The sequence below is a fragment of the Rubrivivax sp. JA1026 genome (assembly GCF_011065555.1).
Classification (GTDB): Bacteria; Pseudomonadota; Gammaproteobacteria; order Burkholderiales; family Burkholderiaceae_C; genus Rubrivivax; species Rubrivivax benzoatilyticus.
In genome coordinates, this window is sequence record NZ_JAALCQ010000009.1 from 56342 (window position 1) to 111924 (window position 55583).

Here is a 55583-nt window from a genome sequence, read left to right on the forward strand (position 1 = left end):
GCTGACCTCGCAGCCCGGTTTTGCCGAGACCTTCCTGCCGCGTGGCCGTGCACCGCGCATCGGCGAACGCTTCTGCTTGCCCGGTGCGGCGCGTGCGCTGCGTGCGATCGGCGCGACGCGCGGCCAGGCCTTCTACGGCGGCGAGATCGCCGAGAGCCTGGTGCGCCAGTCGCAGGCCCAGGGCGGGGCGCACACGCTGGCCGACTTCGCCGGCTACGTGCCCGAATGGGTCGAGCCGATCGCGATGGACTATCACGGCGTCACGCTGCACGAGATCCCGCCCAACGGCCAGGGCATCGCGGCGCTGATCGCGCTGGGCATCCTGCGCCACGTCGACCTGACCGAACACCACGCCGACAGCATCGAGGCGCGCCACCTGCAGATCGAGGCGATGAAGCTGGCCTTCGCCGACGTCTACCGCCACGTCGCCGAACCGTCGGCGATGGCGCTGTCGGCCGCCGACCTGCTGTCGCCCGACTATCTGGCCGAACGCGCGAAGCTGATCGACCCGAAACGCGCCCAGGACTTCCAGGCCGGCAACCCGGCCAAGGGCGGCACGATCTACCTCACCGCCGCCGACGAGAGCGGGATGATGGTCAGCTTCATCCAGAGCAACTACATGGGCTTCGGCTCGGGCGTCGTCGTGCCCGAGTGGGGGCTGTCGCTGCAGAACCGCGGCCACGCCTTCAGCCTCGACCCCGGCAGCGCCAACGTCGTGGCGCCGGGCAAACGCCCGTTCCACACCATCATCCCGGGCTTCGTCACCGCCGGCGGCCGGCCGCTGATGAGCTTCGGCGTGATGGGCGCCAACATGCAGCCCCAAGGCCATCTGCAGACCCTGCTGCGCATGGTCGACTGGTTCCAGAACCCGCAGGCCGCCTGCGACGCGCCGCGCTGGCGCTTCAACGCCGGCCTGGAGCTCAACGTCGAGGCGGCGATGGACCCGGCCGTCGTGCAGGGCCTGGCGGCGCTGGGCCACCGGCTGGACGTCATCGACGACAGCTACCAGGACTTCGGCGCCGGCCAGTTCATCTGGCGCCTGGGCGACCCGGCGGTCGAGGGTTACGTCGCCGCCAGCGACCCGCGCCGCGACGGCCTGGTCGCCGGCTGGTGATGAGTGTCCAGCCCCGAACGGCAGCGCCCAACGCCGTCGGCGCCGGCCTGGCGCTGGCCGCCGCCGGGTCGGTGGCCTTCTCGGGCAAGGCGATCATCGCCAAGCTGGCCTACCGTCACGGCGTCGACGCGATCACGCTGGTCATGTACCGCATGCTGTTCGCCTTGCCGCTGTTCATGGCCATCGCCTGGTGGGCCGGGCGCGGCAAGCCGGCGCTGACGCGGCGCGACTGGGGCGTGGTGCTGGGCCTGGGCTTCAGCGGCTACTACCTCGCCAGCACGCTGGACTTCGCCGGGCTGCAGTACATCAGCGCCAGCCTGGAGCGGCTGATCCTCTACCTCAACCCGACGCTGGTGCTGTTCCTCGGCGTCGTGTTCTTCCGCCAGCGCGTGAGCTGGCGCCAGCTGGCGGCGCTGGCGGTCAGCTACGCCGGCGTGCTGCTGGTCTTCGGCCACGAGGTGACGCTGTCGGGGCCGCAGACCGCGCTGGGCGCGGCGCTGGTCTTCGGCAGTGCGGTGAGCTACGCGATCTACCTGGTGGCCAGCGGCGCCGAGGTGCGCCGGCTGGGCGCGATGCGCCTCACCGGGCTGGCGAGCTGCGTCGCCTGCGTGCTGTGCATCGCCCAGTTCCTGGTGCTGCGGCCGCTGTCGGCGGCCGAGGTGGCGCCGGCGGTGCTGTGGCTGTCGGTGCTCAACGCCACCGCCTGCACGGTGGCGCCGGTGCTGATGGTGATGATGGCCATCGAACGCATCGGCCCGACGCTGACCGCACAGACCGGGATGATCGGGCCGCTGTCGACGATCCTGATGGGCGTGGTGCTGCTGGGCGAGCCGTTCAACGGCTGGATCGTCGCCGGCACGGCGCTGGTGCTGGCCGGCATCACGCTGCTGGCGCGTGCACGCTGAAACTCTGGAGGAGACACGAATGGATCTGGGCATCGCAGGACGCTGGGCGCTGGTCTGCGCCGCCAGCAAGGGGCTGGGCAAGGGCTGCGCACGCGCGCTGGTCGGCGAGGGCGTCAACGTCGTCGTCACCGCGCGCGGCGCCGAGGCGCTGGAGGCCACGGCGGCCGAACTGCGGGCGCTGAACCCGGCCGTCGAGGTGCGCGCGGTGGCCGGCGACATCACGACCGAAGCCGGCCGCGCCGCGGCGCTGGCCGCCGCGCCGCAGGTCGACATCCTCGTCAACAACGCCGGCGGGCCGCCGCCGGGCGACTTCCGCGCCTGGGAGCGCGAAGCCTGGATCGCCGCACTGGACGCCAACATGCTGGCGCCGATCGCGCTGATGCGCGCCACCGTCGACGCGATGGCCGAGCGCGGCTTCGGCCGCGTCGTCAACATCACCTCGGGCGCGGTGAAGGCGCCGATCGACGTGCTGGGCCTGTCCAACGGCGCGCGTTCGGGCCTCACCGGCTTCGTCGCCGGGCTCGCGCGCCAGCCGGCGCTGGCCGGGCGCAACGTGACGATCAACAACCTGCTGCCCGGCGCCTTCGACACCGACCGGCTGCGTGCCACGCTGGCCGCCGGTGCCGCCAAGACGGGCCAGCCGCTGGACGCGGTGATCGAAGCGCGCCGCCGCCAGGCCCCGGCCGGGCGCTTCGGCACGGCCGACGAGTTCGGCGCCTTCTGCGCCTTCGTCTGCAGCGCGCACGCCGGGTTCTTCACCGGGCAGAACCTGCTGCTGGACGGCGGCGCCTACCCGGGCACGTTCTGAGCTGCGTGGAGCCTGGGGTCAGAAGCCTGGGCAGCCTGGGGTCAGGGCAGCCTGGGGTCAGGTCTTGTAAGACCTGACCCCGTGCCCCCGCAAGACCTGACCCCGTCCCGCTTGACCCCGTCCCGCTGCAGCCCGGGGTCAGGTCTCGCAAGACCTGACCCCGTCCCTCCGCTGACCCCGCCCCCGCGACGAAGACACCACGCCTCTCGCGCCGCCTTCCTCCGCGCCCCCGACAGGCCGCGCAGCGATACTCGCCCCGACAAGACCGAGAACCAGGAGACACGCATGCCCGCAACGCCCTTGCCCGCCGAGCGCGAGCCGACCCGCGACGAGGTCGATGCGCTGGATGCGCCCGTCGTGCTCGAGTTCGGCACCGGCTGGTGCCCGCATTGCCTGGGCGCGCAGCCGGCGATCGCCGCCGTGCGTGCGCAGTTCCCGGCCATCGCCCACCGCCAGGTCGAAGACGGCCGTGGCCGCCCGCTGGGGCGTTCTTTCGCGGTCAAGCTGTGGCCGACGCTCGTGTTCCTGCACCGTGGCCGCGAGATCGCGCGCGTCGTGCGCCCGCAGGGCGAGCACGAGCTGCGCCGCGCCTGGCAGGCGCTGGCCGACGCGGCGGCCTGATCAGTCGAGCACGAGCTTGCGGCCGAACGGCGCCTCGGCGTGGGCGTCCTTGGCCGTCACCGCCCAGACCACCGGCCAGTGCGGGCGAAAGCGCGCCGGGCCGTCGAGGTCGGTCAGCACGACGCCGATGTCCGGCCGGTGCCGGTCGGCTTCTTCCAGCAGCGGCGTGAAGTCGGTGCCGCCGCCGCCGTGGAACTCGATGGCGCGCAGGTCCGACTGGCCGGGCTTGAAACGTTCGACCCGCTGCACGCGCTCGTCGCCGACGACGAGCACCAGCCCGGTCTCCAGCCGCCGCGTGATGGCCTCGATCTCGCGCGCGAAACGCTCCATCAGCGCATCGTCGACCGAGCCCGAGACGTCGACGACGACCGCCAGCCGCGGCACGCGTTTGCTCTGCGTGCGGCCGGGCTCGAAGGGCATGCGGCGCGAGCCCATGCGGCCCTGGTTGGCGATGTAGGAGCGCGCCGGGCGCGACCACGAGGTCTCGGCGCTGGGCGCCAGCGCGCGGCCGAGCTGCAGCCGCAGCACCTGTTCCCAGGGCGTGCGCGTCTTCGGCAGGTCGGCCAGCAGCGTGCGCAGCATCGAGTGCGCGCCGTCGCCGGCGTGGGCGCGTGTCAGGCGCTCGCGCCACTCGCACGAGGCCTCGGCCTCGTCCTCGGGGCTGCCGGCGCCGTGGCGGCCAGGCAGCAGGTCGGGCACCAGGCCGCGCGCCAGTGCGCGGGCGCGCCCAGAACGCGGGCCGTCGGAGCGTTCGCCCTGGCCGTCCTCGCTCTCCTTCGAGGACGTGGCGCTGCTGCGCCGGGAGGCCTTGCCGTCGTCGCCGCCTTCCTGCTGCTTCTGTCCCTGGCGCCGGCCGTCGCGGCCGTCCTGGCGGCGATCGTCGATCTCGCGGTACAGGCGCTCGACGTCCCATTCGAGCAGCGCCTTCTCCAGCGTCGTCTCGATGCCCAGCGTGCTGGCGAGCAGCCGGTCGAGCAGCACCGCGCCGGCCGGCAGCTCCAGCCAGCTGAGGTGGCCGAGCGTGCTGTCGACGATGGCGTCGGCGCAGAGGTTGAACAGCGGCAGGTCGACGTCGCCGACGAGCTGCTGCAGCTCGGTGTAGCGCTGGGCGTGGCGCAGCGCGACGTGCAGCACCTCGTGCGCCACCAGGCCGGCCTGCTCGGGCAGCGTCAGCGACTCGAAGGCCGCGCCGTACCAGATCGTGTGGCCGTCGGTGGCGATGATCGGCGCCGGCTCGTCGGCCGGGCGGTCGCGGTGGTGGGCCCACAGCGCCAGCCCGCCGGTGGACGGCGCGAACTCCACCATGCGCTGCACCGCGCGCGTGCCGCGGTGCCGGTGCACCGACGCCGGTTCAGGCATTCTGGCCTTCGCGCTGGCGGCGTTCGCTGTAGCGGCGGTAGGCCGGGCTGTCGAGGATCGTGCCTTCCATGCCGCCTTCCAGCGCCTTCTGCATCAGCAGCTCCATGGCCAGCGTCTGCGCTTCGCGGATCGGCAGCGCGACCTGGGTGCGCGCGTCGGGCAACTGCTCGATGATCTCCAGCGCGCGGTCCAGCGCGCGGTCGTCGTTGGCCGCGGCCAGCAGGCCGTAGATCATCCCGTACAGGCCGTCCAGCGTGCGCGGCAGCAGCGCCGCGGTCTCCTCGCCGGGGCGGGCGGCGAGCAGCTTGACGACGTCGGCGCCGGACTGGATCTCGCGCAGCACGCCGAAGAACTCGGCAGCGTTGGCCGCGCCGATGCGGCCCTGCACGAAGACCCGCTTGGCGGCGTCGCCCAGGCCGCTCTTGAGCACGTTGGACACGTCCTCCCAGCCGCGCGGGCTGGCGCCGATCAGGTGGTCGGCGGCGAGCTGGGCCTGGGTGTCGTCGAGCTTGTCGGGCCGCACCTTCAGGTAGGCCATGACCTCGGGCGCGAAGTCGTGCGCGATGGCGTGCTGCAGGAAGGCCTCGACGACGGTCTGCACGTTGAAGTGGAACATGCGGTCGGCCAGCGCCGTGCCCATGTCGTGGCAGACCGCGCCGTGGAAGCTGGCGTTGCCGGCGGCGACGACCATCCAGCCCGGCGGCAGCTCGTAGCGGCCGACGCGGCGGTCGAGGATCAGCGAGTAGGCCGAGACCTGCAGCCGCTGGTCGGCGGCGGTCAGCTCGTCGAGGAAGAGCACGCCGGCGGGCTGGTCGGCCTGCGGCAGGAACTCGGGCGGGAACCAGACCGTCTTCTCCAGCCGGTCGTCGGCGTAGATCGCGCCGCGGATGTCCACCGGCTCGATCGTCGTCAGGCGCAGGTCGATCAGCGGCACGCCGTGGTGCTCGGCGACCTGCCGCACGATCGACGACTTGCCGACGCCGCGTGTGCCCCACAGCATCGAGGCGCGGCGGCGCAGCACGGGGTCGCCGAACTGCTCGACCAGCGCGGACTTGGCCGCGGCGATCGAGACCGGAGGGATGTTCATCGGGTTGCCGAGCATCGTGGGGGTCGGGGCAGGGTGGGAGGGTTGTCAGGCGGACGGCGCGGCCGGCGCCTGGGGCTCCCAGGAGCCGGCGCGCGCCAGGCGCGGCAGCGGCGGGAACTCCAGCCGCGGCATCTCGCCGAGGCAGAAGAACAGCATCAGCAGGAAGGCCGGCGAATGGAAGACGAGCATGCGCCAGACCGAGTTCTGCGACAGCTCGACCAGCGGCACCATCGCCGCGCCGGCGATCAGCGCCACGCTGACCAGCATCGGCACCGCGCGGCGCAGCGTGACGCGCCAGCGCTCGCGCGCCATGCGCTCGTGGAACTCGCGCGGCGTGCCGGCCAGCGTGCGCGCCAGGTGGTCCAGCGTCTGCACCAGCTTGTGCTCGGCGTCGCGGGTGCGTTCGGCGCCGTCGCCCTTGAGCCGCAGCGCGCCGCCCCAGCCCTCGCGCAGCCGCGCGATGCAGGTCCAGGGCCAGCCCAGCACGGCCAGCAGGTCGTCGGGCAGGCTGATCGTCTGGCCGGCGCGCGGCATCAGCTCCAGGTCGGCGTTGATGCCCGCGACACCGGAGACCTTGAGCTTGAGGTCCAGCCCGGCGACACGTGCGCGGGCCTCGGTCAGGATGACCGTGGCAACGCCGTCGCCCGACAGCCGCGCCCGGTGCGACAGCACCGCGCGCCAGCCCTCGCCGGCGAGGAAGTGGCGCGCCAGCGGCACCGCGGCGATGCGTTGGGCCAGCTCGCCGACGTCGGGGCCGTCGGCCACCAGCACCGCCTCGAGGCCGTCGTCGCCGCGCAGGCGGCGCGTCACGCGGTGGTCGTCGGCGGCGAAGCTCTCGAGCTCCAGCTCCTCGTGCAGCGTCTGGTCCAGCGGTGCCTCGGGCGCGTGCTGCAACGGCTTGAAGCGCAGCCGGCGCGCGATGCGGTCGCTGGCGGCGAGGTCGACGCGGCGCCCGCTGCGGCTGAAGGGCGCGACGAGTTCGAGAATCTCGTGGTGGGTCAGCGGGACGGCGGTGCTCAACGGCTCACCTCGTGCTCGGCGGAACATCGGCCGCCGTCCAGGGCGGCCCTCGGGACGCAGCGCGGGCCGGCGGGATGCCGTGGCGCTCGCCGGCTGCGAATGACGCGAATTGTGCCGCCGCGGCCGCCGCCGTGCTGGCCGGCAACTCAAGCGTCGCGCAGCACGCGCCGCATCGCCAGCCCGGCACGGCGGCGGGCCTGGGTGGCGGCCGCAGTGTAGGCACGTTCGGCCTCGGCGCGCAGCTCGACGGCGCGCGCCAGCGCCTGCTCGAAGCGCTCGACGCTGTAGGTGTTCTCGCTGCCGATGTGCACGCTGGTGCGCCGCGCCGGCGCGCCGTAACACGGCAGCAGCACCGACAGCACCGCGGTGCGTGTGGTGCTGCCTTTTTTCGTGCGGATGATCGGCCCCGAGATGCCCGGCGGCAGCGCGCTGGTCTTGTGCGCGCTGGGCGCGCGCTGCAGCGTCACCGGGGCGGGCAGGGCGGCGATGCGGCGCATCAGCTCGCGTGTCGCCAGCTCGAAGGCCTGGCGCGCGCCGCTGCCGTCGCGCGTGTGGTCGGAGAACAGCCGCGTGCCCTGGTAGCGCACCTGCCAGCCGTGCGTGGCGCCCGTGTCGATGCGCTGGATGCCCTGGGGCACCAGGAAACGTTCGCCGTTGAAGAGGACGAGTTCGCGGTACTTCATCGCCGGTCTGCGGCGCATTCTGCCGCGCCGCGCGCGCCGCTGCGATGTCCTCTGCGGCCCCGTGGATGCGTGGATCTGCCCCCCTCGAACGGGTCAGTTCGACACATCGCCGTCACGCGGCCGGGCTACAGTGGCTCCATTCAAGGCACGCAACCGACCGCACATTGGGCGGAACCCGGGAACCCGTGACCCCGTGCCTGGAATCCCGCGTCGAAGCGCCGCCACGGCCCCGCCACTCGACAACGGACGAGCCCGCAGCCGGTGACGGCCTGCGGGCTTTGTTTTGGGCGGCCGCCGTTCGGCGGCCCCCGGCTCAGGCCCGCGCGCCGCCCAGGCGCGAACGCAGCAGCCGCCAGACCATGCGCAGCCCGAGCAGCGTCGCCAGCGCCTCGGCCAGCGTCGTGACGAAGGCCAGTGCCGGGTGCCGGCCCTCGGCGCGGCGGCGGTATTTGGCCAGCGCACGGTCGCGCGAGGTCTCGATGCTGTCGTAGAAGCTCGGGATGACGAGCAGCGTCAACAGCGTGCTGGTGATCGTGCCGCCGATGATGGCCACGGCCATCGGGCGGTAGAACTCGCCGCCTTCGCCGACGCCCACGGCCACCGGCAGCATGCCGGCGATCAGCGCCAGCGTCGTCATCAGGATCGGCCGCAGCCGCTGGCGGCCGGCGGCGGCCAGCGCCTCCTCGCGGTCCAGGCCCTCGGCCTCGCGGGCGCGCGCGGCGTCGAGCAGCAGGATCGCGTTCTTGGCCACCAGGCCCATCAGCATGATGACGCCGATGAAGCTCATCAGGTTCAGCGTGCCGCCGGTGGCCAGCAGCGCCAGCACGACGCCGATCAGCGACAGCGGCAGCGACAGCATCACCGCCAGCGGCGTCGTGAACGAGCCGAACTGCATCACCAGGATCAGGTACATCAGCCCGATGCCGGCAAACAGCGCCGTGCCCAGGTCGCGGAACACCATCTCCTGGTCGCGCGAGGTGCCCGCCAGCTCCAGCGCGTAGCCCGGCGGGAAGTCCATCGAGCGCGCGATCTTCAGCGCGTCGGCGGTCACCTCGCCGGCCGAGCGCCCCTGGGCGTTGGCGGCCACGGCGATCATGCGCTTGCCGTCGGCGTGCTGGATCTGCGACGGCCCGCGGCCGACGGTCACGGTGGCGATCTGCTCCAGCGGCACCAGCATGTTGGCGCCGCTGACGGCGATCGGCAGGCGCTCGATGTTGCCGGCGTCGACACGGTCGTCGGGGTGCAGGCGCACGGCGACGTCGCGCGTCTCGCCGCTGGGGTCGATCCAGTCGCCGGCCTCGACGCCGGCAAACGCCACACGCAGTGCCTGCGCGGCGTCGGCCGCCGAGATGCCGAGCGTGTTGGCCAGGCCCCGGTCGAGCTCGATCTTCAGCTCGACCTGCGGGTCCTGCTCCGACAGCGCGACATCCACCGCGCCCGGCACCTGGCGCAGCCGGGCCATGAACTCGTTGGTGATCTCCAGCAGCCGGCGCGAGTCGGGGCCCGAGAAGCGGATCTGCACCGGCTTCTGCGCGCCGTTGTTCAGGTCGTCGATGACCGCGTACTCGGCGCCGACCAGGCGCGAGACGCGGGCGCGCAGGTCGGTCGCGATCTCGGTGCCCGAGCGCCGGCGCTCGGTGCTCTTGCCGATGTCGACGAAGACGCGGCCGCCGTTCGGGTTGACCGAGCTGTTGGTGGCCACCGTCTCCGGCATCTCGCGCGCCAGCGCCGCGGCGGCCTCGACCTTCAGCCGCGCGTACTCCAGGCTGCTCGAGGCCGGCGTGCGCACCTCGACGGCGATCGTGCCGACGTCCGAGGTCGGCAGGAAGCTCGTGCCGCCGAACTTGGCCTGCAGCGCCAGCGCGGCGACGAAGCTCGCCACCGCGAAAGCCGTCATCCAGCGCCGGTGGTGCAGCGCCCAGCCGACGACACGCGAATAACGTTCGGCCAGTTCGTCGAACCAGGCGTTCAGCCGCGCCAGCTTGGCCTCGATGCCGCGCTTGGGCTGCAGGTGGCGCCCCGGCGGGTCGCCCCAGTAGGCCGAGAGCATCGGGTCCAGCGTGAAGCTGACGAACAGGCTGACCAGCACCGAGGCGACGACCGTGAGGCCGAAGGGCCGGAACCACTCGCCGGCCAGCCCGGGCATGACGCCGATCGGGATGAAGACCGCGACGATCGAGAACGTCGTCGCCGTCACCGCCAGGCCGATCTCGGACGTGCCCTGCAGCGCCGCCGAGATGCGGTCCTTGCCCATCTCCAGGTGGCGCACGATGTTCTCGCGCACGACGATGGCGTCGTCGATCAGCACGCCGATGGCCAGCGACAGGCCCAGCAGGCTCATGAAGTTCAGCGTGAAGCCGCAGGCCCAGACGGCGATGAAGGCCGCCAGCACCGAGGTCGGCAGCGACAGCGCGGTGATCAGCGTCGAGCGCCAGGAGTTCAGGAACAGGTAGACCACGAACACCGTCAGCCCGGCGCCGAAGACCAGCGCGTGGATCACGTTGTCCAGGCTGCTCTGCGCCTCCTCGCCGCCGTCGCGCGTGACGGTCAGCGTCGTGCCCTCGGGCAGCGTCTTGCGGATGTCCTCGGCGACGCGGCGCACCTCGTCGGCGACGCTGACCGTGCTGGCCTCGCGGGTGCGCGTGATCGACAGCCCGACGTTGGGGTTGCCGTTGCGGATCGAGCGGCTGGTCAGCTCGGCGTAGCCGTCCTCGATGACCGCCACCTGCGCCAGCCGCACCAGCTCGTTGCCGCGGCGCTTGATGACGATCTGGCCGAAGTCCGCCGGGTGCTCGATGCGGCCGACGAGGCGGATGCTCTGGTCCTCCAGCGTGCCGCGCACCTTGCCCACCGGCGCGGTGGCGTTCTGCGCGCGCAGCGCGGCCACGACCTCGGTCACCGAGACCTCGTACTCGCGCAGCTTCTGCGCACGCAGCAGCACCGACAGCTCGCGCGACAGCGCGCCGCCGACGTTGACCACCGCCACCCCCGGGATGGCGCGGAAGCGGTCGGCCAGCTGGTCCTCGGCCAGGCGCGAGATCTCGGCGTGGCTCTGCGTCGTCGACGACAGCGCCAGCTGCATGATCGGCTGGGTGTTCGGGTCCAGCCGCTGCAGCACCGGCTCGCGCATCTCCACCGGCAGCTTGTGGCGCACCGAGCCGATCGCGTTGCGCACCTCGTCGGAGGCCAGCACCAGGTCCTTGCCGAAGTCGAAGACGATGATCAGCGTGGCGCTGCCCTCGGCCGAGGTCGAGCGCAGCTGGTCGACGCCGGAGATGCCCTGCAGCGCCTTCTCGATGCGGTCGACGACCTCGCGCTCCACCGTCTCGGGTGACGCGCCGGGGTAGGGGATGGTCACCGCCAGCACCGGCTGCTCGGCGTCGGGCAGCTGGTTGACCTTGAGCCGCGACAGCGCCAGCAGGCCCAGCGCCATCATGGCGATGATCACGACGACCATCGCCACCGGCTTCTTGACACTGAATTCGGACAGCAGCATGCCGCGCCTCACTTCGCGGCCGAAGCCGCGGCGGCGCTGGCGGCGCCGGCCTGCTTCAGCTCGTAGCCCTGGCCGGGCGTCAGCGTGCGCGACGGGTTGCGCAGCACCTGGTCACCGGCGGCCAGGCCCGACAGCACCGGGACCAGCCCGGTGCGCGCGTCGCGTTCGCCCAGCTTGACGGCCACACGCTGCAGCGCCTTGCCGTCCAGGCGCCAGACGGCGGCGGCCTCGCCGTTGCGCACGATCGGGCTCTCGGGCAGCGTCAGCCGGTCGGTGCTGCCGGTCTCGACACGGCCTTCGGCGAACAGCCCGGCCACACGCGGCGCCTGGGCGGCGTCGGCGAAGTCGACGATCAGCGCCACCTGGCGCGTCGTCGCGTTGGCCGTGGCGTCGATGCGGCGCACGCGGCCGCTGAACTCGTCGCGGCCGTAGCCGTTGACGTGGAAGCGCACCGCCTGCCCGGTCTTCAGCTCGGCCACGCGGTCGGCCGAGACCAGGCCCTCGAAACGCATGCTCGCCGGGTCGACGACCTTCACCAGCTCGCGCCCGATCTGCACCGTGTCGCCGACCGACACGCGGCGCTCGCTGACGATGCCATCGAACGGGGCGCGCACCAGCGTGCGCGTGACCTGCTGCCGCGCCGACACCGCGCGGGCGCGTGCCGCGACCAGCTCGCTCTGCGTGTTGTTGCGCCGGATCTCGGCGTCTTCCAGCGCCTGCGTGGAGATCATGCCCTGCTGCTGCAGCGTCTTCAGCCGCTGCACCTGGCGTTCGGCCTGCTCCCAGGCCTGCGTCGACGCACGCACCGATTCCTCGGCCGAGGCCAGGCTCTCGCGCAGCGCGGTGTCGTCCAGGCGCATCAGCAGGTCGCCGCGGCGCACCGGCTCGCCGTTGTCCTTCAACACCTGCACGACGACCGCCGCGACCTCGGCGGCCAGGTCGGCGCGGCGTTCGGGCTGGATCGATCCGGTGATCACCGGGCCGCCGGCGATGGCGCTGGACTGCACGGTGACGATGTCCTCGGCGGCGATGTACAGCGTCGGTGCGGCGGCGGCGCCGTTGGCGTCGGGGCTGGAGGGTTTGCCGCAGGCGGCGAGCAGACAGGCGAGGCAGACGGCGGTCAGGGCGTGGCGCATGGACATCGGCGGGCCGCGGCGGGCGGCATCGGTCTCGACAAAAGCCGCGAGCGTAACGAAAGCCGGCCGCCGCCGCCCGGCCGCTGCGACGAAGGCCGGCCGCGGCGGCACCGGGACGGCCCCGGCACGCGACGAACGCCGCCCCGGGCGGGGGCATCGCCGCACGCGCTACCCTCGGGGGCTGGCGGCGCCTTGGCCGCCGCCGTCCCGACACGATGCTCAAGACCCTGAAGGACCTGTTCGACGCCGTCGCCCCGCGCCGCGACGCCCCCGCGCGCCAGGACGTGCACACGCTGCAGCTGGCCTGCGCCGCGCTGCTCGTCGAGGTGATGCGCTCCGAGCCCGGGATCTCGCCGGCCGAACGCGCCTCGGTGCTGGCGACGCTGCGCACGCAGTTCGGCCTCGCCGACGACGAGCTGGAGCGCCTCGTCGAACTCGCCGAGCGCACGGTGGCCGGTGCCAGCGACCTGTTCGGCTTCACCTCGGCGATCAACGACGCCTGGGACATGGAGCAGAAGATCGCCATCGTCGAGGCGATGTGGCGCGTGGCCTATGCCGACGGCACGCTCGGCGCCCACGAGCAGCACCTGCTGTGGCGCATCGCCGACCTGCTGCACGTGCCGCACGGCGCCTACGTGCATGCCAAGCGCCGCGCACGCGAGGCCGCCGGCGTCGTGCACAAGACCTGACGCACCCCGGCCCGGCGGCTCGCCCGGCCCCCGTACACTGGCGCCCCGGCCGCGCGCGAAGGCGGCCGCGACCCTGCCCATGACGACGCCTCTCCCGCCCAAGAAGCCCTTCTCGATGATCCGCGAGTTCCATCTCGCGGACTGGTTCACCCTCGGCAACGCGATCTGCGGCGTCGGGGCGCTGTTCTCGACGATGACCTATCTCGAGACCGGCGACGTGCTGCACGTCTACTTTGCCGCCGCGCTGGTGCTGGCCGCGCTGGTCTTCGACGTGCTCGACGGCCGCATCGCGCGCTGGCGACAGAAGAGCTCGGCGATGGGCCGCGAGCTCGACTCGCTGGCCGACGTGATCTCCTTCGGCGTCGCCCCGGCCATCATGGCCTACGGCGTCGGCATGCAGGGGCTGTACGACCGCATCGTGCTGGTCTACTTCGTCGCCTGCGGCGTGTCGCGGCTGGCGCGCTACAACGTCACCGCCGAGACGCTCTCGGAGGGCGGCGACAAGGTCAAGTACTTCGAGGGCACGCCGATCCCGACCTCGATCCTGATCGTCGCCCTGCTCGCCGTGGCCGCCGCGCTGGGCCACGTGCGCCAGGACCTGTGGTTCGGCCAGATCCACGTCGCCGGCTTCGTGCTGCACCCGCTGGTGCTGATCTACGCGGTGTCGGGCTCGCTGATGATCAGCCGCATCCGCATCCCCAAGCTCTGATCGCCGGCCCGGCGGGCGCTGGCGCCTGCCGGGTTCTCCACGCGCCAGCCGCCGCCAGCCGTTCACGTTCGTCCCCGAGGAAGCTGTCGTGACCGTCCTGACGCCGCCCGTCTCCCGCCTGCGCCGCATCGCGGCCGTCTTCGCCGCCTGCGCCGCGCTGGGTGCCTGTGCCGCGCCGCCGCTGCAGCTGCAGCTGCAGCGCCCCGTCGTGCTGCTTGGCGAGGTGCACGACAACGCCGCCGCGCACGCGCTGCGCCTGGCCGCCTTCGAGGCCGTGCTGGCGCGCGGCGAGCGCCCGGCGCTGGTGATGGAGCAGTTCGACCGCGAGCGCCAGGGCGCCCTGGATGCCGCGCGCGCCGCCGGCGGCGACGCCGCGGCGCTGATCGCCGCGGCCGGCGGGCCGGGCTGGAACTGGGACTTCTACCGCCCGTTCGTCGCCGCCGCGCTGCGCGCCGGCGTGCCCATCGTCGCCGCCAACGTCTCGCGCGCCGACGCCCGCGTCGTCATGCGCGAGGGCCTGGCCGCGCAAGGTTTCGACGCCGACGTGCCGGCGGCCGTGCTCGACGTGCTGGCCGGCGAGATCGAAGGCTCGCACTGCGGCCAGCTCGACGCCGCCACGGCGCGCCGCATGGCGCTGGCCCAGGTGGCGCGCGACCAGAGCATGGCGCGCGCGCTGGAGGCCCACGCCGGCGGCGGCGCCGTGCTGCTGGCCGGCAACGGCCACGTGCGCACCGACGTCGGCGCGCCGCGCTGGCTGAGCGCGGCCACGCGCGCACGCTCCGAGGCGATCGGCGTCGTCGAGGCCGGCGACGCCACGACGGCATTCGACCGCCGCGTCGAGGTGCCGCGCCAGCCGCGCCCCGACCCCTGCGCCGCGATGCGCGCCGCGCCGGCGGCCCCGGCCGCACGCTGATCAGACCGGCGGCGCGCGCAGGCCCTCGAACAGCGGCTGCAGCATCAGCCGCGCGACGTCGTCGCGGCCGGCCTCGGGCACCCACAGCGGCAGCTCGGCGCCGGCGTTGACGACGGCCAGCAGCAGCTCGGCGGCCAGCGCCGGGTCCAGCGGCCGGATCGAGCCGTCGACCATGCCGGCCAGCAGCAGCTCGGCACAGCGCGCCGCCAGGCGTTCGCCGCTGCGCTGCACCCGGTCGCGCTCGGCGGCGTCGGGCAGCGCGCTGGTGGCCGAGGCGCGCAGCAGCGGCCCCTGCGCCGACAGCTGGAAACCCGCCATCGCCCGCGCCGCCGCGCCGGCCCGCTGCCAGCCGCAGCCCGGCGCTGCCTCGGCCGCGCGCAGCGCCGCGCGCTGCAGCTCGAAGCTGCGCTCGAAACAGGCCGAGATCAGGTCGTGCTTGGTGTCGTGGCGGTGATAGAAGGCGCCCTTGCTGAGGTGCAGCCGCGCGGCGATGCGCTCGACCGACGCGCCGCGATAACCCTGCTCGTTGACGAGCGCGGTGGCCGCCTGCAGAAAGGCCTCGGCTGCGGCGTCCCCGGCGGGCGGCGCCAGCACGATGGGCGGCCGCTCGGCCACCTGCGCCCAGCGCGAGCCCGGCGCCGCCAGCCCGTGCACCAGCAGCTCGGCGACCCGCGCCGCGGCGCGTTCGTAGCACTCCAGCTCGTGCCTGACGATCCAGCTGCGCAGCCAGTTGGCGACCGACAGCACGACGTGGCCGCGTGCGTTGCGTTCGGCCCGCGACAGGCGCGGCGCGTCGTCGGCGTCGAGCAGCGCACGCACCCGGCGGTACATCGTGTTGTAGGCCGCGAACACCGGCTCGGCCTGCGACTCGGGCAGCGCACGCACGTCGTTGAAGGCCACCAGGTCGGGGCGGCGGCCGGCGTGCACCTCGGCCAGCCGGGCGGCGAAGCCGCAGAAGAAGCGCCGCAGCCGCGCCTCCAGCCCAGGCTCGGCGGCCGCTTCGGCGGCCAGTTCGTCGACCGCGGCGATGGCGCGCAGCAGGCAGGCCGCGGCCAGCTCCTCCTTGCGGCGGAAGTAGTGCGTCAGGCTGTTCGTCGCCAGGCCGACGGCGCCGGCGATGTCGGCCAGCGTCGCGCCGCGCAGGCCTTGTTCGTTGAAGCGGCGCGCGGCGGCGTCCAGCAGCGCCTCGCGGCGACGGGTGCCGTGCGGGGCGTGGGCGGACGCGGCGTCGGGCGCTGCGGAGGCGGTGGGGCCGGGCATGGTGCAACGATGCCGCCCGAGTTCCGTGCCGTGCCCTGTGGTTTGTGCCGATGTCGGGTTTTCGATGGGCCCGGTATGGTCGCTGCCGCGGTCGTTTCCTTGTTTTTCTCTCGCTTGATCGGGGTTAACAAGGCGCCGGCCGAAAAACGGGTTTGTCGAGGCGGCGGGTGCCGCCGGTGCCGGAGACCACGCCATGCTGACTGCCGAACCGATCGAGCTGCCGCTGCTGCGCCGCCCGCTGCCCGCCTGGGCGACGCTGCCGGCGCACCAGGAACTGCGCCTGGGCGAGAAGGCCGCGCTGCAGGCCGGCCCCTGGTTCGCCGGCCTGTCGCCGGGGCTGCGCGACGCCATCCTGTCGCGCGGCCAGGTGCGGCGCGTGGCCGCCGGCGTGCGCATCGGCAGCCGCGGCGACCTGTCGGCCTGCTGGTTCGGCGTCGCACGCGGCGCGGTGCGGCTGGGCACGGCGCTGTCCGACGGCCGCAGCTTCACGCTGGACTTCGTCGGCCCCGGCCAGTGGTTCGGCGACATCGCCGCCATCGACGACCGCCCGTCCGACCTGGACGCCGTGGCCCACATGCCGTCGACGCTGGTGGTGCTGGCCAAGCCGACGCTGCGCGAGCTGATGGACCAGCACGCCGAACTGCGCGACGCGCTGCTGCAGCTGAACTGCCAGCGCCTGCGGCGCATGTTCCGCCGCTTCGAGGAGCTGCACACGATGCCGCTGGCGCAGCGCCTGGCGCGCCAGGTGCAGCGGCTGGCACGCCAGTTCGGCCACGACGGGCCCGAAGGCACACGCATCGAGCTCGACGTCTCGCAGGCCGAACTGGCGGCCAGCGTCGGCGGCAGCCGCCAGCGCGTGAACCGCGCCTGGCGCGCGATGCTGCAGCAGGGGCTGGTGGAGCGTTCGGGCTCGCGCCTGCTCGTCGTCGACGAAGCCGGCCTCGCCCAGGTGGCCGCGCACGGGCTGGAAGACTGCCCCGAGTGAGGCGCCCGGCCCGCGCGCGGCGCGCGCTTCAGCCCACCTGCACCGACACCGTGCGCGGCTTGCCCGGTGCGAGCTTAGGCAGCTCGACACGCAGCACGCCGTTGCGGTAGCTGGCGCGGGCGTCTTCGCCGCGCACCGCCACCGGCAGCGGCACCGTGCGCTGGAAGGCGCCGTAGGCGCACTGCATCACGCGCCAGCGGCCTTCGGTGCTTTCGCGCTCGAAACGCTTGCTGCCGCGCACGACCAGCGTCTCGCCCTGCACCTGGACGTCGAAGTCCTCCTTCTCCAGGCCCGGGGCTTCGAGTCGGACGACGAGGCGGTCGTCGTCCTCGAAGACTTCGCCGCCCATCATCGCCCAGCCGGCGCTGGGCATCCACAGCGTGTCGTCCACGTGCTCGCGCGCGGGCAGGGCGGTGTCGTCGCCCGGCCGCAGCCGGGTCAGCGCGCCGGCGGCCGACTGGCGCAGGCGGTCCCAACCTTCGGTGACGCTGTCCCACAGCGTGCCGAAGCCTTGGCGGATCTCGTCGATCTTCATGGCGTTGCTCCGATGGGGATGGGGTGATGCGGATGGAAGAAGCGCCGGCCGCGGCGGCGGCCGGCGTGTCGTCACGCGGTCAGGCGACCTGGACGGCGATCTTGCGCGGCTGGGCGTGCTCGGCCTTGGGGATGCGCACGCGCAGCACGCCTTGCGACAGCTCGGCGCTGACCTTCTCGGCGTCGAGCTCCTTGCTCAGCGTGAAGCCGCGGCGGTAGCGCGACAGCTGCACCTCGGCGTGCTGCGGCTGCAGCGCCTGCGGCAGGGCCAGCGCCATCTCAGCTTCCAGCATCAGCTGGTCGCCTTCGACGCGCAGGTGCAGGTTCTCGCGCGGCACGCCGGGCAGGTCGGCGTAGAGCGTGATGCCGGTCGCGTCCTCGACGACGTCCACCGGGGGCAGCAGCGCGGGCTCGCGGGCGGTGGTGGTGGCCGCGGTGTCACGGGTTTGGGTGACGGCGTTCATGGTGTCCTCCGAAGTCGGGCGTTCAGTTGACGGCGATGCGGCGCGGCTGGGCGGCGGCGCGGCGCTGGACGCTGACGCGCAGCACGCCGTCCTTGTAGTCGGCCGTGACGGCGTTGGGGTCGATGTCGTCGGGCAGGCTGACGACGCGGCGGAAGCGGCCGGTGAAGCGCTCCTGCAGGTGCACGGTGCGCTTGCTGTCGCCGCCGGCTTCGGCTTGCGCCGGCAGGCCGGCCTTGCGTTCGCCGTCGATCGTGAGCACGCCGCGGTCGAGGTTGACGTCGATGGTGGCCGGGTCCAGGCCCGGTGCGAAGGCGTAGACCTCGAACGCGCTGTCGGTGCTGCCGACGTTGAGCGCCGGATACCCGCCGCGGCCGATGCCGCGAATGCTGGGTGAGCCTTCGAACACCGACGTCAGGTCGCGCTGCAGGCGATCCAGCTCGGCGAAGACGTCGCGCGGGAACAGGGTGCGGTACATGGTTGACCTCCTAGTGTCGGGTTGCGGCCGGCGGGGCTGGTTGTGGGTGCCGCCGCTGGCTGTACGGGTCAGTTAGGGGTCGGGGTTCGGGCTTTCAAGAGGGGCGGATTCGGGCCGTGCTTTGCCCGTCCTTTCGTCTCTTGGGGGGATGCCGAGTGCCGTGTTTGGGTGGTGCGGCTGTTTAGATTTGATCTGGCGCAGTTGGCTGGGTGTGGCCGGTTGCACGCTGACGCTCGCTGTATGCCGCGGACGCCGGGTGGCCGGTTCCGGTCATGTCCCCCGGCCCGGCTGCGCCGGGCCTCCTCCTAATACTTCCCTACACCGGCCACCCGACGTCCGCGGCAGGGCGCGGGATCGGCATTCGCTCAGAAACGGATGGGGCGGAGGCTGACATGGGTGACTCCAGAATATTCAAAGCTGCCGGCCTCGCCCAAGATTTTGCCTAAAACAGTGGTTTGGCGGCTTCAAGTTTGCCTTGTTCCGGTCTTTTGCCCTGTGCGGAGAACGTGTACGCGCGAGGCGGTAGCGGGTGTTTGGCAAGCTGAGGGGTTGTTGGTGATTGGTTGTTTGGTTGCTGAATTGCGGGGGTAATTAAATTGGATCCTAGAATCAGTCTCAATAAGCTGGGTGAATACATGACTGCTACTCCAGCGAGAAGGCGAAGAATTATTGAGGATCAGATTAAGCCAAGGGAATTTATTGCGGCGCGATATGCGGATGCGCGCGAGCTGATAGTGGATTACATTTCGGGGGATATTGATGAGAAGGACTTGATCCAAGCCGCCGATGGCTTGCGAAATGGGTCTTATGAGAGCACATTCGTCGCTCAGGATAAAAATCTCTCTGCCGACGCAGTTGAAGACTTTTTGGACGTCTCTGATCAGTTGCCGTCTGGTTATAGCTTCCAGAAGGTTCCCGCAAGCGATAGGTCCGCCTTGGAGATCTCGGGTGTGACGATTTCCGTTCGGCCTGATGCGTATATAAAAAATGATGCCAACGAGGTGGTCGGTGCCATAAAGCTGCACTTTCCAAAAACAAACCCTTTGAGCACGGCTTCTGCAGAATACGTCGCGACTGGAATGCGGGTGTTCTTGCAGCAAAATTCTTCTGGTTCAATTGATCCAAGGTTGTGTCTTGTGGTCGACGTGCCCTCGGAAAATGTGATTCCGGCGCCCAAGGCGGGGAAAAAGCGCATGAATGACATTGAGGCGGCCTGCGAAGAAATTCGCGCTCAATGGAATGCAAGAGCGGGCTAGTAACTATTGTTGAGTTGCAGGAATGTTGCGGCTTGCTGCTGCTGATATTTTCTATTGGGTAGCGGGTTTGGTGTCGTGAAGTTATCCGCGAGGAGTGATATCAGCTTATGAGCGTCGAGCGTCGTCATGCTATTGCGCCTGGCGGTGCGTTTCGCCGCCGAGCGCGCCTGCGCCTGCGTCGACTTGACTGGCACGAAGCGCATCGCCGGGCGCTGCAGCGCTTCGCAGATTGCGCCGGCGTCGGCCGCGTCGTTCTTGCTGCGGCGCCCGTTCATGCAGTAGGGCACGACCAACTTGCGCGCCATCAGCCGCAACGTGTGGTCGAACTCCTGGAAGCGGCGCACCCGGTGGTCCGCGCCCGAGCGGGCTTCCATGCCGGTGGTGCACGGCGGCAGGTTGCCATCGCCTCGAGCAACTGCTCGCGGCGCACGGCCGGGCGCAACAGCGTGGGCTTGCCGCGCTCCTTGACACCGCGCAGGGAAAAAACGTTCTTGGCCAGATCGACGCCGAGAGACAGAATCGTCATGGACATCTCCATGCGTCTGCCGGGTCGAGCATGAGATTTCGCATCCTCATCGTCTTGCCGTGCGGCTGTCCTTCCTGAGGGATAACGTCGGGCGGGTGGGACGCTATGGGGATGTCCCTTTTAAATTCGTCGGGCGACGGAAAATGCGTCGCCCAGTTTGGTACTTACAGCTAAGGATTTCTTCTCGTGGCAACTGGCACAGAGGCGATAGCCTTCGATGTAACCAAGGCAGCGGTGTCTGCGCTCGTAAAGCCGGTATTGACGCTGGCATTCTCTGGATTTAAATCACTCACGCAGAGCGCAGTGGCGAGTTTTGGGGATCGATTCTCGGAATACATAAGCCAACAAGCTATTAGGCACTCGAAGCTGAGTACAATTGTTTTTGGTCATCAAAAGTCGCTTGAGGAGCTATATATTCCATTGACAGTGGTTGTCGCAAGTCCCGCCGAGCCAAGAGACAGCCGAGAAGAAGTTCGTATTGATCGATTTCAAACCGCCTTTCTGCCGGCCGAGCGACGTGTCCTGATCACAGACACTGCCGGAATGGGTAAGTCGACTCTCTCAAAATTTCTCTTTCTTCAGTGCCTTAAGTCTTGCTATGCGATTCCAGTTTTTGTTGAGCTCAGGAATCTCTCGGAGAAGAACACGATCACCGCCTCAATTCAGCGGCAACTTAACAATCTTCCAGTGACAGAAGACGAGCCGAGATTCACAAGGCGGCAAGTTGAGAAACTATTCTCAAAGGGTGGTTTGGTCTTTTTCTTTGATGGGTTCGATGAGATTCCGTTTAGGGATCGCGAGGCGATTACGAAGGATCTCAAGGACTTCGTTGAGAAGTATCCAGACAATACCTACATCATCACCTCAAGGCCAGAGACCGGCTTGTTGGCTTTCCCGGCATTTCGGCACTTCAACATTCGTCCACTTCGAAAGGAGGAGTCATTTGAGCTCATTCGCAAATACGATTTAAACGGTGGACGCTCGGAGCAACTCATTCAGAAGCTGAAAGGAAGAGACTATGCAGCGGTTCAAGAGTTCTTGAAGAACCCATTGCTAACCAGCCTTCTGTACAGGAGCTTTGAGTACAAGCAGAACGTGCCAATTAAAAAGCACATCTTCTATCGCCAGGTATACGACGCACTGTTTGACTGGCACGACGCTACCAAAGACGGCTACAACACGCGAGAAAAACGAAGTGGGCTCGACATCGACACATTTCACAGGGTGCTCCGCGTAGTTGGCTTTGTTTCCGTCATGAAGGGTGAAATCGAGGGAAGTACTGACAATGTTCTTGGTTGGATACGCAAGGCACGCACTATCTGCGTAGGGGCCCAGTTTTCGGAAAGTAGTTTTCTTGATGATCTAGTTCGTGCGGTCCCGATTTTTGCAAAGGAGGGCGAAATCTATCGATGGTCTCACAAGTCTTTGGCAGAGTACTTTGCGGCTCAATACATATGCACCGAAGGGAAGTCCCAACAGGCAAGCATCCTCGGTGCATTTTTGTCTACAGGAAGTATTGGTCGTTTTTCGAACGTGCTGGATCAAGTCTACGATCTAGATATTGCTGCATTCAGGCAGCACCTACTCCTGCCGACTGCTCGAGCCTTCTCCGTATTTTGGAACTCGACTTATCAAAAACCTGATCCAGCAATCTCTGCTTCTGCTATTGCGGCACGTAAGGAACTGCTCTTTGATCGCCAAGTGGCCCTATTTCCGACGGAGATTCTCAATAAGGGAGATTTCGTTGGGAAAGTGCTACCGTTGCTCCGCCAGAGTGACATGAGCGTACTGCCGCCTGGTGACACATCACTTGGGCTATACATGTACGATGCACGAGAGGACGTGGTGGTTGGTGTAGGCCTCGGAAGCTACGCGGTAGTTTTAGATATACTGCGTTCCAAGAAGGACCCGATTGTGCGCAGATTTCCCCGAGAGTCGGAGGCGCGGTCCAATGCCCATTATCGTTTTCCAAAGATTAGTGAGCCGTATTTGATCACTGATGACCCGGCGGCTGAGTACAACAAGGCCTTAAATTTTGGGCGCTTCACAAATTCTCTTGCTCGATTCCCTCATCTTCACTTTGTTGACTCTGATCAGCTTCTGCAGTTCGAGGCATCCTTTCGAGACATCGATCGCCTCTCTGAGCTCGCCGACGAACTGATTCGTCCGCTTGGGACTCCTGGCAGGGGTAATTAGCAATTCATCAATCTGGAGCGAGAGCTGGCGCCTAATCAACTACAGGGACTTCCCGCTGAGTCGACACGCATTGGCTCCGGTAAATCGTTATCCAGCTGAGCCGCGCGCACGAGGCTGTGTCGCACAGAGAGAAGGCTGCAAATGTGCAGAGGCGAGGAAGGTGGGTGTCGAGCCGACCAGAGGCATGGATGCATCCTCGGGACGGGTGCAGACTGGTGCCGATGTTCGCAAGGAGCGCTTGAACGAGGCGTTCGCCGAGGCAGTCCGGCCGCTGACCGGCAAGGATGCCAAGCAGCTCAAAGTCGACGCGAAGCGGCTCGGGCTGCCGCCATTGGCTTAGCGCCAGTGCCGGAAACTGGACGAAGACATTCCCGCGATGCAGGAGCGCGAGCGGCATGCCTCGCGCGATGCGCTGCCGTTGGTTCAGCAACTGCTGTTGGAGATGCGTCAGCATTTCATCCAGCTGGGTTGCTAGGCTTCGCGCCAACACATCGGGATGCCTCGTCTTCCATCGATCACCAGTACGGATTTCTTTCATGAGCATGGGTGTGACGACCGCGATCGCGAGTACCGGGCGGCTCGACAGGTGGGCCGGGTACAGGATCGAGCGGAGCCGACGGCCTCGTCCGCGCTTTGCGGCGCCGTCGTGGCTGTGCTTCGCCGTTGCCGCGGTGACGCTCGTGATGGCGGCGCCCGCCGCCGACGCGGCGTCGATGAACAAATGCCTCATCAACGGCACCGTCACCTATCAACAAGCGCCTTGCCCTTCGAGCCAGCCGCGTAAGGACCCGACGCTCGAGGAACTGAACGCCGCGGAGAAGGCCCGCCGTGCAGCGGCGGCATCGGCGGCGGCCTCCGCCCGCAGGGAGACGGCGCCCGTGCCGGCCACCACGCCATCCCGGTTCAGTTGCGACGGCCGCACCCGCTGCACGCAGATGCGCTCCTGCGAGGAGGCCAAGTTCTTCCTCGACCACTGTCCCGGCGTGCAGATGGACGGTGACGGCGATGGCATTCCCTGCGAGCAGCAGTGGTGCCACTGACGCTCTGACAAGGCGCACCGCGACCTGCAAGCGTCCCTACACCGCACCCGAGCCGGTCGCCGGGGCGTGTCCCGCAGTGAAGTATTAGGAGGAGGGCGGGCGCAGCCCGCCCGGGGGACATGAACGGAGGGACATGCCCCGGTGGCCGGCTCTCGCGCCGATGCCGGCATGCCGCTGCAACCCAAACCAAAAGCGGGCGAACCGCAACAAAAACGAAAAGGGCCGCCACACCCACCCGGAGCAGCAGCGGCCCAAGAACCTCAAATCAAGGCGCCGAAGCGACGAGGCCCGAAAGCCCCGCAACCTCCGGCGCCCCAGCGCCCGATCAGAAGCTGTCCACCAGCCCCATCCCCGGATCGCTGACCGAGTGCCGGCCGGTCTCCATGCGCCCCGCCAGGCGGCGCAGGAAGCTCGGGTCCTGGTCGCTGGTGACGATGAAGTCGTACCACCAGCCGGTGGCGTCCAGGTTCCAGTACAGGGCCTGCTCGCCGCGGCCGCTGAACTTCAGCTCCCAGGCCGTGCCGCTGCCGCCGGCGGCGCCGCCGCTGCCGGTGGCCGTCAGGCTGCCGTAGACCTTGTTGGAGCGCACGCGTAGCGTCACCGGGCCGGTGCCGTCGTTGCGCGCTTCCAGGCGCAGGCCGCCGTTGGCCGGGTCGTAGCTCAGCTGCACCTCGGGCGACGGCGCCAGGCGCGGGCGCAGCGCCGTCAGGTCGCCCTTGAAGCGGCGGTGGAAGCCGTTCGGGCCCAGCACCCAGAAGTCGTAGCGGCCGGCGTTGTCGGTCTGCACGTTCCACACGTCGTCCAGCAGGCGGCGCGGCTGCACCATGTAGCGGTGCGGCACCGGGTACTGATGGTCGCGGTAGGCCAGCAGCGCGGCGGCTGTTGCGTAAGACGAGGCGCCGCTTGCCCGCTCGCGCCTGGTCCCAAATTGGGACTAAACTTTGCCATCGGCGCAAAGCGAGTGGTGCACGGGCATGAACGTCGTGGCGAGGTCTAGGCTGGAAGCCTTCTGGCGCCGGCCTCAGTACCGAGGTTCCGAGCAGGCGCTGAAGGTCTGGTATGCCGAAGTCACCCGTGCTCGCTGGACCTGTCCGCAGGACATCAAGAACCAGTACCGCAGCGCCAGCTTCGTCGGCCACAACCGCGTGGTCTTCAACATCAAGGGCAACGACTACCGGCTGATCGTCGCCGTGGCCTATGAGTACGGCGCCGTGTACGTCAAGTTCGTCGGCACGCATCAGCAGTACGACGCTGTCGACGCCGCCACCGTCGAGATGGAGTGAACATGGAGATCAAGCCCATCCGTACCGAAGCGGACTACCAGGATGCATTGGCCGCCGCGTCGGCCTTCTTCGACCAGCCGCCGGCGCGCGGCACGCCCGAGGGCGACCGTTTCGAGGTGCTGCTGACGCTGCTGAACGCCTACGAGAGCGCCCATCACGCGATTGAGCCGCCGGACCCCATCGAAGCCATCAAGTTCCGGATGGAACAGCAGGGGCTGACGGTCCAGGATCTGGTGCCGATGATCGGTGCCACCAACCGTGTCTACGAGGTCTTGAACCGCACCCGGCCGCTGACGCTGTCGATGATGAAGCGGCTCCGCTCGGACCTGCAGATCTCGGGTGACGTGCTGCTGAGCCAGCGTGTGCCGGCCGGCGGGCGGGGGCCTTCGGCCAGGCGAACGCCGGTGTCCCGGCGCCGCGCCAAGGCCGTTCCGGTGCCTCGGTAGCGTGTTTCGGCCGCCGGCCGGCTCTTGAACCGGCCGCCTCCCGCCGCCATCTGCAGGCTCGGAGGCATCACACGGTGGAGTTCAAGGACTATTACCAGGTGCTGGGCGTGGCCCGCGACGCGACGCAGGACGCGGTCAAGAAGGCCTATCGCAAGCTCGCGCGGCAGTACCACCCGGACGTCAGCAAGGCGCCCGACGCGGCGGCGCGCATGAGCGAGGTCAACGAGGCCTACGCCGTGCTGTCCGACCCCGAGCGCCGCGCTGCCTACGACCAGCTCGGCCGCGGCCGTCAGGCCGGCGAACGCTTCACGCCGCCGCCTGACTGGGACGCCGGCTTCGAGTTCCACGGCCGCGCGCCGGGCGCCGGCGCCGAGTTCGGCGGCGACTTCAGCGACTTCTTCGAGCAGCTCTTCGGCCGCGCCGGCATGCCGCGTGGCGCCGCCCGGCATGGCCGCAGCGGCGCGATGCGCGGCGAGGACCACCACGCCAAGATCGTGCTCGACCTCGAAGCCGCGCTGCGCGGCGGCGTGCACCGCGTCTCGCTGCGCCGGCCGCAGCTGGGGCCCGACGGCCACGTCGTGCTCGGCGAACGCACGCTCGAGGTGACGCTGCCGCCCGGCGTGCGCCCGGGCCGGCTGGTGCGCCTGGCCGGGCAGGGCGGGCCGGGCCAGCCGCCGGGCGACCTGTTCCTCGAAGTGGTGCTGCACGAGCACCCGCGCTGGCGAGTGGACGGTGCCGACCTCGTCGGCGAGCTGCCGGTCGCGCCCTGGGAGGCGGCGCTGGGCGGCGTGGTGCCGGTGGCGCTGCCCGACGGCAGCACGCTGCAGGTGCGGGTGCCGGCCGGCGCGCAAGCGGGCCAGCGCCTCACGCTGCGAGGCCGCGGCCTGCCGGGCTCGCCGCCGGGCGACCTGGACCTCGTCGTGCGTGTCGTGCTGCCCAGCGGCCTGGACCCGCGCGCGCGTGCGCTGTACGAACGCATGGCGCAGGCGCTGCCCGACTTCGACGCGCGCAAGGTGGCTGCCGCCGAAGCCGAACGCCGTGGTGGAGACGAGCGATGAGCGACGACACGCTGCGCCTGCTCGACGAGGCGCTGCTGACCCTGGACGAACTCTGCCGCGCCGCGCCGGTGGCGCCGGGCTGGGTGGTCGAACGCATCGAGGCCGGCTTCGTGCGGCCGGCCGGCGGCGGCCGTGGCGACTGGCGTTTCGACGCCGTCGCGCTGCGCCGCGTGCGCCGCATGGCGCTGCTGGAGCGCGAGTTCGACGCCGTGCCCGAGCTGGCGGCGCTGGTGGCCGACCTCGAAGACGAGATCGCCCGGCTGCGCCGGCGGATTCGCTGAAAACGCGACGCGGCGCGTGACAGAATCGCGCGCCGCCGGCGCTCGCCGGCAACCGCTGATCACCGCCGTGGCCGACACCCCCATCACCACCTCGCCGGGCACCGGCCTCGAAGGGCGCGCGCTCGCCTGCCGGCGCGGGCGCCGGCTGCTGTTCGAAGGCGTCGACATCCAGCTGAAGCCCGGCAGCATCACCTGGCTGCGCGGCACCAACGGCAGCGGCAAGACCAGCCTGATGCGCATCCTCGCCGGGCTGTCGACGCCCGAAGCGGGCGAACTGCTGTGGAACGGCCGCTCGGTGCGCGAAGCCGGCGCCGCCGCCCGCGAGGCGGTGCTCTACATCGGCCACGCCAACGCGCTGAAGGACGACCTGACGCTGGGCGAGTCGCTGGCCTTCCTGGGCCGCCTGGGCGGCGTGGCCGACGCCGGCGAACGTGCCGCCGCGGCGCTGGAGCAGGCGGGTCTGGCCGACCGCCGGGCGGCCGCGGTGCGCACGCTGTCGCAAGGCCAGCGCCGCCGCGGCGCGCTGGCGCGGCTGGCGCTGGACGAACGTGCGCGCACCTGGATCCTCGACGAACCGTATGACGCGCTGGACGCGCAGAGCACGGCGCGGTTGTCGGCGCTGCTGCTGGCGCACGCCGCACGCGGCGGTGCGGTGCTGTTGACCAGCCACCAGGTCGTCGAGCTCGCCGGCGCGGTGGAATACGACCTGGAAACGCGCCGCGTGCAGAGCGCTCGCCGCGGCCGCGTGACCGTCTGACAAACATCAAGAAAGCCGCGAAGATCGCGGCGCGGCGGCTGCGGCACGGTTAAGGTCTGGACTCAGTCCAGATCGGGTGTTCGCGCCAGCCGCGCCAGCGCTCCGGGGCCGAGACACCACCTGAAAACTCCCTCCGTGAACGCCTGCTCCCGCCCCCTGCGCCCCGTGGCGGCCTGGCGTGGCGGGCACGCCCCGCAGGCCACATCCCGGCGCGTGCCGCGCAAACGCCTTTTCCCGGGTGAGGCCGCGTGGTTCCGGTGTCCCAACGCCTCCTTACAATCGCCCGTCCTCAGCGCATGAGCCTCATGTTCCGTCACCTCCGTCGCTCCCGAGCATGAGTTCCGTGTTGCTGGCCACCACGCAGCGCGACCTGCTGCTTGCCGGGCGTCGGCGCATCGAGGCGCTGCTGCCGCTGGGCTTCTTCATCGTCGCCGCGTCGCTGTTCCCGATCGGCGTCGGCCCCGAGCCGCAGACCCTGCGCCAGATCGGCCCCGGCGTCGTCTGGGTCTGCGCGCTGCTGGCGGCGATGCTGTCGGTGACGCAGATGTTCGCGTCCGACCACCAGGACGGCTCGCTCGAGCAGATGCTGCTGGCGCCGCAGCCGCTGGTGATGCTGGTCACCGGCAAGGTGCTGGCGCACTGGCTGACGACCGGCCTGCCGCTGGTCGTCGCCGCGCCGCTGATCGGCCTGCTCTTCGACATGAACGGCGCGGCCATCGCCGCGCTGACCGCGACGCTGCTCGTCGGCACGCCGGTGCTGAGCCTGCTGGGCGCGGTGGGTGCCGCGCTGACGCTGGGCCTGCGCAGTGGTGCCGCGCTCGTCTTCCTGCTCGTGCTGCCGCTGACGGTGCCGACGCTGATCTTCGGCACCGGCGCCGTCGGCGCGGTCGAAAGCGGCCTGTCGCCGGCCGCCCATTTCTCCCTGCTCGGCGCGGTGCTGATCCTCACCGCGCTCGGCGCGCCGCCGGCCACCGCCGCGGCGCTGCGCATCTCGCTCGACTGACCCTCCGGACCATGACCCAACGCCTGCGCTGGTCGACCTTTTCCGCGCCTTCGCGCTTCTATTCGATGGCCGGGCGCCTCGTGCCCTGGTGCTGGGCGGTGACGGTGCTGTTCACCATCGCCGGCCTGTACGTCGGCTTCGGCATCGCGCCCACCGACTTCCAGCAGGGCGACGCCTACCGGATCATCTTCATCCACGTGCCGGCGGCCTGGATGTCGATGCTGATCTACCTCGTCATGGCCTTCTTCGCCGCCGTCGGCTGGGCGATGAACGCGCGCATGGCGTCGATGTACGCCCGGGCGCTGGCGCCCACCGGCGCGATGTTCACCTTCCTCGCGCTGTGGACCGGCGCGCTGTGGGGCAAGCCGACCTGGGGCACCTGGTGGGTCTGGGACGCGCGCCTGACGTCCGAGTTCATCCTGCTGCTGCTGTACTTCGGCTACATCGCGCTGACCGAGGCCATCGACGACGCCCGCCGCGCGGCCAACGCCGGCGCGCTGCTGGCCATCGTCGGCGCGGTCAACGTGCCGATCATCTATTTCTCGGTGAAGTGGTGGAACACGCTGCACCAGGGCGCCACCATCAGCATGACCGCCGCACCCAAGATGGCCACGACCATGCTGGTGGCGATGCTGCTGATGACGGTGGCCTGCTGGGCCTACAGTTTCGCCGTCGTGTTCACGCGCGCCCGCGCGATCGTGCTGGAGCAGGAGTCGGACACCGACTGGGTCCGCTCGCTGACCGGCGCACGGTGAGGGTTGACTGATGTACTGGAACTCCTGGGAAGACTTCCTGCAGATGGGCGGCTACGGCCTCTACGTCTGGGGCTCTTACGGCGTGACGCTGGCGGTGATGCTGGCCGAGTCGCACTTCGCCGAGCGCCGCCGGCGCAAGGCCTTCGCCGCCGCGCGTGACGGGGGCGAACAATGAAGCCGCGCCACAAACGCGCCGCGATCGCGGTCGGGGTGCTGGCCGCCGTCGGCGTCGCCGCCGGGCTGGTGCTCAACGCCTTCAACAGCAACCTCGTGTTCTTCTACACGCCGACCCAGGTCGCGACGAAGGAGGCGCCCGAGGGCCGCACCTTCCGCATCGGCGGCATGGTGCGCGAGGGCAGCGTGGTGCGTGACGGCGTCACGGTGCGCTTCGTCGTCACCGACACCGCCAAGGACGTGCCGGTGCGCTTCGAGGGCGTGCTGCCCGACCTGTTCAAGGAAGGCAAGGGCGTCGTCGCCCAGGGCCAGCTCGGTGCCGACGGCGTGTTCACCGCGCGCGAGGTGCTGGCCAAGCACGACGAGAACTACATGCCGCCCGAGGCCGCCGACGCCGTGCAGCGTGCCGAGAAGATGAAGCACAGCGCCGACACGCTGGCCACCGGAGACTCCAAGTGATCCCAGAGCTCGGCCACCTGCTGCTGTTCTTCGCGCTCGCCGTCTCGCTGGCACTGGGCGTGCTGCCGATCGTCGGCGCCCACAAGGACCGCGGCGAATGGATGGCGCTGGCGCGGCCGCTGTCGGCCTGGCTGGCGCTGCTGGTGTTTGCCGCCTACGTGCTGCTGACGGTGTCATTCCTGCGCCACGACTTCTCGGTCGTCTACGTCGCGCAGAACTCCAACTCGGCGCTGCCGGTGATCTACCAGATCGCCGCGGTCTGGGGCGGCCACGAGGGCTCGCTGCTGCTGTGGGTGCTGATGCTCGTCGGCTGGACGGTGGCGGTGGCGATGTTCAGCCGCTCGCTGCCGCTGGCCTTCGTGGCCCGCATCCTGGGCGTGATGGGGCTGGTGGCCGCGGGCTTCCTGCTGTTCATGCTGCTGACCAGCAACCCCTTCGACCGCCTGATCCCGGCGGCCATCGACGGCCGCGACCTGAACCCGCTGCTGCAGGACCCGGGCATGATCTTCCACCCGCCGATGCTCTACATGGGCTACGTCGGGTTCTCGGTGGCCTTCGCTTTCGCGATCGCGGCGCTGCTCGGCGGCAACCTCGACGCCGGCTGGGCGCGCTGGACGCGGCCCTGGACGACCTGGGCCTGGATCTTCCTGACCTTCGGCATCGCGCTGGGCTCCTGGTGGGCCTACAACGAGCTGGGCTGGGGCGGCTGGTGGTTCTGGGACCCGGTCGAGAACGCCTCGTTCATGCCCTGGCTGGTCGGCACGGCGCTGATCCACTCGCTGGCGGTGACCGAGAAGCGCGGCAGCTTCAAGGTCTGGACGGTGTGGCTGGCGATCACCGCGTTCTCGCTATCGCTGCTGGGCACCTTCCTCGTGCGCTCGGGCGTGCTGTCGTCGGTGCACGCCTTCGCCACCGACCCGCGCCGCGGCCTGTTCATCCTGGCCTTCCTGGTGATCGTCATCGGCGCGTCGCTGGCGCTGTTCGCCTGGCGCGCGCCCAAGGTCGGCCTGGGGCAGCGTTTCGGGCTGATGTCGCGCGAGTCGATGCTGCTGGTCAACAACATGGTGCTGACGGTGGCCACCGGCGCGGTGCTGCTGGGCACGCTGTACCCGCTGTTCCTGGACGCGCTGGGCATGGGCAAGATCTCGGTCGGCCCGCCGTACTTCGACACCGTCTTCGGCCTGCTGATGGCGCCGCTGGTGCTGGTGCTGGGCATCGGCCCGCTGACGCGCTGGAAGCGTGACGAGGCCGGCCCGCTGCTGCGCCGCCTGGTGCTGCCGCTGGTCTTCACGCTGGGCGCGGCGCTGGCCACCGGCTGGGCCGCGGGGCGCATCACCGCGGCCACCACCGGCGGCCTGGCGATGGCCTACTGGATCCTGTTCGCGACGCTGGTCGACCTGCGCCAGCGGCTGTGGCCGGCCGGCGGCCAGGCCGGGCAGCTGCTGCACCGGCTGCGCCTGATCCCGCGCGCGATGGCCGGGATGATGATCGCCCACCTGGGCGTCGGCGTCTTCGCCTTCGGCGTCGCGATGGTCAACACCTACGAGACCGAGCGCGACGTGAAGATGGCCCCCGGCGACACGACGACCGTCGGCGGCTACACCTTCACGATGAAGGAGGTGCGCGAGGTCCAGGGCCCGAACTACATCGCCGCGCAGGGTGTCATCGACATCACCCGCGACGGCGAGCCGGTCGGCTCGCTGGCGCCCGAGAAGCGCATCTACCGCGTGCAGCAGATGCCGATGACCGAGGCCGCCGTGCACGGCAACCTCTGGCGCGACCTGTACGTGTCGATGGGTGAGCAGATCGAGGGCGGCGCCTGGGTCGTGCGCGTGCACTACAAGCCCTTCGTCTCCTGGATCTGGGGCGGCTGCCTGCTGATGATGCTCGGCGGCCTGCTCGCCGCGGCCGACCGCCGCTACCGCGTGCGCCAGACGGCCGTGGCCGGCGCGCCGCGTTCCGCTTCCGCCGAGAGCCTCGCATGAACCGTTTCCTCTGGCCGCTGCTGGCCTTCCTCGTCCTCGTCGGCTTCCTCGGCGTCGGCCTGGGCCTGAACCCGCGCGAGGTGCCGTCGCCGCTGATCGACAAGCCGGCGCCCGAGTTCCGCACGACGCTGCTGCACGAGCCCGAGCGCAGCCTGGGCAAGCAGGACATGGTCGGCAAGGTCTGGGTGCTCAACGTCTGGGCCTCGTGGTGCACCGCCTGCCGCGAGGAGCACCCGGTGCTCGTCGACTGGGCCAAGCGCGCCTCGGTGCCGCTGTACGGCCTGAACTACAAGGACGAGCCGGGGGCCGCCAAGCAGTGGCTGCAGCGCCTGGGCGACCCGTACACGGCGTCCTTCGTCGACCGCGACGGCCGCATCGGCATCGACTTCGGCGTCTACGGCGTGCCCGAGACCTTCGTCGTCGACAAGGCCGGGGTCATCCGCTACAAGCACATCGGCCCGGTGACGCCCGAGGCGCTGCGCGACACCATCGAACCGCTGGTGAGGAAACTCAATGGCTGAGCGCTTCACCACCTGGGCGCGCCGCGTCGCGCTCGCGCTGGCCTGCTCGGCCGGCCTCGCCGCCTTCGCTGCCGAGGCGCCGCCGGTCGCCGAGGACCCGGTCGTCGAGGCGCGCATGATCAAGCTCGCCGAGGAACTGCGCTGCCTGGTCTGCCAGAACGAGACCATCGCCGCGTCGCACGCCGACCTCGCCGTCGACCTGCGCCAGCAGATGCGCGAGATGCTGCACAAGGGCATGAGCGAGGACGACATCCGCAGCTACATGACCGAGCGCTACGGCGACTTCGTGCTCTACAAGCCCCCGTTCAAGCCCGAGACCGCGCTGCTCTGGGTCGGCCCGCCGGTGCTGCTGGTGCTGGCGCTGGCGGCCCTGTTCATCACCTTGCGCCGGCGCCAGCGTGCCGCGCCCGAGGCCTTCGACCCCGACACCCCCGACGATGATGACGAACCCCGCCTCCCTCGATGAGCTCAAGCGCCAGCTCGCGGAGCTGGACGAACTGGGCCGCCAGGGAGTGCTGACCGGCGATGCCGCGCGCAGCGCCCGCGAAGACCTGGAACGCCGCATCGTCGCCGCCGTCACCGCGCAGGGCGCGGCGGCGGCCACGCCGCCCGAGCCGCCCCAGCCCCGCGTGCCGCGCCGGCTGTCGCTGGCGGTCGCCGCCTTCGTGCTCGTCGCCGGTGCTGCCGGCTACGCGGTGCACGGCGACTGGCCCGGCTGGAAGGTCGGCCCGCCCGACCCGGCGCAGCGCGAGCAGGCGGCCGCGACCGGCGACGGCGCGCCCAGCCAGCAGCAGATCGAGGCCCTGGTCGGCGCGCTCGAGGAGCGGCTGAAGCAGGAGCCCGGCGACGTGCAGGCCTGGCAGATGCTCGGCCGCACCTATGCCGCGCTCGGCCGTGCCGACGAGGCGCTGAAGGCCTACCGCAAGGTCGCCGAGCTCAAGCCCGGCGACGCCCAGGCGCTGGCCGACCTGGCCGACGCGATCGGCATGGTCAACAACCGCTCGCTCGACGGCGAACCCGAGAAGCTGATCGCCCAGGCGCTGAAGGCCGACCCGAAGAACGTCAAGGCGCTGGCGCTGGGCGGCACGATCGCCTTCAACCGCGAGCAGTACCCGCGTGCGGTGCAGCTGTGGGAGCAGGCGATCCAGGCCGCCGGCCCGTCGGGCGAGTTCGCGCAGCAGCTGCAGGGCGCGGTGGACGAGGCCCGCCGCCGCGGCGGCATGGCACCGGCCGCGCCGCTGGCCCAGGCCGCCCCGCAGGCGCCGGCCGTGCCGGCCAGCGGGGCCGCGGTGGCGGCGGCCAACGGCCGCGTCAGCGGCCGCGTGGAGCTGGCGCCGGCGCTGCGCGAGCGTGTCGCGTCCGGCGACACGGTCTTCGTCTTCGCGCGGCCGGCCGACGGCTCGCGCATGCCGCTGGCGATCGTCAAGCGCACCGCCGGCGAGCTGCCGTTCGAGTTCACGCTCGACGACAGCCAGGCGATGACGCAGGAGATGCTGCTGTCGGCGCAGAAGCGCGTGATCGTCGGCGTGCGCGTCAGCAAGACCGGTGACGCGATGCCTCAGCCGGGCGACCTGCAGGGCTTCAGCGAGCCGGTGGCCGTCGGCGCCAACGGCGTGCGCATCGTCATCGGCGACGTCGTCAAGTGAGACCCGGGCCCGCCGCCGGCGGGCCCGGGGATCAGACCGCCTCGAGCACCGGCCGCGGCGCGGCGGGGCTGCCGGCCGCGAGGAAGGCGTCGAGGTCGTTGAGGAACGGCCGCGGCAGCTCGAAGAACGGCAGCGCGCCGGTCGGGTAGACGCTGAAGCGCCAGTTCGGCTTGCCGTTGACGATGGACATCGCGCGGTAGTCGGTGAAGTCGCCGAGCACGCCGTGGCTGGCCCAGACCGGCTGCGGCAGCGCCTCGTAGACCCGCTGGATGTCGGCGCTGAACAGCTTGCCGGCCAGGAAGGCCAGCGGCGCGAAGCGGGCGCCGGGCTGGCGCGCGGTGGCCACGCAGTAGGCCCACAGCGTCTCGTCGATGCCCTTGCTGCCCCAGGTGCGCTCGAGGAAGTAGCGCACGACGCCGGGGCGTGTCAGCAGCCGGTACAGCGGGTCCGACCAGAGCTTCGCCGACAGCAGCCGGTGCAGCCAGGGCATGGCCAGCGTGCTGCCTTGCGGCCCGCGCAGCGTGCGCCGGCCGCTGAAGCCGGTGGGGCTGACCAGCGCCACGCGGCCGAAGGCCTCGGGCGCCTCCAGCGCGGCGCGGGCGACGAACTCGCAGCCCAGCGACACGCCCAGCACGTCCAAGGGCTGGGCGCCGCAGCGCTCGCGGATCGGCGCCAGCATCGCCAGCACGGCGTCGGTCATCAGCCGCGGCGTGTAGTCGCGCTCGCTGCGTTGGCTGCTGCCGAAGCCCGGCAGGTCGAGCGCGAAGACCGTGCGTTCGCGGCAGGCGTGGTCGAAGATCGGCCGCACGTCGGCCGCCGAGCCGGCGGCGTTGACGCTGTGCACCAGCAGCAGCGGCCGGCCGCGGCCGGCGACGTAGTAGCCGAGGTCCCCCAGCGTGTGCTGCTCGCCGGCCAGAGCCGGCGGCAGCGGGGCGTGCGGGGCGGCGGAGAGGGGCGGGCGGTGTGAGTCCATGTCGACATCGTCGCCGCAAGCGCGATGTCGCGTGGTCGGCCCGGTGCGCAGCCCCGTGTAGGACAGGGGCTCGCGTGAATCCTCAACGCCTGCGGGGGTCGTCGCGGCGCGGGAACCAGTGCTCGATCAGCGCCGCCGCACGGTCGCGCCCGCCGATGCCGAAGGCCAGCGCGAGCGCGAACACGACGCCGGTCAGCAGGATCAGGAAGGTCTGCTGCACCAGGCCGCCGCCGATGTCGAGGTGGTCGATGGCGATCAGCAGCACGAAGGTGACGATCGCGTACTGGACGATGCGCGCCAGGATCTCGGCGTCGCCGATGCCCGCCGTGCGGCACCAGGCGAGCACCGACTGGCCGACGAAACGCGCGAAGTACAGCCCGAAGACCAGCACCAGCAGCGCCACCAGCAGCCGCGGCAGGAACAGCAGCACACGCGACAGCAGCTCGGTCACCTGCGCCAGCCCGAGGCCGTTGAAGGCCACGACCAGCGCGCCCAGCAGCACCAGCCAGAAGACGATCAGCGCGAACAGGTCGCTGGTCGTCTTGTCGGTGCCGCCCTGCTGCAGGAAGCCGTCGAAGCCGGCGCGCTCGGTCAGCACGTGGAAGTTCAGCGCCTTCAGCGCGCGGCCGGTGGCGTAGCGTGCGGCCTTGGCGAGCAGCCAGCCGGCCACCGCGATGGCCAGCGCGATGCCCAGCCGCGGCAGGAAGGCGCCGGCCTGCGCGAGCAACGTGCGCAGCGGTTCGATGGCGAGGTCCAGCGTGTCCATGGGAGGTCTCCGTCTACGGGCCCAGCAGCCGGGCCAGCGTCGCCAGCGCGGCCAGCGGGGCGGTGGCGCCGGCCGGGCGGCGCCGCAGTTCGTCGTGCAGCTCGCGCAGCGCGGCGTCGATCTCGAACAGCGCGAGCGTCGAGGCCGGGCCGTCGAAGGCGTCGCGGCCGGCGACCAGGCCCAGCGCCAGCGCACGTCCGGCGTAGGTCTCGACGAAGGTCTGGCGCAGCGTCGACGCCCAGGTCTCGGCCAGGGCCTCGCGGCGCCGCTGCTCGGCGTCGCCGTGCGCGCCGCGCTGCAGCGCCGCCACGCGCACCAGTTCCAGCGACTGCAGCAGCCCGGCAACGTCGCGCAGCGGCGAGCGCCGTTCGCGGCGCTCGGCGGCGGCCAGCGTGGTGTCGCCCTCGAAGTCGGCGATGACGAAGTCCTCGTGCACCAGCAGCACCTCCTGCAGCCGCAGCGCGCCGTGGATGCGGATCTTGGGGCCGCCGGCGCCGTGCGCGGTGCAGGCGGCGAGCCGGTCGCGCAGCCGGGGCGCGGCCGCGGACAGGCGCCGGGCCAGCGGCTGCTGCGCGGCGGGCAGGCGCGGCGCGGCATCGGCCAGCAGCGCCAGCGTGGCCTGGGCGAGCCGGGTCGTCGCCGCAGCCCAGCGTTTCAGGTCCTCGGGCTGCAGCGGTTCGGGGTCGAAGGCCGGGTCGCCGCGGCGCAGCGCCAGCGCCGCGTGCAGCGCGGCGACACGCTCGGCGAGCGCGCGCACACGCGCCAGCAGCCCGCCCTCGGCGGCGCCGTCCGGGTCACCCGGGGCCGGCGTGCTGCGTTCCAGGTGGCGGCAGAGCTGGGTCAGCGCGAGGTCCCAGGCGTCGCCCTGGTGCACCACCCAGGGCTGCAGCACGGCCAGCGTCGACACCGTGCCGTCGGCCGCGACGTGCTCGACATGGCCGACCGGCACGACGGCGTTGTCGAACTGCGCCACCTCGCGCAGGTGGCGGCCCATCTCGACCTCGACGTTGACGCCGGGACGCAGCCGCCGCAGCAGCTTGACGAACAGCCGGTCGCCGAGCTGCAGCGTCGTGTTGCGGCCCTGCGGCACGGCGCGCACCGGCAGCGTGTCGAGTTCGGCGGTGACGGCCTCGGCGTCGAAGCCGCGCAGCGCGACGAAGCGGATCTGGCCGCCGCCGGCGGCCGGCAGGCTGCGCCCGGCGGCCACCGCGGCGACCAGCGCCCGGCAGAAGGCCTCGTCGCCGCCGGCGTCGCCGAGCAGGCCGATGCGCGCCTGCATGCGCGCCTTGGCCAGCGCCGCCGGCGCCAGCTGGCCGATGCGGGCCTCGTCGGCCTCGTCGTCCTCCCAGGCCACGGCCAGCGGCGAGAACCAGCGTGCGTCCTCGTGCGGGCCGCGTGTGTCGACCAGCGCCAGCAGCCATTCGCGCCCGGCCTGGGCCAGCGTCGCGTGGCCGGCGATGCGCGCCTGCGCCGGCGCCTCGCCGGCGTCGAACCAGCGCTGGCGCGCCAGATGCGGCGGCAGCAGCTCGTCCTCGAGCTGGGCCAGCGTCTTGCCGGCCAGCGCGATGCGCCAGGGCACGACACGGTCGCGGAAGAAGCTGTTCCAGCCGTCGAACATCACCAGCACCGGCAGGTGCTCGACCGGGCGGCGGTCGGCGTGCCAGTCCGGTGGCGCGGCGTCGGTGGCCAGGCGGAACCAGAAGAAGCCGTGGCCGGCCAGCGTCAGCAGGTAGGGCAGCTCGCCGACCGGCGGGAACGCGGTGTGCGCGCCCATCTCGACCGGCACCCGGCCCTTGAAGCGCGACAGGTCCAGCTCCACTGGCTGGGGCGCGCGGCCGAGGTTGGCGACGCAGAGCACGACCTCGTCGCCCAGCTCGCGCAGATAGGCCAGCACCTTGCGGTTGCCCGGGTGCAGCATCGTGATGCGGCCGCGGCCGAAGACCTGGGTCGAGCGGCGGATGGCCAGCATGCGCCGCGTCCAGTTCAGCAGCGACGAGGCGTCGCGGCTCTGGGCCTCGACGTTGACCGCCTCGAAGCCGTAGACCGGGTCCTGGATGGCGGGCAGCACCAGGCGCTGCGGGTCGGCGCGCGAGAAGCCGCCGTTGCGGTCGCTGGTCCACTGCATCGGCGTGCGCACGCCGTCGCGGTCGCCGAGGAAGATGTTGTCGCCCATGCCGATCTCGTCGCCGTAATACAGCACCGGCGAGCCCGGCATCGACAGCAGCAGGCTGTTCATCAGCTTGATGCGCTCGGCGTCGTTTTCCAGCAGCGGCGCCAGGCGCCGGCGGATGCCGAGGTTCAGCCGCGCACGCGGGTCGGCGGCGTACATCGAGTACATGTAGTCGCGTTCGCGGCTGGTCACCATCTCGAGCGTCAGCTCGTCATGGTTGCGCAGGAAGATCGCCCACTGGCACTGCGGCGAGATGTCGGGCGTCTGCTGCAGGATCTCGACGACGGGGTGGCGGTCTTCCTGCGCGATGGCCATGTACATGCGCGGCATCAGCGGGAAGTGGTACGCCATGTGGCACTCGTCGTCGTCGCCGAAGTACTCCCGCACGTCCTCGGGCCACATGTTGGCCTCGGCGAGCAGCAGCTTGCCGGGGTACCGGGCGTCCAGGCGCTGTCGGATCTCCTTGATGACCTCGTGCGTCTCGCGCAGGTTCTCGTTGCTCGTGCCCTCGCGTTCGACGAGGTAGGGGATGGCGTCGAGGCGGAAGCCGTCGACCCCCTGTTCGAGCCAGAACTCCATGATCCCGAACACCGCCTCGCGCACCGCGGGGTTGTCGAAGTTCAGGTCGGGCTGGTGGCTGAAGAAGCGGTGCCAGAAGTACTGGCCGGCGACCTCGTCCCAGGTCCAGTTCGACTTCTCGGTGTCGGTGAAGATGATGCGCGTGCCGGCGTACTTCGTCGGGTCGTCGCTCCAGACGTAGAAGTCGCGCTCCGGCGAGCCGCGCGGCGCCCGGCGCGCGCGCTGGAACCACGGGTGCTGGTCGGAGGTGTGGTTGACGACCAGCTCGGTGATGACACGCAGCCCGCGTGCATGCGCCTCGGCGACCACACGCGCGACGTCGGCCGGCGTGCCGTAGGCCGGGTTGACGGCCATGAAGTCGGCGACGTCGTAGCCGTCGTCGCGCAGCGGCGACGGGTAGAAGGGCAGCAGCCAGATCGTGTTGACGCCGAGGTCGCGCACGTAGTCGAGCTTGGAGATCAGGCCGGCGAAGTCGCCGATGCCGTCGCCGTTGCCGTCGGCGAAGGACTTGACGTGCAGCTCGTAGATGACCGCGTCCTTGAACCACAGCGGGTCGTGCGCGGGTGCGGTGGCGTCGTCCGGCGTCTGGGGCCGGGTGGCGTTGATGGCGGTGAGGTCTTCGCCCTTCATGGTCCTCGTGGCGGCGGCGGCATCGGGCCTCGTGCGCAGCCCGCCGGGGACCGTAACCGATCACCGTGCCGCGGGCGAAATCCTCCGGCGGGGGAGGGGGCTTCGGCGCCCGCGTCGCGGCGTTGCGGCCGGGGCTCGGGCGCGGGTCACCAGCCCCAGAAGATCAGCCACCAGCTCGCCACGGCCAGGGCCGCCGGCAGCGTGTAGAGCGCCGCGGCGGCCAGCCGGCGGGGCCCGGCCGCGCCGCCGCGGGCGAGCAGCCGCCAGCCCAGCCACAGCGACCACAGCGCCGCGCCGGCGAGCAGCAGCGCGCGCGCGCCGGACACGCCCGGCGGCACCCAGCCTTCGGCGCGCAGCTGGGTCAGCGTCGTCATCGACAGCCCGAGGAACAGCCCGGCGCCGGCGATCGGCACCAGGCCCATCGCCAGCGCCGCCCAGCCGATGCCGCCGGCCAGCCGTGCCGCGCCGCGCAGCGCCGCCCAGCCGAGCACGCCGGTGACCAGCGCGTAGACGCCGATGTAGCCGCAGACCAGCAGCCCGTCGAGCCAGGTGAAGGCGTCGTTGACCTCGGGGTAGTGGGTCAGCAGCCACCACGGCGCGTTGTCCTGCAGCAGCAGGAAGGCGTCGTGGTCGATCAGCCAGGTGGCCGCGGCCTGGCGCGCGTTGGTGAACCAGGGGCTCACGCTCCACTGGAAGGCGCCGACCGCGACGCCCAGCGTGCCGAAGACCAGCAGCAGCGCCAGCGCGCGGTCGTTGCGCGACGACGCCGCCGCCAGCACCTCCTGGCTCGGCGAACGCGCCGCGAACTCGATCGCGTCGCGGTGGCCGCTGCAGCGCCCGCAGGCGTGGCAGTCGGAGGCGCCGGTCATGTGGCGCAGGTCGACCAGCGGTGCGCAGTCCACGCGCGGCGGGCGGCCCGGGTAGGCCTTCCAGGCGGCTTCGTCGACGCGGTAGTGCAAGGGCGCGATCTTGGCCAGCAGCGCGAAGACGCCGCTGACGGGGCACAGGTAGCGGCACCAGACGCGTTTCTCGCGTCCCCAGACGAAACCGACGGCGGCGGCCAGCACGGTCGAGCCGCCGAGGATCAGCAGCGCCGGCGCCGCGTACTGGTAGACGCTGACGAGCTGGCCGTAGACCGTGGTGCAGACGAAGGCCACGACCGGCCAGCCGCTCCAGCGCACCCAGCGCGGGATGGTGCGGCCCAGGCCGTGGCGGCTGGCGTACTCGGTCACCGCGCCTTCGGGGCAGAACACGCCGCACCAGACGCGGCCGAACAACGCCGTGCTGAGGATCACGCCCGGCCACCACAGGCCCCAGAACGCGAACTGCGCCGCCAGCGTCAGGTTGGAGACGATGCTCGCGCCCGTCGGCGGCAGCGGCAGGAACACCGGCACGACGACCAGCGCCGCATAGAACGCGACGACGAACCACTGGACGGCCAGCACCGCCCGGCGGTGGCGGCGCAGCGCGTCGCCGATGCGCGCCAGCCGCGTCTTGCGCGTCCGGGGCATGAAACGGATCGGGACGGCGGCGGTCATCCGTGCGCGCCTGGGCCGCGCGGCGCGGCGCTGCGCCGCAGTGCCCAGATCGTCGCGCTCCAGAACACCAGGTAGCCGATCAGCACCGTCGCCGACGGCCGCGCGCGGTAACCGAGGAAGTCGGCGAGCACGCGGCCGATGCCGCGGCCGTCGTCGAGCAGGGCGGAACTATCCCAGACCGGGTCGACCAGCGGCGGTATCCAGTCCATGCCGATCATGCGGTCCAGGCCGCCGGCCAGCAGCGCGGCGGCGATCAGCAGCAGCAGCACTTCGCTGATCCCGAACAGCACGCGGTAGCTGAGGAAACGCGCGCCGCGGGCGATCAGCCAGGCGGTGGCGGCGGCGAGCACGAACCCGGCCGCCGCAGCCGCGGCGTTGGCGGCGAGCGCCGAACCCCCCGACTCCAGCCCCAGGCCGTAGAGGAAGACCACGGTCTCGGCGCCTTCGCGGGCGACGGCGAAGGCGGTGACCAGGCCGACGCCGAGCGCGCCCGAGGCCTGGCCGGCCTGGCGTTCCAGTTCGCGTTTCATGCCGCGGCCGTGGCGGCGCATCCACAGCACCATCTGCACGATCAGCGCGGCGGCGGTGAAGACCATCACGACCTGGAAGACCTCCAGCGCCTGGCCTTCGAGTTCGCTCTGCACCAGGAAGGTGGCGGCGCCCAGCGCCGCGGCCAGCAGCAGGCCGCCGCCGGCACCCAGCCACAGCCCGCGGCGCAGCGGCGCGGGCTCGCTCTGGCGCGAGATCCAGGCCAGCAGCACGCCGATGACGAGCATCGCCTCGAGGCTTTCGCGCCAGACGACGATCAGGGCATTCAACATGAGGACGTTTCGTGCTCCGTGTGGAGCGTCATTTCGCGACGAGCGTCATGCCCGGCTGGTCCAGGTGGAACTCGTCGATGAAGTGGTAGCTGCCGGGGCGCAGCGGGTGGATGACGACGAAGGAGCTGGCGCCGGGGCCGAGCACCTTCTCGACCCGCAGGTCCAGGTTCTCGAACTCCGACGGGCCGGGGCCCTCGTTCCGGATCGTCAGCTTGATCTTCACGCCCGCCGGCACCTCCAGGCGCGCCGGTTCGATGCGGCCGTTCTGGATGACGACGGGGTAGGTGGCCAGGCCCTGGGCGGCCGCGGCACCCGCCCCGAGGGCGAGCACCGCGACCAGGGCCGCACGGCGCGAGACGCGGGCGGCCACGGCGCTCAGAACCCGAGCGTGGCGCGCAGGCCGAAGGCCTTGACGTCGCCGGCGCCGTCGTCGCCGCCCGGACGCGAGATCCACTGGAAGTCCGGCGTCAGCGCGATCTGCTCGTTGACGTGGTAGCGGTAGTAGATCTCGGCGACGCGTTCGTTGCCGCGCGACGTGCTGACGCGGCGGTAGTCGTCGCTGGTGCGCAGCAGGCCGGCGGCCAGGCCCAGGCCGTCGGAGGCGCGGCCCCAGGCACCGCCCGAGAGTTCGCCGCCCAGCGTCAGCGCGCGGTCGAAGCTCGCCGTGCCCGAGCTGCGGTTGCCGAAGCGGCCGAACAGCGTCAGGTCGTCGGTCACACGCTGGTCGATCGACAGGCCCCAGCCGCCGTGCGCCTGCTCGTTGCCGTCCAGGTCGGTGGCGCGGCCGTTGCGCCAGACGTAGAGCCGGTAGTTGCCCGGCAGGCCGTCGAAGAAGCGTGTCGAGTACTCGAGCTGGCCGATGACGAAGGGTTTGCCCAGCGAGCCGGAGAAGCTGGTCGCCGGGCCCGAGCCGAACACCGCCAGCGACGCGCTCCAGACCCCCGCCTTGTCCTGTTCGTTGACGTAGGCGGCCCGGAAACCCGGCGTGAAGCCGTAGGCGTCGACTCCGGCGTCGCCGCCCGAGTCGAGCAGCGGGTTGTGCACGAAGGCGTTGTTCAGGAAGAACGCCGTCTCGTCGTCGGCCGCCGCGTTCTGGTCGAAGAAGACGAACGGGTCCATCTTGCCGACCGTGAACTCCAGGCGCTGGCGCGAGTAGGCCTTGTAGCCGTCGAAGGGCAGCGGCACGTTCAGCTGGTACCAGGCCTGGGCCAGCACCGCGAACGAGGAGTCGGGGTCGTTGACGCCGGCAACCTGGAAGGTCGACGAGTTCGTCGTGCTGGTGTAGGTCGGGCGCAGCGCGACGCCTTCGCCCTGGCCGAAACGCAGCTGGGCGTAGATCGTGCCCTCGGCCTGGCCGATCTCGCCGCCGGGCAGCGTGACCTCGATGTCGCCGCGGTAGTTCAGCCGCGACTCGCGCTGGCCGCTGTCGGTGCCGGCGCCGTTGACGCGCTGCGCCACCGCGACCAGGCCGCCTTCGACGGTGATGCCTTCCAGCGCCTCGATCTGGCGCACCGGCTTCTGCATCGCCAGCGTCTGCGTCTCGACGGCCTTCAGCCGCGTCACGAGCTCGGGCTCGTTCTCGCTCAGGCGGTCGGTCAGCAGCGCCTGGTCGGTTGCCGCCTGGGCGTCTTCCAGCGCCTTGACGCGGGCCTCGATCGGCGCCGCCTTGGGAGCCGTGGCACTCAGCTCGCCGACCTTCTTCTCGAGCTCCTGGTTGCGCTGCTCGAGCTGGCCGAAGCGTGCGGCCAGCTCACGCAGCTGGGCCTTGAGCTGCTCGATCTCGCTGCCGGCGGCCTGCGCGCCGCCGGCCAGGCCGGCCAGCGTCAGCGCGGCGACGAGCCGGGCGTTGCGCAACACGAACCCGTGTCTCGGGGGCAGGGTGGACATGGTTCAGTACCCGCCCTTCTTGCCGATGCCGGCGTAGGTGAAGTCCCACTCGACGGTGAACGGCTTGAACCAGGGGCGCACGCCGGTCTCGCGGTCGGTGTGGCGGCCGTACAGCGGCGACGCCGGGTTCTCCTTGGCGTTGGGCGGGTAGACCGTGTACTTGACCTTGTACTTGCCCGGGCCCTGCAGCTTGACGTTGTCGCCGTAGTGCGGGCCGTCGCTGGCGACCATGGCCATCATGTCGCCGGTGATCGGCGCGCCCGAGCCGCCGATCTTCGTGATCTCGTACTTGATCAGCAGGTAGGGGATCCAGAAGCCTTCGGGGTAGCCGTTGGCGTTGTTGGCCAGCGCGTGGATGTCGGCCTCGATGTGGATGTCCGACTCCGAGGCCTTGCGCATGTGGCCTTCGGGTTCCATGTCGATCGGCTGCAGGTAGACCGCGGCGATCTCCATGCCGGCCAGGTTCTGCGGCGTGCCGATCGGGTACTCGAGCGCGTAGGCGGAGGTGGTGAAGCAGGCCGCGGCGATGGCGAGGGCGGCACCCCAGTGGGACGGTTTCATCGAAGGACTCTCGGTTATGGACAATGCAAATGCGAGTAGTTCGCAACAACATTGCCGATACTGCCGAGGGTTCCGCGTCGCGTCAACCGGAGCCGTTGACGGCTGTCAATGAATGGGCCTGGCGGGGCGGGGGATTCGGCCGGCCGCACGCCGGCCGTGGCGGCGGCGGTGCCGCGCGGCGGCGCTCAGTTCCAGCGCCAGGCCCAGATGACGTCGACGGCGCTCTCGTCGCCGGTCTGCGCGCGCACCGTGAAGCGCCGCGCGACGCGGTAGATCAGCTGCCAGGAGCCGGCGGTGGCGTTGACGCCGCGTTCGTAGCCGACGTAGAGCCGGTCGCTGAGCTGCTTGCCGATCGTGACCACGGTGTCGCGCGTGTCGCCGTCGCCGCTCTGCGAGACCGACAGCTCGTCCAGCCCCAGGCGCTGCAGCAGCCCGGTCGACGGGCCGCCGTTCTCGCCGGCCAGCAGCGCCAGCGCCGCCTGCTGCAGGATCGCCGTGTCGGCGCGTCCCAGGCCTTCGGAGGCGCGCCCGGTGACCAGCCACGACAGCTTGTCCAGCTCGCTCATCTCGGGCTCGCTGTACAGGCGCACGCGCGGGTCGCTCGCGCTGCCCTGGATCGTCACGCCGACACGCACGTCCAGGTCCGGCCGCACCGCGAGGATGTCCAGCCGCGGCGCCGCCACCTCGCCGGCGAAACGGATCAGCCCGCGCTCGATGGCCAGGTTCTGGCCGTAGGCGGCGTAGCGGCCGCCGACGGTGCGCACCAGCCCGTTGATCGCCAGCCGCCCCTGCGGCGTCGACACCCGCAGCGTGCCGGTCAGGCCGGTGTCGACGCCGCGCCCGGCCAGGCGCAGGTCCTCGCCGAGCGCCAGCTCCAGCGCGACGCGGCTGTTCTTCATCAGCGCCGAGGGCTCGCGTGTGCCCGGCGCCGGCGGCACCGGCCGCTGTCCCGGGCGTGGCGGCCGGTTCTCGACGACGACGTCGGCGTCCAGCGACGGCGCCTCGCTGCGCGAGATGTCGATGCGGCCGCGGTCGACGCCGAACTTGCCGTCGAGCACCAGCGCGTCGGGTCGCAGCCCCAGCGTCGCGCGGCCGCTGACGGCGATGCGCCGGTCCACGCGCGACAAGGCCTCGAAACGCTCGGCGACGACGCTGAGCTCGGCGCTCGGCGCCGCGCCCAGCCGCGCGCTGCCGTCGATGGCCAGCGTGCCGTCGCCGCCGCGCAGCCGCAGCTGCTCCAGGCGCAGCGCCTCGCCGCGCAGCGTCAGCAGCAGCGAGCCGTCGTCCAGATCGACGCCCTGCAGCAGGTTGCCGACCTCCAGCCGCGAGCCCTCGACGCGGCCGCCGAACTGCGGCGCCGCCGCCGTGCCACCGACCTGTGCCGTCGTGAACAGCGTGCCGCCCAGCCGCCAGCCGGCCGGCAGCCAGGCGCTCCAGACGTCGAGGTCGGGGATGCGCATCTCGACGACGCCGTCGACCGGCGCCTGCGGCTCGGGCCAGGCCAGCGCCGGGTTGGCGCGCACGGTCTGGGAGCCGGCGATGACGCCGATCTGCGTGCCGACGACGGCCTGCGTCGTCTCCCAGCGGCCGTCGTGGGCGGCGAGCGCGAAACGCAGGCCGGTGAAGCCGAAGGCGATCGGCAGGTTGCCGCGCACCACCGACAGATCGCCTTCGTGGCGCTCGAGCACGATGTCGGCGTCGAAACGCTCGGCGCGGCGGATGTCGACGCGGCCGGCGATCTTCAGGTCGCCGCTCCAGCCGGCGTCGGGCTGGGCGCGCTGCAGCCACGGCGCCAGCGCCAGCGGCTCGAGTTCGGCCGCCAGCTGCAGCCGCGACGGTGCACCGTCGCGCGGCGGCGCCTGCCAGCCGGCTTCGCGCCAGCGCAGCGCGGCGCCCAGCAGGGCCAGCCGGCCGGGCGCCAGGCGGGCCGCGCGCGGCGCGCCGCCGGGGGCGAAGTCGGCGCCGAAGTCCAGGTCGCGCGCCAGCACCCAGGGGGTCGCACCTTCGGCGCCGGCCGACAGCTCGGCGATCGTCGCGCGCCAGCGGCCGCCGCCGGCACGCTCGGGCACCCAGGCGCCGCCGGCCTGCAGCCGCAGCGTCGTCGGGCCGCCGGCCGGCGCCGGCGCGGCGTCGGTCCAGGCCGGCGGGCGCAGCGGCGTGCGCGCCTCCAGCACGATGCGGTGGCTGCCCAGCGTGCCGGCGACGCTGGCGTCCAGGCGTTCCAGCCGCTGCTCGCCGCGCGCCAGGCCGCGGGCCTGCAGCGCGAGTTCCAGCGGTGCGTCGCGGCTGCCGGTCGAGCCGTTCCAGCGTGCGTCGGCCTGCTGCAGCGTGTAGGCCGGCGAGCGCAGCCCGGCCGCGGCGAGCGTGCCCTGGGTGCGCAGCGCCGGCCAGCGGCCGTCGGCGCGGGCGTCCAGCGCCAGCGTGCCGGCGCTGGGCCACCACGCGGCCGCGCCCGGCACCAGCGCGGCCAGCGGGGCCAGCGCCTGCGGCGAGCCGGCCTCGACGACCAGCCGCGCAGCGTCGCGCGCGCCGCTGCGCAGCGCCAGCGTGGCGCGGTTGCCGGCGGCGTTCAGCTCGGCGTCGGCCTGGGCGGCGCGGCCGTCGCCCTTCAGCGTGGCGCCGGCCTGCAGCGCGACACCGGCCAGCACGCTGTCGCGCAGCTCGGCGCGGGCCTCGCCGGCCAGTGCCGCCAGCAGCGTGGGCAGCGGCTGGGCCAGCGCCGACTGCGGCAGCCCGAGGTCGGCGTTCCAGCGCCCGTTCAGCGCGTGCGGGCCGCGCCGCCACGGCGAACCGTCGGCGCCGCGCCACCAGGCCGACGGGTCCAGGCGCGACAGCTCGCCGCGGCTGCGCAGGCGCCAGGCGGCCGCGGCGTCGCGCGCCACGCTGGCGCTGGCTTCGAGCCGGGCGTCGCCGGCGGCGACGAGCAGCCGCTGGAGCCCGGCCTGCAGCGTGCCGTCCTGCGCCTGGCGCCAGGAGGCGTCCAGCGCCAGCGTCACCGGCCGGCCGCGCGGCGTGTCCAGGCGGCCGGAGAGCTCGGCCTTGGCGACGGCGTCCAGCGCCGCCGGCGGCGTGGTGGCGCCGGGCAGGCCGCTCAGGCGCAGCGTCAGCGGGCCGCCCAGCGTCATCGCCGGCAGCCGCCGGTCCAGCTCGCCCGGTCGCAGTGCCTCCAGCGCCAGCGCCAGATCCAGCGTGTCGCCCTCCCAGTGGCCGCGGCCCTGCAGCCGGCCCGCGGGCCGCTCGCCGGCCAGGCGGGCGTCGAAGGCCTGCAGCTCGATGCGGTGGGGGCCGTCCAGCCGGCCGGCGATCCTGGCCACCAGCGAGGCCAGCGGCAGCTGCCCGGCGTCCCAGGCGCCGGGGCGGCTGTTGCGCAGCTCGAGGTCGGCGTTGACCGGCACGTCGCGGCCCTGGCTGTCGACGACGATGCGCCCGTCCAGGCGCGTCGACGGCAGCGCCGGGGCGAGCTGGGCGAGGTCGAGCGCACGCGTCGAGGCCTGCAGCGACTCCAGCGGCCACGGCGCGAACGGCGCGACGGCGGCCTTCGCGTCCAGCCGCGCGCCGCCGTCGCCGGCCAGCGTGGCCGCCAGCTGCAGCCGGGCGATGCTGCCGCTGGCGTCCAGCGCCGCGGTCCAGGGCAGGGCGGCGCCGGGCGCGGCGGCTGCGTCGACGCGGGCCTGCACGCGGCGTTCGCCGTCGGTGCCGACGCTGGCGCTGGCGCGTGCGCGGCCACCGGGCCAGGCGAGTTCGAGCCGTCCCAGGCGGTGCAGCGCGCCGCCTTCGGCGCCGAGCGCGAGGTCGGCGCGCAGGTCGGACAGCGGCGGCGCGCCGCCGATCTCGAGCGCGCCGACGGCCAGCGAGCGGATCTCCAGCGCCAGCGGCAGGCGCAGGTCCTCGGGCGCGCGGCGCCGCGCCGGTGCCGGTTCGGGTGCGGCCGTGCCGGCGGTCCATTCGACGCGCGACGCGCTCGGCGTGTCGAGCACGATGCCCGCCCAGGCGCCGGCGTGCGGCCGCCAGTGCCACGACAGATCCCGCCAGGCGAGGTTCTCGACGCGCAGCCGGGCGCCGTCGGCACCCTGCCAGCGCAGCTCGCGCACGGCGAAGCCGCCGGCCACCGGCCGGCCCTGCATCGTGTCGACTTCCAGCCCCGGCACGCGCGCGAGCAGCCAGCGCCAGCCGGCTTCGGTGTTCCAGACCCAGGCCGCGCCGGCTCCGGCGGCGACGGTGAGCGCGGCGGCGGCGGCGAGCCACGCGGCGAGGCGGCGTCGCGGCGGCGCGGCGCTGGCGGCGTTGGTGGTGGAAGAGGCGGGTCCGGTCATCGTCAGAAGGTCACGCCGACGCTCAGGTGCAGCCGCACGTTGCCGGTCTCGTGGCCGCGTGCGACGTCGACGCTCAGCGGGCCGATCGGGCTGCGCAGGCGCAGGCCGACGCCGTAACCGACCGCCGGTCGGTATCCCTGCCAGCGATCGGCGGCGCGGCCGGCGTCGACGAAGGCCGCGCCCCAGAGCTGCGGCAGGCGCGCCAGGATCGGCCGGGCGATCTCGGCGCTGGCGGTGGCCATCACCTTGCCGCCGGAGACGATGCCGTTGTCGGTCGGGGCCAGCGAACGGTACTCGTAGCCGCGCACCGAGCCGTCGCCGCCGGCGCGAAACAGCAGCGACTCCGGCGGCAGCACGTCGTCACGCGCGAAGACCTCGCCGGCTTCCAGCCGCAGCGTGCCGTACCAGCGGCCCAGCGGCTGGTAGACGGCCAGCCGGCCCCAGGCGCGCACGAAGGGGCCGGTGCCGCCGGGGTCCGAACGCGCGCGGCCGCCGCCGACCTGGCCCGAGAACACCCAGCCCTCGGTCGGCAGCAGCATGTTGTCGACGCGGCGCCAGACACCCTGGTAGTGCAGGCTCAGCGCGTCGGCGTCGGTGCGTGTGCCGTCGTCGAGGCGGCGCACCGAACGTTCGGCCTCGACGTAGAGCAGGCGGTCGATGCGCGGCGTCTCCTGGGCCCGGCCCAGGCGTGCACGCACCGACGAGACGATGTCGGTCGAGGACTCGATGCGCTCGGCGGCGCCGCCGACGAGGTTGCGGTAGAGCCCGGGCAGCGGGTGGGTGCTCAGCTCGCCGGTCCACGAGCGGCGCACGCGGCCCAGCTCGAAGGTGTTGCGTGCCGTCAGCGCCTGGCCGAAGGCGCGGCGGTGCACGTGCTCGACGGTGCCGCGCGGCCCGACCTCGGAACTGACGCCGAGGCCGAAGGTGGCCTCCTGGATCTCGCGTTCGGCCACGCGCACGGTGATCGTCGCCCGGCCGGGGTCCTCGGCGCGGGCGTCGAGCTGCACCGAGGCGGTCGTGAACAGCCCCGAGCGCTGCAGCCGCTCCTGGAAGTCGAGCAGCAGCTTCTCGGTGGCCGGCGTGCCGGCGCGGAAGCCGGCCAGGTTGCGCACCGTGGCCTCGTCCTGGCGCTGCAGCCCGCGGATGCGCAGCTCGCCGGTGCGAAACAGCGGCCCGCTGTCAGCCACCAGTTCGAGGTCGACGCGGTGCGCCGTCGCGTCCACGCGGGCCAGCGTCGACACCCATTCGGCACGTGCGTAGCCCAGCGCGCGAAGCCGCGCCAGCGCCGAGCGCTTGGCGGCCGCCCACTCCTCGTTGCGGAACGGCTCGCCGGGGTCCAGCGGCCAGTCCTCGCGCAGCGCGGCGTCGCCGTCGACGGCCTCGGCTTCGCCAAGCGCACGCGCCTCGGCCAGCGGGCCGTTGATCTCGATCTTCAGGCCGCGAACCCGGGCCCGCGGGCCGGGCTCGACGCGCACCAGCACCACCGGCGGGTCGCCGGGGTAGCGTTCGATCGTGATCGTCGGCGTGAAGAAGCCTTCGGTCTCGACCAGCGACTGCACCTGCTCCGGGGCGGCGGCAATCAGGCGTTCGACCTCGCGAGCCGAGGGCCGCCGGCCCTGGGCCAGTGCCGGCAGGCGGGCGAGGTCGAGCTGCTGCTCGAGCAGCGCGCGCACGGTCTCGGGGGCCGCCACGCGCAGCACCAGCACCGGCGCCGACTCGGCCGGCTCGGTGGTGGCCTGGGCATCCGGCCGGTCTGCGGGCTCGCGCGCCAGGCCGGCGCAGCCGCCGAGCGCGAGGCAGACGAGCCAGGCCGCCGGCAGCGCCGCGCGCCCGGCGCCGCGGGGCCTGCACGGGGCCGGGCTGCGGAGGCGGCGGCCGCGGGCAGGCAGGACGTTGTCGGGCATTGCCCAATGCTTTCATCGACCGGGCCTGCCTGGCAAGTGCCGGCCGCGTGAGCGCGGGTGATGCCGGCGCCGCGGCCGGCCGGCCGACGGGTGGGGGCTTTGGCCCTGCCCGTAGAGTCGGCTCGCGCCCGGCGTGAGGCGTACCCCCCAAGGAGGATGAACCGCGTGGATTTCTCGTGGACTGCCGCATTGAGCGACCTGGACTTCGGGCGCTGGAACGAACCGCTGCGTTCGGGCCTGCGCATCGTGCTGATCCTGCTGGCCGCCTGGCTGGCGGCGAGGCTGCTGCAGCGCCTGGTGCGGCTGATGAACGCCCGCTTCAGCCAGCGCCTGGAGGGCGACGCGGTGCGGCGCGCCCACACCATCAACCGCGTCGCGCGCTACCTGATCGGCATCGTCGTCGGCGCGCTGGCGGCGATGACGGTGCTGGCCGAGGTCGGCATCTCACTGGCGCCGATCCTGGGCGCGGCCGGTGTCGTCGGCATCGCCGTTGGCTTCGGCGCGCAGTCGCTGGTCAAGGACTACTTCACCGGCTTCTTCATCCTGTTCGAGGACCAGTTGCGCACCGGCGACGTGGTCGAGATCGCCGGCATCGGCGGCCTCGTCGAGGACATGACGCTGCGCCACGTGCGGCTGCGCGACTACGACGGCAACGTGCACTTCGTGCCCAACAGCCTGATCACGACGGTGACCAACCGCGGCCGCAACTTCGCGTTCTCGGTGGCCGATCTGCGCATCGCCTACCGCGAGGACCTCGACGAGGTCTGCGCCGTGGTGCGCGAGGTCGCCGCCGGGCTGCGGGCCGACGAACGCTTCGCCGCGCGCATCCTCGAGGACCTGGAGATCGCCGGCGTCGAACGCTGGGACGAGAGCGCGGTGACGCTGCGCGTGCGTTTCAAGGTCGCGCCGCTGGCCCAGTGGGAGGTGCGGCGCGAGTTCCTGCGCCGGCTCAAGCGGGCCTTCGACGAGCGCGGCATCGAGATCCCGTACCCGCACCTGACCGTCTACGCCGGCGCCGGCAAGGACGGCGGCGCTCCGGCGCTGCCGCTGGGCATCCGCCGCCAGCGTGCGCCGGATGCGGCCAATGCCTGAACCTGGAGGTCCTCGATGAGCGAATCCCACCGCATCGGTCTGGTCGTCGGCAGCCTGCGTCGCGACTCCTTCAACCGCCGTCTGGCGCAGGCGCTGGCGACGATGGCGCCCGCGCCCTGGCAGCTGGAGATCGTCGAGATCGGCGACCTGCCGCTGTACGACCAGGACGACGACGCCTCTCCCGCCGAGGCCGTGCGCCGTTTCAAGGCCCGGATCGCCGCCTGCCGAGGCGTGATCTTCGTGACGCCGGAATACAACCGTTCGATCCCGGGCGTGCTGAAGAACGCGCTGGATCACGCGTCGCGGCCCTACGGCCAGAGCGTCTGGGCCGGCAGGCCGGCCGGTGTCGTCGGCGTGTCGATCGGCGCCATCGGCACGGCGCTGGCGCAGCAGCACCTGCGCAACGTGCTCGCCTACCTGGCGATGCCGACGCTGACCCAGCCCGAGGTCTATCTGCAGGCCAGGGACGGGTTCTTCGCCGTCGACGGCAGCCTGGCGGACGAGCGCACGCGGCGTTTCGTCCAGGGCTGGCTCGACGCCTTCCTGGCCTGGGTGGAGCGTCAGGCGCCGGCCTGACGCGCGGCGCGGCGTGATCGCCGGATGTGCGCCGTTTTTCGCGTTCTTTTGAACGCGCTGGTGCCGACGGCTTCCGCGCAGGACGCGGCCGCGAGACACTCGCGCCGCCGGCTCGGGCAGTCGCCCGGGCCGTGAGCCGGCCGCCGCGAGGCGGCCGATGGGCAAACCCGGCGAAAGCCGGGGACGCAAAGCTTCCGGGCTACGGGCGGCAACGCCTACGCCAGCGGGGTTGCCGTCACGGGCCGTCGCCCGGGTGTCAGGCCGCGCCTTTGTGTCCCGAACGTCACGAGCGGCCGATGCAGCGACCCGTCTCTCCCCGAACGATCATCCTGCGTGGCCTGGCCGTGGGCCTGCTGGCGGCATGCGCCGGTGGCGCCTGGGCCCAGGACGTCGGCCGCATCGTCGTGCGCTACAAGCCGGTGGTGCAGGCCGCTGGCGTGTCGCCCGAAGCGGTGGCCGCGACGATGTCCCAGCGTGCCAGCTCGATGGCCACGCGCGCCGGCGTGCGGCTGAAGACCTTGCGCACGACGGGCTCCAGCGCCGCGGTCTACGAGACCCGCGACGCCGTCGACGCACACGAGCTGCGCGCGATGGCGCTGCGCATGGCACGGGACCCGGCAGTGCTGTCGGCCGAGCCCGACGTGCGCGTCGCGGCGACGAGCAACGACACCTACTTCTCGATGCAGTGGGCGCTGGGCTCGCCTGCGGCCAAGGCCGGTGCCGGCAACTTCGTCGCCGCCTGGCCGTACACGACCGGCAACGACGTCGTCGTCGCGGTGCTCGACACCGGCATGACGGCGCATCCGGACCTGCAGAGCCGCCAGTTCGCCGGCTACGACTTCGTCTCCGACACCACGACCGGCGCCGACGGCGGCGGCCGCGACGCCGACCCCACCGACCCCGGCGACGCCTGCCCCAGCAGCGGCAGCGCGAGCAGCTGGCACGGCACCGCGGTGGCCTCGCAGATCGCGGCCATTGCCGACAACGGCTACGGCATCGCCGGCGCCGCGCCGGGTGCGCGCATCCAGCAGGTGCGTGTGCTCGGCCAGTGCGGCGGCTGGCTGTCCGACACCTCGGACGCGATCGCCTGGCTGGCCGGGCGCAGCTTTGCCGGCATCCCGGCACCGTCGGTGCGGCCCAAGGTCATCAACCTGAGCCTGGGTGGCGGCACCAGCTGCCCGAGCTACATGCAGGACGCGATCAACCTGGCCAACGCGGCCGGGATCGTCGTCATCGCCGCCGCCGGCAACGACGGCGCGGCGACGATCAACGCGCCGGCCAGCTGCAGCGGCGTCATCGCGGTGGCCGCGGCCACGGCCACCGGCGACCTGGCGAGCTACTCGAACTACTCGTCGCAGGTGGCGATCACCGCGCCGGGCGGCGGCCAGTGCCGCCAGGCCACCGCCGGCTGCGACACGACGCCGACGATCGCCTCGGGCGTCGATGGCAGCAGCAGCTTCGTCGGCTACACGCCGGCGCGCTACTTCGCCGGCACCTCGGCGGCGACGCCTCACGTCTCGGCCGCCGCGGCGCTGCTGCTGGCCTACACGCCGTCGCTGACGCCGGCGCAGGTGCGCTCGGCGCTGCTGTCGGGCGCGCGGCCGTTCCCGGCGGGCACCTTCTGCACCACCGCCGGCCGCTGCGGCGCCGGCCTGCTGGACGCCTCGGGCTCGCTGGCGACGCTGGCCGCGCCGCTGGTGACGATCACGCCGACGGCCGGCGTCACGACCGGCAGCAACGGCGTGCAGGCCGGCCTGGTGGCCCGTGGCGCGTCGGCGACGCTGAAAGCCGCGGTGCCGTCGGGCAGCGGCTACAGCTACGCCTGGCAGCAGGCCAGCGGGAGCGCGGCGACGATCGTCTCCGGCCGCACGGCCGACACGCTGGTCTTCACCGCGCCAGCTTCCGCCGGGCTGATCTCGTTCGCCGTGACCGCGACCTCGCCGTCGGGCGTGACGGCGCGCAACACCGTTTCGCTGCGCGTCAACAGCGCCCCCGACACGCTGCCGGCCTCGCTGCCCGAAGCGATGGCCGGCACCGCCTACTCGAAGCCGCTGCCGACGACCGACGGCGACGGCGACACGCTGAGCTTCGCGCTGGTCTCCGGCCCGAGCGGGCTGACGGTGTCCTCGGCCGGCGTCGTGACCTGGAGCGCGCCGGTGCTGGGCAGCCACTCGCTGACGGTCGCCGCGCGTGATCCCTTCGGCCAGACGAGCCAGCGCGCCATCTCGCTGACCGTCAAGGCCCAGCAGGTCGCGCTGCCGGTCGTGCCGGGCGGCACGTTCAGCGCCCGTGTCGGCACGGCCTTCAGCGCCGCCACCGGCGTCACCGGGCCGTCGGGCGTGGCGATCCGCTACACGCTCACCGGCCAGCCGGCGGGGCTGACGATCAGCAGCGCCGGCGTGCTGAGCTGGCCGGCCCCGGTGGCCGGCAGCTACGGCATCCGCGTCACGGCGACGAACGCCGGCGGCTCGGCCTCGGGCGTCTACGCGCTGACCGTCAAGCCGGCCAATCGCGCGCCAGTCGTCACGGCCAAGAGCTACACCGCCGTGGCCGGCACCCGATGGACCGGCCAGGTGACGGCCAGCGATGCCGACGGCGATGCGCTGCGCTACGAGCTGATCTCGGGCGTGCCGTCGGGCATGACCATCGGCAGCACCGGCCTGATGAGCTGGGCGGCGCCGGTCGCCGGCAGCTACAAGCTCGGCGTGCGTGCCACCGATCCGTCCGGTGCGTCCTCGGTGGCGACGATGACCCTCGTCGTCAGCAAGCCCAACAGCGCGCCGACGGTGGGCAGCCTCAGCATCACGACGACGGCCAACCTCGCCTTCTCCGTCCAGATGCTGGCGCGTGACCCCGACGGCGACGCGCTGAGCTTCGCGTTCAGCGGCAGCGTGCCGGCCGGCCTGACGCTGAGCGCGGACGGCCGCCTGAGCTGGGCCAAGCCGGTGCGCGGCAACTGGGCGGTGACGGTGCGCGTTGCCGATGCGCGCGGCGCGGCAACCACGACGACGGTGAAGATCGTCGTCAACTGATCGCGGCGTGCGGCGGCCGCCGTCCGGGGCTCAGGCGCCCGCGCGGAAGACGATCGCCGCATGGCCCGGCAGCCGGCCCGGCGTGCGTGTCGGCGCGCTGCACAGCACCTCGGTCCAGCCTTCGGGCACGGCGATGGCCTGCTCGTCGGGCCCGAGGTTCAGCCAGGTCAGCGTGCGCGGTGCGGCCAGGCGCACGAGCTTCGTCGCCGCGTCGCCGGCGACCTGCACGGCGCCGCGTTCGCGTGGGCCCAGGTCCCCGGCGCGCTTCAGGGCGATCAGCGTGCGGTAGCGCTCCAGCACGAAGCGGCCCTCGGGTGTCGCGGCGCGCTGCCAGCGCAGCTTGGCGGCGAGGAAGGTCGAACGCGCGTGCGGGTTGGGCGGGTCGAACCCCGGCACGAAGCCGTTCTCGGCACGGCGCCCGGCACGCACGCCGCGCACGACGCGGCGGTCGCCGAAGTCCTCGAAGAACAGGAAGGGCGCCGTCTCGCCCCATTCCTCGCCCATGAACAGCATCGGGACGAAAGGGCTGGCGAACATCGCCACTGCGGCCAGCAGCGCGCGCTCGGGGCCGACCAGCGCCGCCAGGCGTTCGCCGCCGGGGCGGTTGCCGACCTGATCATGGTTCTGCACGTGCACGACGTGTTCACGCGGCAGCGTCGACGCCGGGTCGCTGCCGGTGAAGTGGCGGCGAAAGCGGTCCAGCCGCGTGCCGTCGAGCACCCAGCCGCGCGCCAGCGCCGTGACCACGTCCTCGAAGCGGCCGAAGCTCGCGTAGTGGCGCCAGCGTTCGCCGGTCAGCCAGGCCACCAGCGCGTGGTTCAGGTCGTCGTTCCACTGCGCGTCGCAGCCCAGGCCGTCGGCGGCGGTGACGCGCGCGTTGTTGCGCAGGTGCTCGGCGATGGTCAGCACGGTGCGGCGCTGGCGCCGGCCGATCTCGCGCGCCAGCTCGCTCAGCTCGCGCACGATGGGCACCGGGCTGTTGTCGTGGATCTCCGAGGCCGCGTCCAGGCGCACGCCGTCGAAGCCGACGTCCTCGATCCAGAAACGCAGGTTCTCGGCGAAGTACTCGCGCACGCCGTAGGCGTACTCGCCGTCGA

The 55583-nt window shown here is 71.8% G+C and carries 51 protein-coding genes and 1 riboswitch (2 of these 52 running past the window's edge); of the genes, 27 read left to right on the forward strand and 24 right to left on the reverse strand.

Annotated features, from left to right (window positions below):
- From G5B56_RS15200 to G5B56_RS15215, 4 genes are all read left to right on the forward strand, one after another.
- On the forward strand, window positions 1-1114 hold the 3' portion of the coding sequence (locus tag G5B56_RS15200; RefSeq protein ID WP_164963781.1) for a gamma-glutamyltransferase family protein. Its footprint begins 524 nt before the window's first position; 1114 of the gene's 1638 nt are visible here — the last part of the coding sequence; its start codon lies beyond the left edge, outside the window; its stop codon occupies window positions 1112-1114.
- Window positions 1114-2019 carry a DMT family transporter gene (locus G5B56_RS15205; RefSeq protein ID WP_164963782.1) on the forward strand — a complete coding sequence of 302 codons (906 nt, stop codon included), beginning with the start codon at window positions 1114-1116 and terminating at the stop codon, window positions 2017-2019. Before G5B56_RS15200 ends, G5B56_RS15205 begins: the two co-directional genes overlap by 1 nt.
- Window positions 2020-2038: 19 nt before the next feature.
- The gene (locus tag G5B56_RS15210; RefSeq protein WP_164963783.1) at window positions 2039-2827 is read left to right on the forward strand and encodes an SDR family NAD(P)-dependent oxidoreductase; all 789 of its coding nucleotides are present in this window, start codon (window positions 2039-2041) and stop codon (window positions 2825-2827) included.
- 285 nt (window positions 2828-3112) lie between these two features.
- Window positions 3113-3448, forward strand: coding sequence for a thioredoxin family protein (locus G5B56_RS15215; RefSeq protein ID WP_029719062.1), 336 nt, complete (start codon window positions 3113-3115; stop codon window positions 3446-3448).
- Here the strand turns inward: G5B56_RS15215 and G5B56_RS15220 are convergent, their stop codons facing one another.
- The 6 genes from G5B56_RS15220 to G5B56_RS15245 form a co-directional block, all read right to left on the reverse strand.
- Window positions 3449-4807, reverse strand: a complete 1359-nt coding sequence (locus G5B56_RS15220; protein WP_164963784.1) for a DUF2201 family putative metallopeptidase — start codon at window positions 4805-4807, stop codon at window positions 3449-3451.
- A complete protein-coding gene (locus G5B56_RS15225; RefSeq protein WP_237704842.1) occupies window positions 4800-5894 on the reverse strand; it encodes an AAA family ATPase in 1095 nt (364 codons plus the stop codon). Before G5B56_RS15225 ends, G5B56_RS15220 begins: the two co-directional genes overlap by 8 nt.
- A 45-nt stretch (window positions 5895-5939) precedes the next feature.
- The gene (locus tag G5B56_RS15230) at window positions 5940-6914 is read right to left on the reverse strand and encodes a hypothetical protein (RefSeq protein ID WP_009855645.1); all 975 of its coding nucleotides are present in this window, start codon (window positions 6912-6914) and stop codon (window positions 5940-5942) included.
- Between the two features lie 146 nt (window positions 6915-7060).
- Window positions 7061-7597 carry a hypothetical protein gene (locus G5B56_RS15235; RefSeq protein WP_009855646.1) on the reverse strand — a complete coding sequence of 179 codons (537 nt, stop codon included), beginning with the start codon at window positions 7595-7597 and terminating at the stop codon, window positions 7061-7063.
- Window positions 7598-7910: 313 nt separating this feature from the next.
- On the reverse strand, window positions 7911-11093 hold the full coding sequence (locus tag G5B56_RS15240; protein ID WP_164963785.1) for an efflux RND transporter permease subunit: 3183 nt from the start codon (window positions 11091-11093) through the stop codon (window positions 7911-7913).
- 8 nt (window positions 11094-11101) lie between these two features.
- Window positions 11102-12229: an efflux RND transporter periplasmic adaptor subunit gene (locus G5B56_RS15245; protein ID WP_164963786.1), complete on the reverse strand. Its 1128-nt coding sequence runs from the start codon at window positions 12227-12229 to the stop codon at window positions 11102-11104.
- A gap of 215 nt (window positions 12230-12444) precedes the next feature.
- Between G5B56_RS15245 and G5B56_RS15250 the strand changes: the two genes are divergently transcribed.
- The 3 genes from G5B56_RS15250 (at window position 12445) to G5B56_RS15260 (ending at window position 14540) form a co-directional block, all read left to right on the forward strand.
- The gene (locus tag G5B56_RS15250) at window positions 12445-12918 is read left to right on the forward strand and encodes a TerB family tellurite resistance protein (RefSeq protein WP_009855649.1); all 474 of its coding nucleotides are present in this window, start codon (window positions 12445-12447) and stop codon (window positions 12916-12918) included.
- Between the two features lie 79 nt (window positions 12919-12997).
- Window positions 12998-13627, forward strand: a complete 630-nt coding sequence (gene pssA / locus G5B56_RS15255; RefSeq protein WP_029719060.1) for a CDP-diacylglycerol--serine O-phosphatidyltransferase — start codon at window positions 12998-13000, stop codon at window positions 13625-13627.
- Window positions 13628-13715: 88 nt separating this feature from the next.
- Window positions 13716-14540, forward strand: coding sequence for a ChaN family lipoprotein (locus G5B56_RS15260; protein WP_164963787.1), 825 nt, complete (start codon window positions 13716-13718; stop codon window positions 14538-14540).
- Here the strand turns inward: G5B56_RS15260 and G5B56_RS15265 are convergent, their stop codons facing one another.
- Entirely contained in the window at window positions 14541-15800 is a 1260-nt protein-coding gene (locus G5B56_RS15265) for a TetR/AcrR family transcriptional regulator (protein WP_164963788.1), read from the reverse strand.
- 193 nt (window positions 15801-15993) lie between these two features.
- Here G5B56_RS15265 and G5B56_RS20095 point away from each other — a divergent pair, with 193 nt between their 5' ends.
- A complete protein-coding gene (locus G5B56_RS20095) occupies window positions 15994-16785 on the forward strand; it encodes a Crp/Fnr family transcriptional regulator (RefSeq protein WP_009855653.1) in 792 nt (263 codons plus the stop codon).
- Between the two features lie 28 nt (window positions 16786-16813).
- Here the strand turns inward: G5B56_RS20095 and G5B56_RS15275 are convergent, their stop codons facing one another.
- From G5B56_RS15275 to G5B56_RS15285, 3 genes are all read right to left on the reverse strand, one after another.
- A complete protein-coding gene (locus G5B56_RS15275) occupies window positions 16814-17320 on the reverse strand; it encodes an Hsp20/alpha crystallin family protein (RefSeq protein WP_164963789.1) in 507 nt (168 codons plus the stop codon).
- 79 nt (window positions 17321-17399) lie between these two features.
- Window positions 17400-17783: an Hsp20/alpha crystallin family protein gene (locus tag G5B56_RS15280; RefSeq protein ID WP_164963790.1), complete on the reverse strand. Its 384-nt coding sequence runs from the start codon at window positions 17781-17783 to the stop codon at window positions 17400-17402.
- A gap of 22 nt (window positions 17784-17805) precedes the next feature.
- Window positions 17806-18258, reverse strand: a complete 453-nt coding sequence (locus G5B56_RS15285; RefSeq protein ID WP_164963791.1) for an Hsp20/alpha crystallin family protein — start codon at window positions 18256-18258, stop codon at window positions 17806-17808.
- Between the two features lie 635 nt (window positions 18259-18893).
- On the opposite strand from G5B56_RS15285, the gene G5B56_RS15290 reads away from it, so the two are divergent.
- On the forward strand, window positions 18894-19514 hold the full coding sequence (locus G5B56_RS15290) for a hypothetical protein (RefSeq protein WP_164963792.1): 621 nt from the start codon (window positions 18894-18896) through the stop codon (window positions 19512-19514).
- Here G5B56_RS15290 and G5B56_RS20145 read toward each other — a convergent pair.
- Window positions 19511-19888 (reverse strand): hypothetical protein, encoded by a 378-nt coding sequence (locus G5B56_RS20145; RefSeq protein WP_404947961.1) that lies wholly within the window; start codon window positions 19886-19888, stop codon window positions 19511-19513. The genes G5B56_RS15290 and G5B56_RS20145 overlap by 4 nt on opposite strands.
- 338 nt (window positions 19889-20226) lie before the next feature.
- Between G5B56_RS20145 and G5B56_RS15300 the strand changes: the two genes are divergently transcribed.
- Window positions 20227-22236 (forward strand): NACHT domain-containing NTPase, encoded by a 2010-nt coding sequence (locus tag G5B56_RS15300; protein WP_164963793.1) that lies wholly within the window; start codon window positions 20227-20229, stop codon window positions 22234-22236.
- 31 nt (window positions 22237-22267) lie between these two features.
- Here the strand turns inward: G5B56_RS15300 and G5B56_RS19930 are convergent, their stop codons facing one another.
- Entirely contained in the window at window positions 22268-22957 is a 690-nt protein-coding gene (locus G5B56_RS19930) for a hypothetical protein (RefSeq protein ID WP_240920826.1), read from the reverse strand.
- Between G5B56_RS19930 and G5B56_RS19935 the strand changes: the two genes are divergently transcribed.
- A complete protein-coding gene (locus tag G5B56_RS19935) occupies window positions 22950-23276 on the forward strand; it encodes an excalibur calcium-binding domain-containing protein (protein WP_240920827.1) in 327 nt (108 codons plus the stop codon). The genes G5B56_RS19930 and G5B56_RS19935 overlap by 8 nt on opposite strands.
- A gap of 325 nt (window positions 23277-23601) precedes the next feature.
- Here the strand turns inward: G5B56_RS19935 and G5B56_RS15315 are convergent, their stop codons facing one another.
- Window positions 23602-24147, reverse strand: coding sequence for a phospholipase domain-containing protein (locus G5B56_RS15315; RefSeq protein ID WP_255455307.1), 546 nt, complete (start codon window positions 24145-24147; stop codon window positions 23602-23604).
- A 103-nt stretch (window positions 24148-24250) separates the two neighbouring features.
- On the opposite strand from G5B56_RS15315, the gene G5B56_RS15320 reads away from it, so the two are divergent.
- The 13 genes from G5B56_RS15320 (at window position 24251) to ccmI (ending at window position 33644) form a co-directional block, all read left to right on the forward strand.
- A complete protein-coding gene (locus G5B56_RS15320; protein WP_164963796.1) occupies window positions 24251-24559 on the forward strand; it encodes a type II toxin-antitoxin system HigB family toxin in 309 nt (102 codons plus the stop codon).
- 2 nt (window positions 24560-24561) lie between these two features.
- A complete protein-coding gene (locus tag G5B56_RS15325; protein ID WP_164963797.1) occupies window positions 24562-25005 on the forward strand; it encodes a type II toxin-antitoxin system HigA family antitoxin in 444 nt (147 codons plus the stop codon).
- 74 nt (window positions 25006-25079) lie between these two features.
- Window positions 25080-26063, forward strand: a complete 984-nt coding sequence (locus tag G5B56_RS15330) for a DnaJ C-terminal domain-containing protein (RefSeq protein ID WP_164963798.1) — start codon at window positions 25080-25082, stop codon at window positions 26061-26063.
- Window positions 26060-26344, forward strand: a complete 285-nt coding sequence (locus tag G5B56_RS15335; protein ID WP_164963799.1) for a chaperone modulator CbpM — start codon at window positions 26060-26062, stop codon at window positions 26342-26344. Before G5B56_RS15330 ends, G5B56_RS15335 begins: the two co-directional genes overlap by 4 nt.
- A gap of 67 nt (window positions 26345-26411) precedes the next feature.
- Complete coding sequence (gene ccmA / locus G5B56_RS15340) at window positions 26412-27101, forward strand: cytochrome c biogenesis heme-transporting ATPase CcmA (protein ID WP_164963800.1); 690 nt, start codon at window positions 26412-26414, stop codon at window positions 27099-27101.
- A 334-nt stretch (window positions 27102-27435) separates the two neighbouring features.
- The gene (ccmB, locus tag G5B56_RS15345) at window positions 27436-28104 is read left to right on the forward strand and encodes a heme exporter protein CcmB (RefSeq protein ID WP_029718987.1); all 669 of its coding nucleotides are present in this window, start codon (window positions 27436-27438) and stop codon (window positions 28102-28104) included.
- Window positions 28105-28115: 11 nt separating this feature from the next.
- Entirely contained in the window at window positions 28116-28859 is a 744-nt protein-coding gene (gene ccmC, locus G5B56_RS15350) for a heme ABC transporter permease CcmC (RefSeq protein ID WP_009855721.1), read from the forward strand.
- A gap of 10 nt (window positions 28860-28869) precedes the next feature.
- Window positions 28870-29034, forward strand: a complete 165-nt coding sequence (gene ccmD, locus G5B56_RS15355) for a heme exporter protein CcmD (protein ID WP_009855720.1) — start codon at window positions 28870-28872, stop codon at window positions 29032-29034.
- Window positions 29031-29492, forward strand: coding sequence for a cytochrome c maturation protein CcmE (gene ccmE, locus G5B56_RS15360; RefSeq protein WP_009855719.1), 462 nt, complete (start codon window positions 29031-29033; stop codon window positions 29490-29492). The genes ccmD and ccmE overlap by 4 nt, the downstream gene beginning before the upstream one ends.
- Complete coding sequence (locus tag G5B56_RS15365; RefSeq protein ID WP_164963801.1) at window positions 29489-31477, forward strand: heme lyase CcmF/NrfE family subunit; 1989 nt, start codon at window positions 29489-29491, stop codon at window positions 31475-31477. Before ccmE ends, G5B56_RS15365 begins: the two co-directional genes overlap by 4 nt.
- The gene (locus G5B56_RS15370) at window positions 31474-31998 is read left to right on the forward strand and encodes a DsbE family thiol:disulfide interchange protein (protein WP_009855717.1); all 525 of its coding nucleotides are present in this window, start codon (window positions 31474-31476) and stop codon (window positions 31996-31998) included. The genes G5B56_RS15365 and G5B56_RS15370 overlap by 4 nt, the downstream gene beginning before the upstream one ends.
- Complete coding sequence (locus G5B56_RS15375; protein WP_164963802.1) at window positions 31991-32464, forward strand: cytochrome c-type biogenesis protein; 474 nt, start codon at window positions 31991-31993, stop codon at window positions 32462-32464. The genes G5B56_RS15370 and G5B56_RS15375 overlap by 8 nt, the downstream gene beginning before the upstream one ends.
- Window positions 32436-33644, forward strand: a complete 1209-nt coding sequence (gene ccmI / locus G5B56_RS15380; protein ID WP_164963803.1) for a c-type cytochrome biogenesis protein CcmI — start codon at window positions 32436-32438, stop codon at window positions 33642-33644. Before G5B56_RS15375 ends, ccmI begins: the two co-directional genes overlap by 29 nt.
- A 31-nt stretch (window positions 33645-33675) precedes the next feature.
- Here the strand turns inward: ccmI and G5B56_RS15385 are convergent, their stop codons facing one another.
- From G5B56_RS15385 to G5B56_RS15430, 10 genes are all read right to left on the reverse strand, one after another.
- Window positions 33676-34617 carry an alpha/beta fold hydrolase gene (locus tag G5B56_RS15385; RefSeq protein WP_164963804.1) on the reverse strand — a complete coding sequence of 314 codons (942 nt, stop codon included), beginning with the start codon at window positions 34615-34617 and terminating at the stop codon, window positions 33676-33678.
- Between the two features lie 82 nt (window positions 34618-34699).
- Window positions 34700-35383, reverse strand: a complete 684-nt coding sequence (locus G5B56_RS15390) for a mechanosensitive ion channel family protein (protein ID WP_009856817.1) — start codon at window positions 35381-35383, stop codon at window positions 34700-34702.
- A gap of 13 nt (window positions 35384-35396) precedes the next feature.
- Entirely contained in the window at window positions 35397-38762 is a 3366-nt protein-coding gene (gene treS / locus G5B56_RS15395; protein WP_164963805.1) for a maltose alpha-D-glucosyltransferase, read from the reverse strand.
- Between the two features lie 146 nt (window positions 38763-38908).
- Complete coding sequence (locus G5B56_RS15400) at window positions 38909-40273, reverse strand: 4Fe-4S binding protein (RefSeq protein ID WP_164963881.1); 1365 nt, start codon at window positions 40271-40273, stop codon at window positions 38909-38911.
- Window positions 40274-40296: 23 nt separating this feature from the next.
- Window positions 40297-41121, reverse strand: a complete 825-nt coding sequence (locus tag G5B56_RS15405) for an FTR1 family protein (RefSeq protein ID WP_164963806.1) — start codon at window positions 41119-41121, stop codon at window positions 40297-40299.
- 28 nt (window positions 41122-41149) lie between these two features.
- Window positions 41150-41491, reverse strand: a complete 342-nt coding sequence (locus G5B56_RS15410) for a cupredoxin domain-containing protein (RefSeq protein WP_164963807.1) — start codon at window positions 41489-41491, stop codon at window positions 41150-41152.
- Window positions 41492-41496: 5 nt separating this feature from the next.
- Window positions 41497-43008: a carbohydrate porin gene (locus G5B56_RS15415; protein ID WP_164963808.1), complete on the reverse strand. Its 1512-nt coding sequence runs from the start codon at window positions 43006-43008 to the stop codon at window positions 41497-41499.
- Between the two features lie 3 nt (window positions 43009-43011).
- The gene (locus G5B56_RS15420) at window positions 43012-43569 is read right to left on the reverse strand and encodes an iron transporter (protein WP_009855243.1); all 558 of its coding nucleotides are present in this window, start codon (window positions 43567-43569) and stop codon (window positions 43012-43014) included.
- Window positions 43570-43754: 185 nt separating this feature from the next.
- A complete protein-coding gene (locus tag G5B56_RS15425; RefSeq protein WP_164963809.1) occupies window positions 43755-47882 on the reverse strand; it encodes a translocation/assembly module TamB domain-containing protein in 4128 nt (1375 codons plus the stop codon).
- A 2-nt stretch (window positions 47883-47884) separates the two neighbouring features.
- Window positions 47885-49786, reverse strand: coding sequence for an autotransporter assembly complex family protein (locus G5B56_RS15430; protein WP_009856719.1), 1902 nt, complete (start codon window positions 49784-49786; stop codon window positions 47885-47887).
- Between the two features lie 156 nt (window positions 49787-49942).
- On the opposite strand from G5B56_RS15430, the gene G5B56_RS15435 reads away from it, so the two are divergent.
- From G5B56_RS15435 to G5B56_RS15445, 3 genes are all read left to right on the forward strand, one after another.
- Window positions 49943-50878 (forward strand): mechanosensitive ion channel family protein, encoded by a 936-nt coding sequence (locus G5B56_RS15435; protein WP_164963810.1) that lies wholly within the window; start codon window positions 49943-49945, stop codon window positions 50876-50878.
- 15 nt (window positions 50879-50893) lie between these two features.
- On the forward strand, window positions 50894-51454 hold the full coding sequence (locus G5B56_RS15440) for an NADPH-dependent FMN reductase (RefSeq protein ID WP_009856717.1): 561 nt from the start codon (window positions 50894-50896) through the stop codon (window positions 51452-51454).
- A 150-nt stretch (window positions 51455-51604) separates the two neighbouring features.
- Window positions 51605-51691: riboswitch (cyclic di-GMP riboswitch) on the forward strand.
- A 59-nt stretch (window positions 51692-51750) separates the two neighbouring features.
- Complete coding sequence (locus G5B56_RS15445; RefSeq protein ID WP_164963811.1) at window positions 51751-54486, forward strand: S8 family serine peptidase; 2736 nt, start codon at window positions 51751-51753, stop codon at window positions 54484-54486.
- Between the two features lie 30 nt (window positions 54487-54516).
- Here the strand turns inward: G5B56_RS15445 and treZ are convergent, their stop codons facing one another.
- On the reverse strand, window positions 54517-55583 hold the 3' portion of the coding sequence (treZ, locus tag G5B56_RS15450) for a malto-oligosyltrehalose trehalohydrolase (protein WP_164963812.1). 685 nt of this gene lie beyond the right edge of the window; only the last 1067 of its 1752 coding nucleotides appear in the window; the start codon falls outside the window, past its right edge; the stop codon is at window positions 54517-54519.

What these genes read in the sequence shown, in the direction of transcription:
- G5B56_RS15385 (WP_164963804.1), bottom strand. Translation starts at nt 34,617, where the DNA reads ATGGACTCACACCGCCCGCCCCTCTCCGCCGCCCCGCACGCCCCGCTG.
- G5B56_RS15215 (WP_029719062.1), top strand. Translation starts at nt 3,113, where the DNA reads ATGCCCGCAACGCCCTTGCCCGCCGAGCGCGAGCCGACCCGCGACGAG.
- G5B56_RS15440 (WP_009856717.1), top strand. Translation starts at nt 50,894, where the DNA reads ATGAGCGAATCCCACCGCATCGGTCTGGTCGTCGGCAGCCTGCGTCGC.
- G5B56_RS15370 (WP_009855717.1), top strand. Translation starts at nt 31,474, where the DNA reads ATGAACCGTTTCCTCTGGCCGCTGCTGGCCTTCCTCGTCCTCGTCGGC.
- G5B56_RS15265 (WP_164963788.1), bottom strand. Translation starts at nt 15,800, where the DNA reads ATGCCCGGCCCCACCGCCTCCGCAGCGCCCGACGCCGCGTCCGCCCAC.
- G5B56_RS15375 (WP_164963802.1), top strand. Translation starts at nt 31,991, where the DNA reads ATGGCTGAGCGCTTCACCACCTGGGCGCGCCGCGTCGCGCTCGCGCTG.
- G5B56_RS15235 (WP_009855646.1), bottom strand. Translation starts at nt 7,597, where the DNA reads ATGAAGTACCGCGAACTCGTCCTCTTCAACGGCGAACGTTTCCTGGTG.
- G5B56_RS20095 (WP_009855653.1), top strand. Translation starts at nt 15,994, where the DNA reads ATGCTGACTGCCGAACCGATCGAGCTGCCGCTGCTGCGCCGCCCGCTG.
- G5B56_RS15290 (WP_164963792.1), top strand. Translation starts at nt 18,894, where the DNA reads ATGACTGCTACTCCAGCGAGAAGGCGAAGAATTATTGAGGATCAGATT.
- G5B56_RS15320 (WP_164963796.1), top strand. Translation starts at nt 24,251, where the DNA reads ATGAACGTCGTGGCGAGGTCTAGGCTGGAAGCCTTCTGGCGCCGGCCT.
- G5B56_RS15240 (WP_164963785.1), bottom strand. Translation starts at nt 11,093, where the DNA reads ATGCTGCTGTCCGAATTCAGTGTCAAGAAGCCGGTGGCGATGGTCGTC.
- G5B56_RS15435 (WP_164963810.1), top strand. Translation starts at nt 49,943, where the DNA reads ATGAACCGCGTGGATTTCTCGTGGACTGCCGCATTGAGCGACCTGGAC.
- G5B56_RS15210 (WP_164963783.1), top strand. Translation starts at nt 2,039, where the DNA reads ATGGATCTGGGCATCGCAGGACGCTGGGCGCTGGTCTGCGCCGCCAGC.
- G5B56_RS15430 (WP_009856719.1), bottom strand. Translation starts at nt 49,786, where the DNA reads ATGCCCGACAACGTCCTGCCTGCCCGCGGCCGCCGCCTCCGCAGCCCG.
- G5B56_RS15285 (WP_164963791.1), bottom strand. Translation starts at nt 18,258, where the DNA reads ATGTACCGCACCCTGTTCCCGCGCGACGTCTTCGCCGAGCTGGATCGC.
- G5B56_RS19935 (WP_240920827.1), top strand. Translation starts at nt 22,950, where the DNA reads ATGAACAAATGCCTCATCAACGGCACCGTCACCTATCAACAAGCGCCT.
- G5B56_RS15245 (WP_164963786.1), bottom strand. Translation starts at nt 12,229, where the DNA reads ATGCGCCACGCCCTGACCGCCGTCTGCCTCGCCTGTCTGCTCGCCGCC.
- ccmD (WP_009855720.1), top strand. Translation starts at nt 28,870, where the DNA reads ATGTACTGGAACTCCTGGGAAGACTTCCTGCAGATGGGCGGCTACGGC.
- G5B56_RS15280 (WP_164963790.1), bottom strand. Translation starts at nt 17,783, where the DNA reads ATGAACGCCGTCACCCAAACCCGTGACACCGCGGCCACCACCACCGCC.
- ccmE (WP_009855719.1), top strand. Translation starts at nt 29,031, where the DNA reads ATGAAGCCGCGCCACAAACGCGCCGCGATCGCGGTCGGGGTGCTGGCC.
- G5B56_RS15205 (WP_164963782.1), top strand. Translation starts at nt 1,114, where the DNA reads ATGAGTGTCCAGCCCCGAACGGCAGCGCCCAACGCCGTCGGCGCCGGC.
- G5B56_RS15445 (WP_164963811.1), top strand. Translation starts at nt 51,751, where the DNA reads ATGCAGCGACCCGTCTCTCCCCGAACGATCATCCTGCGTGGCCTGGCC.
- ccmB (WP_029718987.1), top strand. Translation starts at nt 27,436, where the DNA reads ATGAGTTCCGTGTTGCTGGCCACCACGCAGCGCGACCTGCTGCTTGCC.
- G5B56_RS15420 (WP_009855243.1), bottom strand. Translation starts at nt 43,569, where the DNA reads ATGAAACCGTCCCACTGGGGTGCCGCCCTCGCCATCGCCGCGGCCTGC.
- G5B56_RS15335 (WP_164963799.1), top strand. Translation starts at nt 26,060, where the DNA reads ATGAGCGACGACACGCTGCGCCTGCTCGACGAGGCGCTGCTGACCCTG.
- pssA (WP_029719060.1), top strand. Translation starts at nt 12,998, where the DNA reads ATGACGACGCCTCTCCCGCCCAAGAAGCCCTTCTCGATGATCCGCGAG.
- G5B56_RS20145 (WP_404947961.1), bottom strand. Translation starts at nt 19,888, where the DNA reads ATGGAAGCCCGCTCGGGCGCGGACCACCGGGTGCGCCGCTTCCAGGAG.
- G5B56_RS15250 (WP_009855649.1), top strand. Translation starts at nt 12,445, where the DNA reads ATGCTCAAGACCCTGAAGGACCTGTTCGACGCCGTCGCCCCGCGCCGC.
- G5B56_RS15425 (WP_164963809.1), bottom strand. Translation starts at nt 47,882, where the DNA reads ATGACCGGACCCGCCTCTTCCACCACCAACGCCGCCAGCGCCGCGCCG.
- G5B56_RS15400 (WP_164963881.1), bottom strand. Translation starts at nt 40,273, where the DNA reads ATGCCCCGGACGCGCAAGACGCGGCTGGCGCGCATCGGCGACGCGCTG.
- G5B56_RS15415 (WP_164963808.1), bottom strand. Translation starts at nt 43,008, where the DNA reads ATGTCCACCCTGCCCCCGAGACACGGGTTCGTGTTGCGCAACGCCCGG.
- G5B56_RS15390 (WP_009856817.1), bottom strand. Translation starts at nt 35,383, where the DNA reads ATGGACACGCTGGACCTCGCCATCGAACCGCTGCGCACGTTGCTCGCG.
- G5B56_RS15275 (WP_164963789.1), bottom strand. Translation starts at nt 17,320, where the DNA reads ATGAAGATCGACGAGATCCGCCAAGGCTTCGGCACGCTGTGGGACAGC.
- ccmI (WP_164963803.1), top strand. Translation starts at nt 32,436, where the DNA reads ATGATGACGAACCCCGCCTCCCTCGATGAGCTCAAGCGCCAGCTCGCG.
- G5B56_RS15225 (WP_237704842.1), bottom strand. Translation starts at nt 5,894, where the DNA reads ATGAACATCCCTCCGGTCTCGATCGCCGCGGCCAAGTCCGCGCTGGTC.
- G5B56_RS15220 (WP_164963784.1), bottom strand. Translation starts at nt 4,807, where the DNA reads ATGCCTGAACCGGCGTCGGTGCACCGGCACCGCGGCACGCGCGCGGTG.
- treS (WP_164963805.1), bottom strand. Translation starts at nt 38,762, where the DNA reads ATGAAGGGCGAAGACCTCACCGCCATCAACGCCACCCGGCCCCAGACG.
- G5B56_RS15405 (WP_164963806.1), bottom strand. Translation starts at nt 41,121, where the DNA reads ATGTTGAATGCCCTGATCGTCGTCTGGCGCGAAAGCCTCGAGGCGATG.
- G5B56_RS15325 (WP_164963797.1), top strand. Translation starts at nt 24,562, where the DNA reads ATGGAGATCAAGCCCATCCGTACCGAAGCGGACTACCAGGATGCATTG.
- ccmC (WP_009855721.1), top strand. Translation starts at nt 28,116, where the DNA reads ATGACCCAACGCCTGCGCTGGTCGACCTTTTCCGCGCCTTCGCGCTTC.